The sequence below is a fragment of the Flavobacteriales bacterium genome (assembly GCA_016779935.1).
Taxonomy (GTDB): Bacteria; Bacteroidota; Bacteroidia; order Flavobacteriales; family UBA7312.
Map to the genome: position 1 here is coordinate 115,344 of JADHMQ010000001.1, position 57,671 is coordinate 173,014.

Here is a 57,671-nt window from a genome sequence, read left to right on the forward strand (position 1 = left end):
TACAATTTCATAACCTTGTCTCGCCTTTTCATTAATTAAGCTTTCTGCTTCCTTTCTAAGCTGGTCACTAGACCACCAAGAGCTTAGTTTTATTACGGTATAATCTTTCATTTTTACAATACAATTGTTATCAGATTATCTGACAAGTTAATTACATCATAAATGAAATGGAAAAGGTGAGTGGCAATAAGTTTAGAAGTTCAAAATTACAAAAATTAAAGGGCCTTTTTCAGTCGTACTAATTTTTTCAATAAGTCTTCCAATTGGTCGAGAGGTAGCATATTTGCTCCATCCGATTTAGCTTGGCTAGGGTTGGGGTGAGTTTCTAAAAAGATACCATCTACACCAGAAGCAATAGCGGCTTTGGCTATGGTTTCTATAAGTTGAGGTTGACCACCCGTTACACCACTGCTTTGGTTAGGTTGTTGCAGAGAGTGAGTAACATCCATTATCACAGGGGCATACTCTTTCATGATTGGTATGCCTTTAAAGTCTACTACCAATTCGTGGTAACCAAATTGGCTACCTCTTTCGGTAAGCATTACGCAGTTGTTTCCACTGTCTTTAACTTTTTGTACGGCAAACTGCATAGCTTGAGGGGATAAAAATTGTCCCTTCTTAATATTTACGGTTTTGCCTGTTTTGGCAGCTGCTACCAACAAATCGGTTTGTCGGCAGAGGAATGCAGGTATTTGTAGTATATCTACGCTCTTAGCGGCTAATTTGGCTTCCTCTACAGAATGTATATCGGTGGTAGTGGGAACGTCTAGTTCTTTTCTAATCTTTTTGAGAATGGCTAGTGCTTTCTCATCGCCAATACCGGTAAATGAATCCAGACGCGATCGGTTAGCTTTTCTGTAAGAGCCTTTGAACACAAAAGGAATACCCAATTCTTCGCAAAGGGATTTTATGTGTGTGGCAATTTCAAAAGCCATTTCTTCGCCTTCTATGGCACAGGGTCCGGCTATGAGAAAAAAGGAGTCTTTAAAATTCAGTTTACTTATCACTTTCTGTGTTTATTTGCTTGTCGAAAATACTCTTTTTATGCCAAAACCAAGATGAACACCATAGTTTTGAGAAGGTATGAGGGCGTTGGCTTGTTTTGTAAATAGTTTAAACTGGGTCTTTTTTCCAGTGAAATTGTAAGCAAACTGAAAACCCGATTTTTCATAACCGCCTAGATGGTATCCTAAGCTAAAGCCATGCTTTCTAAAGCTTTTGTGAAGGTCAAGGGCAAATCTTGGGGTAGTATAAAACCTTGGTTTATAAACAACAGAAAAGGTATAGGCATCTATGAACCCTGAACGGCTTAACTTAAATAGATTTAAGTCGAACGTTATGGGCAATCTCCAATTGTAACTTTCCTCATTATATATTTGAAAAATGTCTTGAATACTATCAAAATAATTTTCCAATATACTGTCGTTGAACTCTATGAAATCGTCAATATTTACACCTTCAAAACGCCATTCGCTATCAATGAGTACATTGGTTGTTTTTTCATTCCATCTAATCATTCCCAAATCCTTGAGGCTTATGTCAATATGACCATTTCTAATTGAATCAGAATATTGAATGTTCAATGCCGCTCCCTTGCCGTTTAGAGCAAAGAGATTGTTCATTAAATCAGTGGTGTCGCTAAAATGCCCTTCAAAAGCTATATCATACTCAAAGAAGTCGCTAAACTCATCGGTGTAAAAGGTCGCTTTGTTGACGTCCAATTCAGCAAATTGATGTCCTGCTAAGAGAGAAATAGAGGTGTTAAACTTAGAGTTCCATTGATAAGCAATCTCAAACTTCGAGTAGTGGTAAGCGGAGAAATCTAAAGGTTCTAAATCCAGTTCCTCACCTCTAAATGGAGAGTTTCCCAGCAAGCAAAGTTTTACAATATCATCAGAATAAGCACCATAGGCTGCCAAGTGGTTTCCAAAAGCAATACTCCATCCTTTTTTATTCTGATATTTTAGTTCATTATCAATTTCTCCTTGAAAGTAATTATTAGGGGCTAAAGCTGAAATAATATTATCCTTTTCCTTATTGTCTAAAAAGCCGTAGGAATTTGACAGTAAAGGCTCATTGATGTGGGTATTCATTAAACCCATATGGGTATTCATTTCTAAACTACTTTCTTGAGCTTGTGTCAGCAAAGTAAAAAGTAAAAATACTGTGGCTAGAGCAATTCTCATTAGTCTATGGTGTAGTTAAAGTTAGCAATGAGTTTGAGATCAATGTAATAGTCACTGTATAGGGTTACAAACTGTTCGTCTGCTCTTGTATTCAGCTTTACTTCGAAAGCTATCTTTTCGGCAGCATTCAGACTTTGGCTAATGGATTCAAAAAGAAAAGTCAGTTCGCTTGATTTAGCGGCTATACTTTTTCCATTAATATCAACTTCACTGGCTTGAACAATTTGTTCGGAGTCCAAAGATTCCAAAATTGTTCCATTACCATCTAGTAAATTGATAATCACTTCAGCGTCTAGGGGATATTTGTTTTTAGCCAAAAGTGTAAAAGTTCCTTCATTTATATCATCGACATTACTAATATTCACATCCAAAGTGTCTTTAATTACTATTTCGGATGCTTTTATAGATAATGGTATGCCAATTTCAAGATTAGTTTTTAAGCCAAAATCGCTGTACAAAAAGCCTTCAGAATTATCTTGATTAGGATTTGTAATCAGCTCAAAGGAGAAGTCCATTGTTTCAGGTTTACTCTCTATAAGTTCATCAATATTAGAGTTCATTTCATCAAAGGAAATACTGCTGCTAGATGGTGTAATAGGTTGGCTAGTCGAATTATTTTCAACTGCCGATGCAATGGTAAAAGGGCTAGAGAGTAGTGGGCTTGTTAGACTTACTGTTCCTTGACTATTTTCTCCACTTAGGTTTTTAATCCAGACATTGGCATTTGCTCCCAAGTAATTCTCAGTATTTAATACGACATCTATTTGTGATAAATCAATTTCGCCCTGAAAATTAGAAAAGTCGCTAAAATCAATATTCTGATTTTCAGAAAAGGTGTCAGTGCCCAATATTCCCCACGCTTTTTCGGGAACTATTTCGTTAATAGTAATGGTATTGAATACGCTATCTTCTAGAGAGATGTTAGTGATGACGCCAGAGGAGTCTATAAATCCTGTAGACTGGGTATAAATGGTATTAATGGTGTCGCCAAATTTGCCAGTCATATCAATTTCATAGCCAGAAAAATCAAAAAACTTAGTTACGGTAATGGATTCCCCTTCAGGAGCAGGAGGGAGGTTAAAATTAAACTCAAAAGGCTGACCATTTAAAGTAGTTCCAGGAATTTTATACTGAATTTTTATAGTGTCTTGAATGGTACTTACACCTACAACACTTACACCACCCTCGCTAACTAATACTCTATTGAGCTTAATATCATCAAGTTGGAAGGAAACCACTGTATCTTCATCAAATATCTGTTGCGTTGGGAATATGGCAATGCCTTCGTACAGTTCAATATCCCTTATTTTTATTTCTGAAATTAAAGCATCAGAATAGTCTATGTTAACGGCATTTGGTGCTGTGCCTACAATATCAGCACTGATGATTTCCACCTCTAAATTACCTAATAAAGTTTGACCTGCTAGGGATTCACTTGCTATTTCTGTAGCTCCACTTTGCAGTAGTGGAATGTTCATGCTAATTATATTAGTACTCGAATTCTCATTTCTCAATTCTAATACCACATTACTGAGATCTGAGGGTAAATTATTGACTATTTTGAGGTCAATATAGCCTTCTGTAAAGGTCATTTCTTCAAAATATTCGTTCGCATCGATTGGAAAGGTATCGTTCAGTAAATCTGAATATGCTGGAATAACTGCATTGCTTCCATTGGGTAATAAAAGGGTTCCAAAACTGATTGATGAGATGAGTTCTCCTAGAGTAATTTCATTAGTAACTACCGTATTTGAAAAGTTAATGGATTTAAGCTTTACATTTTTGGTAGTGCTTATTTCTTCTAAACTAATCAAGCTATCTGGTTGGTAGTTTATAAGCTCTTTAAGAAAGACAAATTTTAGACTGTTGTCGCCAAGGGTATCAAATTGAATGGTGCTATCGTTTGCCAAATTCAATAAACTCAATTGAGTGTAGGCTAGGGGGGTGCTGAAATCGGCATTCCATACGGGTTTCTCAAAATCATGTTTGCACGATGACAGAAATACAAAGAGAATTAAAATCTTAAGGATGGACTTCATCTTAGAGTAAATTTTTACAAATGTATTAAATATCAGTAGTTGTATTTATCATTCCAACGGCTATTTAAGAATTTTCGTATTTGTTTTTCTCTCTCATTGTCTCCAGGATTGTAGAATACTTCACCTTTTATTTCATCTGGAAGAAATTCTTGTTCTATAAAATTATTGACATAATTGTGAGCGTAGGCGTATTCTTTACCGTAATCCAAGTCTTTCATTAGCTTAGTGGGGGCATTTCTTAACTCTAGTGGTACAGACAGGGCGCCTTTTGTTCTTACCATTTCCTGAGCTTCGTTAATTGCCATGTAAGATGAATTACTTTTTGGTGAGCTAGCTAGATAAATGGCGGTATGGGAGAGTATGATTCTTGCTTCTGGCATTCCAATAACATTTACCGATTGAAAACAATTATTAGCCATTATCAGTGCCGTAGGATTGGCATTGCCAATATCTTCGGACGCTAATATAATTAGCCTTCGGGCAATAAACTTAATGTCTTCTCCACCTTCTAGCATACGTGCTAGCCAATATACTGCTGCATTGGGGTCACTGCCTCTTATGGATTTTATAAAAGCTGAAATAATATCGTAATGTTGCTCGCCTGATTTATCGTACAAAGCAATATTTTCTTGTGCCGATTCCATAACCAAATCGTTAGTTATGGTAATGTCATTGGTGGTTTGGGTATTGACTACAAGTTCAAAGACATTTAATAATTTTCTACCATCTCCTCCAGAGAGTCGTAATAAGGCATCACTTTCTTTAATAGTTATTTTTTTTTGGCTTAAAATTTCGTCTTTCTGAACAGCTAGTTCAAGCAATTGAAGAAGATGTATTTTTTCAAAGCTTTCTAAAATGTATACTTGACAGCGTGATAAAAGAGCCGAGATCACTTCAAATGAAGGGTTTTCAGTCGTTGCACCAATGAGGGTTACTATGCCTTTTTCTACAGCATTTAAAAGAGAGTCTTGTTGCGATTTGCTAAAACGGTGAATCTCATCAATGAATAGGATAGGAACATTTTTGCCAAATAGCCCTAAAGAGCCAGCTTTTGTAATAACTTCACGTACGTCCTTTACTCCAGAGTTAATGGCACTAAGGGTATAAAATGGTCTGTCGAGCTGATTGGCTATAATATTCGCCAAGGTTGTTTTTCCTACGCCTGGAGGTCCCCAAAAAATGATGGATGGAATGATGTTGTTTTTTAAGGTTTTGAGAAGTACACCATTTTTTCCAATGAGGTGTTCTTGTCCTATAAAATCATCTAGTGATTTGGGTCTTAATCGTTCGGCTAAAGGGGTAGTGTTCAAGCGATTAGTGAATTAGAATTCTTTCTTGTTTGTCGTTTGTCTTTAACAAATAAAACCCTTTTTTGACTAATGGAAGTTCTAATGGTTGGTTTTTAATAACCTTATCTCTAAGAATCATCTGCCCTTGAAAATTGTATATTTCTATTTCTGAATCTTCGAATTTCCAAATGATACTTCCACCACTATGGATTGGGTTAGGGTAGAATAAATGATCTTCTGTGTTAAATTCCTCTACCGTAATGGTTTGGCAATCGGCTTCACAGTCTTCTAATGTGGAATACTCTCCGGTGTTGTCAGACAGTTCCATGCAGCCCATTAGTCCACATGTAAAGCTTGTTACATCACCAAAGTCTTCAAAAATGACTGTATTGTTTCCAGAGTTTGGAATGGCTAGTATATCTGTATCTCTATTGAAATAGATATCAGCAGGTGAACTCATATTAGCTACAACAACGGTAGAGCCACCACTAAAGTCACTATTAAATTTGTTAATGGAATTGTTGCTCCATGCAGAAACATAAAAGTCTCCATTATTATCCATAGCAATACCGTCACAAGAACCTAATGTTGTAGAGGTTGCTGTGGAATAGGTAGAGTCACTCATATCAATTTCGTAGATGGGTGCATTGCTTCCCCAACACACTACCAGAAGTCTGTCTTCTATATCATCGTAGAAAATTCCATTTGGTGTTTTCGGTAGGTTTTCAATGTACATATTGAAAGTGCCACTTGGGATATTGTATCTGTAAATGTCTTTACCAATAAAGTCAGTAACAAATACGTCATTACCCTTATGCGTGATGCCGTTGGCAAAAGTAGCTCCTAAATTGATGTTAACGGTTTCTTCTCCGCTTTGTAAGTCATAAGCTTTTAAGGAGCTACCACTACAGGCATAGACTTCATTGCCAATAACTTCTAATCCGTGAGGTCCAGCACCAACCCCTGAAACAAATGACTCAAGTACATCATTTTCTAAATCATAAGAAAGTATTTTCCCATCAGAAGAATTGGAAATCAGGTAGCGGTCTCCCTCGCTATCGTAATCTACACTTTCAGGGCCGTTATATTGTTGTCCAAAAGCACTCAAACTTATGAGCAGAACACTTACAAGAGTTAAATACTTCATTAGTTTATGATTAGTTTTCCGTTGTGGGTGTTGGCTTTTATAAAGTACACACCGTTTTCAATTAATCCGTTAAGGTTTAGGCGTTTGTTTTCTACTTTTTGTTCGTGTACCAATTGCCCTTGAATGTTCATGATTTGAAGGTGAAATGGATCGGCATCGATATTGAAAAGCAGTTGCCCTTCAGTTGAGTTTGGGTTAGGGTAAAAGCTAAACGCTTTAGCAGAATTATCATCTATGCCAGTGGGGCTTGTACAAGCATTGGTACAATCGTCAATAGTACTGTATTCACCCAAGCCATCGTTTACTTCAACACAACCATCAACAGTACAGTTGAAAGTTGCTGCATAAATGTAATCGTCATTCCAAAGCTCAATAATCTCATTAGGTCCTTGGCTTGGCCATGAATTACCGTTAGTAGCTAAGTAAATCTTTCCATTAGGAGCAACACATATATCTCTTAAGCGTCCCCATTCGTATTGAAAAAAGTCAGTTTCAGACTCTATTAAATCTCCGGCTTCGTTGAATGTAAAGCGAACCAGCTTCTTTGCTTTTAGAACCGTCATCAATAATGAGTTCTGAAATTCTGGTATAGAAGGGTGGTCGTACCAAATGATATCTGAAGGAGCAATAGTTGAAGAAGAGCCACTACTCCATAAAGGCTCTACAATATTGTTTTCTTCACAATAATCGTTTTCGGAAAAGGAACTACTTAAATCATCGGCATAATACATATCTGCAAAGTCATCGCAAAAACCTTGAACATTAGGCCATCCGTAGTTTAGATTCGATTCAATAATATTTAACTCATCATCGTTATTAGGACCGTGCTCTGAACTATAAACAATACCGTTTGGAGCTACAGCTAGCCCTTGTGCATTTCTATGACCAATACTGTATACATAGCTGTTTGGATTTGGATTATCTGATTTAGGATTACCGAAGTCATCACTATCCTTATTGATATTAACTCTAAGGGTTTTACCAGTAAGTGCATCACTATCCTGAGAAGCGTTCCAGTCTTGAGCATCTCCAGTAGTAATTAAAAGGGTAGTGTTGTCAATGGCTAGCAATCGACATCCAATGTGGGTACTGTTACCGTCAATACCATCAACAATAACCGTTTCGTTAATTAGGGCATCTTCTTCAGCATCGTATTCGTAATACACTATTTTCTCACTAGCGTTAGCTGAAAAACCATAGGTGTAAGCCAGAAACACATAAGGAGCACCGTTATTAAATTCTGGATGAATTTCCATTCCAAGTAATCCTGATTCACCTGAGTCGTACAATTGAGCTTCTAAATTCAGAATAGGGTATTTTTCTCCTGTTTCAACATTCACACGGCTAATTTGTCCCGACCGCTCAGTTACCCATATGTGGTTGTCTGGACCCCATTTTATCTCCCAGGGAACATCCAAACCATTAACGACTTCCCTTTCCATTAATACCGTTCCTTCATCTAGTGGATGAGTTTGTGATAAAGTTTGGTTTAAAAAAAATAGGCATAAAATTACAGTGAATATATACTTGCTCATAGTTCTTGTTTAGGTTAATTTTTTGATACACAAATATAGTTAAAAAATACGTTTTTGGCAATTTGAATATTTTTCATTTTTCATTTAAAATATATTTAGTAAAAAAAAGTTTATTTTTATACGCAGAATAATTAAAAACAAGATTATGAATTTAAAAGTAAGTTTTCCATTCGCAATAGCATTAGCAATAACAATTGTCTCATGCAATTCTAACAAAGGATTAAGTGTTGAAGATCAGGGTGAGGTATTGATTGAGCAGTATTGCTCTGGCGATAAATACTTTTCTGATAAAAATACATTCAGAGGAAATGCTGTTGGTGAGAGTTTAGACCAAATGACTGCTAAGAAAAAAGCACGTTCAAATACTCAAGCTGAAATAGCAAAAACAATCAGTTCAACGATGAAGATTGTTGGTGATAATTATGTAAGTTCTTCTGAGTTTAACAACAAGGAAGAAGTGACAGAAACCTTTAATGAGATGTCTAGAACTATTGTAGACGAGGAGTTAAAAGGTGTTGTTACTATTTGTGAGAAAATGACAAAGACAGCAGAAGGCAAGTACAAATGCTATATGGCTATGGAAATTGCGGCTGAAAAATTAGCATCTAAGTATCACGAAAGACTTTCTAAAGATGAAAAGATAAGAGCTGATTACAATTACGAAAAGTTCAAAGAAACATTTGAAAAGGAAATGGAACGCATGTCAAAAGGCTACTAATTTCTTTCTCACTATTTTAAATTAAAACTCGCCTAGTGCGGGTTTTTTTTTAGTCTTTTGTGAAACTATCTACAAAATCAGCAATAACACTATTGCTGATTTCATCCTTTGCAAGCTGATAGGCGTTTAAGTCAGCCTGATTAAAGTCTAGCTGAATGCCTTTTAGTTTATTGATGTTATCGCTGAAAACTATACGTCCTTGCAAATCCTTCACTTGTATAGACATATTTAGGAAAGCTGTAAACATCTTTTGGTTTTTGACTTCTCTGCCTTTTTGAGTGTCGGCACTAATGCTCATTATAAGTTGAGCGTCGTTTTTATTGCCAACGGGGGTAAAGCCCATTTTTGTTAAAGCACTTTCAGCAGCAAATCGAAGTTCCGATTCTTTTTTATCGACATTGAAATGCTTTTCCTCAGAACTAACAAATACAGTAGGGGTATAGACGTAAATAGGAATATTTATTTGATGTGTTTTTATGCTTTTAAAAAGCTTTTGTATGAATTCACTTTTTGTACCTTCATCTAGCCATTCTTGAAAATTTATACCGGCTTCTATTTTTTGTACTGCTTGTGTGCTTTTTATTTTTGGCACCGAAGTGGTAAAAACTCCGTTTTCATTAGTCGTTTTACTAAAGTCTTTTAATTCCAAATCAGCAGATACTGCCATTACAGGAATGTTCGATAGTCTATTGCCTTCGTATTCTACAGCAATGTCAATTTTAGAAACGGTATTGCCAATCATTGCACTAATCTTTTTGCTAAGGCAAAAGAGTTGATAATCGTCAACATAAGAGCGAAAACGGGCGATAATTTCACTTCCTAGATATACATTTTCTCTATCGAATTCAGTCAGTAGTGGCTCACTCAAATACGGCTCTAGCTTTGCCAGTGCTTGTACGTAATAAATGTATTTGTCTTTGTAAGGCGTGGAGAATAATACCGCTTTGTCTAGAAAGTATTTAGACTCTTCTATGGCTTCTTGAATTCTAGCATTTCTTGTTTCGTGATACTTTTGTTTACTCAGTTGGTAGTATACCCAATATTCATTAGTTTGAGTATATGTACTTACCAGTTCATAACCTTCTAAAATTTCTTTGGCTTTGACTTCAATATTTGATTTAAAATCTTCCTCATAACCATTTTCTCTTTCCATTTGCAAGAATACCGATTGAGACGATATGGTTACTTTAATCTGTGACATTAGATTTTGCAAAGCGTTTTGCTGAGCAATTTTAATGTAGTCTAAAGGGTGTGTGCTTTTATCGGCAATTCCAATGCCGGTATAATGCGTTTCAGAAATAGGGTATTCCTTTACCCATTCTGGTATGCCATCCAAACTTTCAGTCAGTTTTTGTGGACTATTGCAAGAGAAGAATAATAAAAATGCAATGGGAAATAGAAGTTTATTCATTTTCAGGGTTGTAGTTATTAATCTTTTCACTGACATCTTTGGCAATTTCAGAGTAAATGGCGTTTGATAAATCGGTGATAGACATTAAGGTTTTTTTGTTTCTGAACAACTGCTTTAAGGCACGCTTATCGCTAAAAGAGTTTTTAATTACATCGTTTGGACTCTCTTTATTTTCCCATCTCCAACTGCCCGGAACTATGTTTCTGAAGTCATGATTTGATTCTGCAAAATGTAGCTCATCATTTTTGTTAATATTTATCAGTTTAGTCAGAAGGATTTCACCACTTTCAGTAGACAATAACTGAAATTGAAAGCCAACTTGTACGCTAGCATTTCCGTAATATTCGTTATATGTGATTTTGTCATAAACCGTTTCGTAGTAGTATTTTTCGGTTTCATCGTTGTACTTACGAATTTTTCGTTCTAGCCATGCTTTTTTAGTGCTTTTCTGTATGGCTTGTTCTTGCTTGGAGTAACTCACCAGTTTACCGTTGAGCATGGCTTTAGCACCAATTAATGCACCTGCTTGTGCACTTGTATTTTCGGATACTTGTCCGCTCATCCCTAGAAGCTGTTCATCTATTAAGCTTTGTACCTGTTGGCGATCCACTATTTTGATAAACGGATTATCCAATTGGATTAACTCTTCGGTGATTAGAGCAGAAATAGCAGACTCACCACCTCTTTGGCGAGTAGAGTTTTTAAACTCCATAATACCAATGGATAATAATCCAGCTTCTAATGCCAATGCCTTACGACTTTCACATTCTTTATAGGATGCAGGAATCTTTTCGAATTCATAATAAGCAGAGCGAAATTTTTCTAACTCTAGAAATTCGTTAGCAGAGCGGTAGATAGGTTCGAATGTGGCCACATTCTTCATGCTCTCTACATCCTTGAAATTTGGTTTTAAGAGAGTGATTTCTTTTAGTAATTTTTCTGACTCAGCAAATTTTTCTTCCTCAAGCAAATCAATGGCTTTATCGTAATTAGTAGCTACGTAATTATCTACAAGAGTGTTATAGTCACTGGTGTAGGTTTGAGGAATATCTATTTGAATAGAATAAGTCGCAATCTTACTTTTTAGAGAGGAAGCATCTCTGTAGTGGTAGATGGCTTGGCGTTCTTCACCGAAGTTTTTTGATTTAAAAAAGTTATCAAGATGTATATTCACTTGTTTTTGTCCGGCTAATCTTAAGCCTTCTTTTGCTTCAATGAAATCGCCTTTTTGGTTAAGGGCTTGCATGTAAAATTGACAAGCATCGGCGTACAAGGATTTTTCAGAAAACTTATCGCCTTTTTTAGTTAAGGACTTTGGCGTATCGCAACTTGTTAAGAAAAATGCAAATAGTAATGTGATAGCTTTGATATATGAACTCTTCATACTACAAAAGTAGTATTTTTTGTATTCATTTTGATTTTGTAATTTTATACAACATTTTAAACAAGTTCTTCTTAATGAATAGATTAATCTTTATCTTTCTAACTCCTACCTTTTATATCGATATGACCAGTTTGGTGTCTGAAAATAATACGATCAGTATAGAGATGAGATACCTATTAAAATGAAGTCGAAACCTTAAAATTAATAAACAATGACTAAAGCAACTCATAAAGAATTTGAAATTGAACTCAAAAAAGACAGAAGATATAGTATTTGCAGCTGTGGTTTGAGTGCTCGAATGCCCTATTGTGATAGTGCTCACCGCTCGTATAACGAAGCAAATGATACGGACTATAAGTCCATTAAGATACGTGTTGAAGAGGATGTGAAAATTACCCTTTCCTCAGCCGGTTGGACGCTTTGATAATTTTAAATAATACAATTATTCATTTATACAGCCAGTATTATGTTCACTAGAAAGAAGATGAAGGCATAGCGTTTGCTTTAATTTTGTATTTTTATCCATACAATTAAATACTTGCTTTACTATGAAAAAAATAATTCTACTGCTATTACCATTGTCTATTTTCGCACAATCTTATGATGTGCTGTTTTTGGGAAACTCCTATACCTTTTATAACCAAATGCCGTCTATGGTGTCTGATATTGCCACTTCAATGGGCGATACAGTCGTAGCAGAAAGCAACACCCCGGCAGGTTGGAAACTTCAACAACATGCCCAAGCAGGTTCGTCTAGTTTGCAAAAAATCACTGAAAAACAATGGGATTTTGTAGTCATTCAGGCACAAAGTCAAGAGCCAAGTTTTCCTCCTTTTCAGGTGGCAGAAGAAACCTACCCCTATGCTGAAAGTTTGGTGAATGCTATAGAAGATAATTACGACTGTACTGAGCCTATTTTTTACATGACCTGGGGACGAAAAAATGGGGATAACATTAATGGTCAGCAATATCCTATAATTTCTACTTATTTAGGTATGCAACAACGCTTAAGAGAATCCTATTTGGAAATGGGCATAGACAATGAAGCCACAGTAGCTCCTGTTGGTATGGCGTGGAAAAAGTCCATACAAGACAACCCTAACTTCGAACTCTATACTGGTGATAAAAGTCATCCAAATGTAGCGGGTTCATATTTAGCAGCCTGTGTGTTTTACTGTACCATTTTTCAAGAAAGCTGCGTAGGCTCTAGCTACTTGCCCAATGGAATTACACAAGAGGATGCTACCACTTTACAGACTATAGCTTCAAGCCTAGTGCTTGATAGTACTCAGGTATGGAATATGTTTGCCATACAATCTGCCGATACAGTAGTGATAAATGATAGCACCTATACTTTTAGTGTTGCGGCATCAAATTACGATAATCTGGAGTGGGATTTTGGCGATAGCACTACGGCTACTACTTCAACAGCAAACCATACGTTTAGCGAAGGTCAGCATACTGTCAATCTAAATGTATTCTCAAATGGAGAAGGCTGTCTAGAAAAGACCATTACCTTTGAAATTAATATTACCACAGGAACAGATACTACGACTACTGACACTACTACAACAGATTCGACAGTATATATATCGGACTTTGATAATAACTTTAAACTCTATCCAAACCCTGCTAATAATTTCATCAGTATAGAAGGCGTAGAGGCGAACAGCCATTTGAAAATTTACAATCTATTGGGTAAAGTGGTTCTAGAACAATACATCCGTGAAGACGAACACATCAACCTATCTGCTTTAACACAAGGCGGTCAGTATATCGTAGAAATACGTACAGACGACAATGTCAGTACCTTAAAGCTAATTAAAAACAAGTAAAATAAAGATTTAAAAAAAACCTTAAGAAGGTGTAAAAATCAGCTTTCTTTTAGCCGCTTTTTTTCGTTGATAATTTGTAAAAAACTTTACATTTATTATTGTCGCTTGTAAAACCACTATTCCTATATTTAAAAAAAAATAGAATGAAACATTACTTGATGCTATTGACCCTGTTTTTCTTAGTGCAAACAACCTTTGCACAAGAACAAGTCGATTCCACTCTTACCGCTGAAGAAATTCAATTTAGAGACTCTATTGCTGCCATAAATACCTCAAACGAACGTATGCAGCTTATACAAGAAACCTATAATGAAGCCTCTACGGCTTTTGCAGCATCAAATTTCAGTAAATCCATTAGTTTGTTTGATGAGGTTATTGCCTTAGACTCTAGCAATGCCGATGCCTATTACAATAAAGGCTTGGCGCAAAAAGAAAATAAGCAATACACTGAAGCTATTGCAACGCTAGAACAAGCCTTTGCCTTGAACGATACTAATTATGATGCACTCTTTCAACAAGCCAAATGTTATGACGAAAGCAAAGAGAATGAGAAAGCCATTGCTGCCTATGACCGTCTATTATCTGTAGATGCTACATGGTCCGAAGCCGCCTACAATAAGGGCGTTATTTACTATTTGGATAAAGACTATCAGCAAGCCATAACCGCTTATACAGAAGCCATTAGCATTAATCCAAACTATGCCTATGCACTAAACGATAGAGGAAGCTGCCACAGAGCCTTAGAAGACTATGACAATGCCATTGCCGATTATCTAAAGGCAGCACAAAGCGATGCTCAAGCCTTTATTTACAACAATTTGGCAAGTGCTTACCGCAAGTCTGGAAATACCGATAAAGCCATTGAGTTTTATACCAAAGCCATTTCTGCCGACGCCAACTATGAGATGGCGTACAACAACAGAGGAACGGTTTATTTTGAAACGGAGAATTTTGATTTGGCACTCAAGGACTTCAAGAAGGCCATAGAGATAAATAAAGACTACGCCATGGCATTGTGCAATAGAGCTGCTATCTACCATATGCAAGAAAACTACACTGGTGCCCTTGCAGATTTAGAATCAGCCGTAAAGCTACAACCCAACAATGCCACCGCTTTGCTGAACAGAGGCATTACACGAGAGATGCTCAGAAATGTAGACGGTGCCTGTGAAGACTGGCAAAAAGCCTACGATTTAGGCATGGAAAAAGGAAAAGAATATTACATCAATAATTGCGAATAAGATGAAACAGATAACAACACTAATAGCATTAGCACTAAGTCTGGGGGTATTCGCACAAGATGTTGCCTTCAAGAAAGGAAATTTCAAAGACGATAAAGACGGTCTAGAAAAGGCTAAAATAAATATCGCAGAGGGCGATGTTTTCCTCGAGAAAGGCGAGCAAAAAGTATTGGCAATGGTCAATGCCTTTGAGGAATTTGGAGAAGCCTTAACGTTTTATTTACAAGCACAAGACTTTAACCCTAGTAATTCGGACTTGAACAGAAAGATAGGACATGCTTACCTCTACACTAATACCCCTTATTTGGCGATGCCTTTCTTGAAAAAGTCCTTAGAGTTGGGAGGAGACGATTCAGAACCTTTTGTTCATTTCTTATTGGGAAAAGCCTATCAGCTAGAAAGGGATTTTGAAGCGGCAGAACGTGCCTTTAAGAAATATGGCACTTTGGAAAACCCTAAAAAGCTAGAAGTTTATAAAAAACTAAATAGGAAGCAAATCAAGGAATGTAAGAATGGGGCTGAAATATTTGGTATTAAAACGAGGGTATGGGTCGATAATGTGAAAGAGCTAAACTCTCAACAAGACGAGATTGCACCTAGTATTACTGCCGATGGAACAGAGATTATCTTTAACAGTAACAAGACGGGCAACTTTGACATTTACACTGCCGAGCGTAAAAAAAGAAAATGGGTGCGTTTATCTTCCGTTAACAGCTTGAATACTGAGGGAGACGATGTTTCTTCCAGTTTAGCCTATGACGGACAGCGATTGCTACTATTCAAAGATACTGACGGTCAGAGCGATATTTACGAATCCAAACTAAACGGAACGACTTGGGGAGAGCCTAAACTCAAGATGTCCAAAGTGGTGAATGTGGAAGGTAACGAAACCTTCGCTTCTTATGATCCACAGGATATAAAAGTCTATTTCGTAAGTGACGGTGGCTTTGGTGGTGACCAAAACATTAACTTCAGTGGAAAGAAAGATATGGAGGAGAAGTTTTGGGGGCAATCCCAAAGTGCAGGACAAGAGGTTAATACCGGTTTCCAAGAAGGCTCGGTTTATATGGCACCAGATGGCAACACCATGTATTTTTGTTCCCAAGGGCATTCTTCCATTGGAGGCTATGACGTCTTTGTAACGTATAGGAATGAAGAACTTGGCTTGTGGGGTAAACCCATCAATATGGGATATCCCATTAACACTCCATTTGACGAATTATACTTTAGCATTTCTGCTAATGGTAAGAAAGCCTATTTCGCTTCCAACAGAGACGGTGGAACAGGAGGAATGGATATTTACTGTGCTACCTTTTGGGGAGAACCTAAGAAACCAACTGTAGCTTCTGAAGATAACCTCATTGCCAGTATTGCTTCACCCATAGAAGATACCTACACACCAGAAACGGTTGAGGTCACGGTAGCCAATAGCCTTACCGTATTCAAAGGACGTATTTTGGACGGTCTATTGCAAGAGCCGGTAGAGGCAGAGATTAAGATTTTTGACAATTCAACCGGAGAAGTTTATGCCGTGATGCGTTCCAACAGTGCAACAGGTAAGTTCCTCTTGTCTTTACCTTCTGGACTTAACTACGGTATTTCGGTAGAAGCAGAAGGCTATTTGTTCCATTCGGAAAACTTCAATTTGCCTAAAGGTTCGGCATACAATATGATTAACAAAGACATAGAGCTGAAAAACATTGACATAGGCAGTAAGATTGCTCTTAGAAACGTTTTCTTTGACACTGGCAGGGCTGAGGTAAAAATAGATTCTTACCCAGAGTTAGACCGACTCATTCAGTTGATGACCGATGTACCTAGCCTTAAGATAGAGCTATCCGGACACACCGATAATGTAGGAGGCAAAGTCGCCAATGAAAGCCTTTCACAGCGAAGAGCCGATGCCGTAAGGCAGTATTTGGTATCGCGTTCTGTAGATGCTAATCGCGTTACCGCAAAGGGCTATGGCTCTAGCCGACCAGTAGATAGTAACGACACCAAAGAGGGCAGAGCCAACAACAGGCGAACGGAGTTTGAGATTACCGCCAATTAATACTGTACGACTTAACCTCTCGTTAAAAGCTAAGGCTTAATTATGAAGAACCTCTTATTTGATTTGGACGGTACTATTATAGAACCTAAGGAAGGCATTTTGAATTCCATACGCCATACTGCCCAGAAAATGGGGGTGGTGGCACCCTCCGATGAAACGCTTCATCAGTTTATAGGACCGCCCATTATGGAATCCTTTCAGCATAAGTTAGGACTGACTTATGAGCAAGCCTTAGAAGCGGTGGGTTACTTCAGAAGCTATTACGCCCATACAGGCATACACCAAAACGCTCTTTTCCCTTATGTAGACGAATTGCTAAAGGCACTGAAAGTAGAAGGCTATACCTTATTCGTGGCGACTTCTAAACCCACACTTTTTGCCAAAGAAATACTCAAAGACCATCAGCTGGACACCCTCTTTGTAGAGATAGTGGGCTGCAATATGGACAATAGCCGCAGCGATAAGGCTGAAATCATAGCTTATATTGTGGAAAAGTACGGACTAGATGTATCCGAATGCCTGATGATAGGCGATACCAAATACGATATTATTGGGGCTAAGAAACACGCTATGCTATCGGTAGGGGTGAACTACGGACACGGCGATTTCAGTCAGCACATTCCACAGCATACCGTTGACAGTTGTGAGGAGCTAGAAGTATTAATAAAAAAATACTTTCCATTAGGCTAAAAACCCTATATTTGAGGAAAGCCGAAACCCCTCCTTTACCTTACCATTTTATGCAAGTTTTTTATTGAAGATTGACCCTCGCTAATTTTGGCTTGAGAAATTATTTTTATTTGAAAAAGCATGAAAAAACTGTACACTCTGCTCTTTATGAGCCTGTGCTTTTTGGCATTTAGCCAAGAGCAATTTCCATCCTTTATTGATGTTACCGGCACGGCCGAAATGGAAGTTATACCCGATGAAATTTACATTGCCATAACCCTACGTGAGCGTAGCGGAAACAGAGGCACACAGACGGTGCAAGAGCAAGAAAACGACCTTAAAGATGCCTTACGTTCCTTAGGCTTAGACCTCAAGCGTTTGGAGCTATCCGATGCCAATGCCGATTACATTTCTATACGTTGGTTGAACAAAAAGACCATTAGCCAAAGCAGTTACCGTTTTAAAGCCGAAGACGCCTATATGGTGAGCAAGGTCTTTGAGCAATTGGACAAGCTGAACATACAAGACGCCTACATTTCAGAGGTTAGCCATTCCAAGATAAAAGAGTACGAAAAAGAGGTGCGAATAAATGCCATAAAAGACGCTAAAGACCGTGCCGATTACCTCTTGACTGCCATAGACGAAAGAAGAGGAAAAGCTATGGAAGTGTATGAAAACAGAAGTAGCATACAGGCGGTAAGAAGAAAAAACGCTAGGCATCAGGTAGAGAGTAGTATTCACCAAATGGTAGATTTATTCAGTGGGGAAGATAACGGCCTACAATTCCAAAAGATTAAACTCCAAGCTTCGGTATTTGTGAAGTTTGGGATTGAATAAACACAGCAACCTTAACAATTCATTTCTGATAGCCCTCGAATAGGAATATTAAAGATGAGACATGACAAAAACATTAAACAAAAACTTGCACCTAGCAAAGAAAGGAAAGAAAGATGAGTTTTATACTCAACTGGCGGATATAGAAAATGAGCTTAAACATTACAAAGCACACTTTAAAGGTAAGGTGGTCTATTGCAATTGTGATGATCCACGCATGAGTAACTTTTTCCATTATTTCTCCTATAATTTTGAAGATTTAGGATTAAAAAAACTCATTTCTACCTGCTACCAAAACCAAAACCGAGATTTGTTTAGTTCACATGACTCTGAACGTGCTATATACTTGGAATACCATGGTGACCAAAACAACAATCGTGTTCCTGATATAGACGAAATTGGCGTACAATACCTTAAAGGCGATGGCGATTTTAGAAGTGCCGAGAGTATAGCACTTTTACAACAAGCCGACATAGTAGTAACCAATCCGCCCTTTTCATTATTTAGAGAGTACGTGGCACAACTCATACAACACAATAAAAAGTTTTTGATTGTTGGAAACCATAATGCCATAACTTATAAAGAAATTTTTCCTCATATAAAAGAAGATAGAATTTGGTTAGGTTACAAATATGGTGACATGTCTTTCAAAGTGCCTGTAAATTATGAACCTAGAGAAACTAGATTTTGGAAAGATGAAAACGGACAAAAGTGGAGAAGTTTTGGAAATATGTGTTGGTTTACCAACCTAGATATCGCTAAACGCCACGAAGACCTGATTTTATACAAAACGTATTCTCCTGAAGAATATCCTAAATACGACAATTACGATGCCATAAACATAAACAAAACCAAAGAAATACCTATGGATTATCCTGGTGCCATGGGCGTGCCCATTACCTTTTTGGATAAATACAACCCAGAACAGTTTGAGTTAATAGGTAGAATGACAACAACTAAAAAAGATGAATTCAATTATGGATATCCTTACATAAATGGAAAAAGAATTTATGCGAGAATTCTAATCAAAAACAAACGCTTATGAATATAGAACTGAAAGAAATTACCATTCGGGAACTTACCGAAGGTTATGTAGATAATCAAGAACAAGGTGTAGTGGGCTATGGTGGAAAATTGGATATTCGCCCTCCATACCAAAGGGAGTTTATCTATAATGAGAAGCAAAGAGATGCTGTCATTCATACCGTTAGTAAAAACTTTCCTTTGAATGTCATGTATTGGGCAGTTAATAAGGATGGTAATTTTGAGGTGATTGATGGGCAACAGCGCACTATTTCCATTTGTCAGTTTGTCAATAAAGAGTTTTCAGTGGTTTATGGCGATATTCCACAACATAGGATGTTCAATAATCTTCAAGATGATGAACAAGAACAAATCTTGAACTATAAATTAATGGTCTATTTCTGTGAAGGTACAGATAGCGAAAAATTAGATTGGTTTAAGGTTATCAATATTGCTGGAGCAAAGTTAACTGAACAAGAGTTGAGAAATGCTGTTTATTCTGGCTCTTGGCTTAGTGATGAAAACGCTATTTCAGTAAAGTCGGTTGTCCGGCTCAATCAATTGGTAGTAACTACTTAAACGGTTCAGCAATACGACAAGACTATTTAGAAACAGCTATTGATTGGTTGTCTGAAGGAAATATTGAGGTGTATATGGCAAATCACCAAAACGACCCCAACGCTAACGAATTGTGGTTGTATTTTCAGTCGGTTATTAATTGGGTGCAAGTGGTGTTTCCAAACTATAGAAGAGAGATGAAAGGCCTAGAATGGGGTGTGTTGTATAACAAATACAAAGACCACGATTTTAATTCTGCCGAATTGGAAAAAGAGGTGTCTCGTCTCATGCTAGACGATGATATTAGCAAAAGAGGTATTTATCCATATCTCATTACGGGCAAAGAAAAGCACTTGAGTATTCGAGCATTTTCAGAGGGGCAAAAGCGTAAAAGCTACGAAAGACAAAAAGGAATTTGCCCTATCTGTAAGGAACACTTTGAAATTGGTCAAATGGAAGCCGACCATATTACACCATGGCACGAAGGGGGTAAAACCATTGATGAAAATTGTCAAATGCTCTGCAAAGAAGATAACCGAAGAAAAGGAGGGAGGTAGGAAAATGAATAATATAATTTATAATGAGGACGCAAGAGAACTCTTATCTATAGTTGATGAAAAGATAAAAGTAAAGACAACAATTACATCACCTCCCTACTATGATATGAAAGATTACGGCTCAAGTAATCAGGTTGGATATGGACAAAGTTATGAGGAGTATCTAAATGATCTTAGTTTAATTTTTGAAAGTGTGTTTAAGATAACAGAGGAAAATGGCACACTTTGGATAATTATAGACACATTTAAGCGAAATAATCAAGTTGTCACTTTACCATTTGACCTCGCAAATAAATTAAAAGAAATTGGATGGTTGCTTCAGGATATCATAATATGGAAAAAAGATAAAACAGTTCCTTGGTCTAACAATGGTTTTATGCAAAGAAAATTTGAATACATACTTTTTTTTTCAAAATCAAAAAAAATTAAAATTAATAAAGACAGAGTTAGAGTTTTTGATATGACTAAATTAAAAAAATGGTGGATTAAATTTCCTGAAAGGTATAACCCAAATGGGAAAGCCTTAGATGAAGTATGGGAGTTTCCAATACCAACTCAAGGCTCTTGGGGAAAGGAATACATAAGACATTTTTGTCCTTTACCGCAAAGTATGGTAGCAACAATGATTCAAATAAGCTCAGATGAAAATGACACTATTTTAGATCCTTTTGCAGGGACAGGCACAGTACTTTCACAATCTGCATATATGAAACGGAATTATATCGGTTTTGAATTAAATAAAAAATACATTTCAATGTTCGAGGAGTATTTAGAAAAAACTTTTTCTAAATATAGAAATGAATATGAGATATTATCTGAAAGCAAAGATCAAAGAAATTTTGAAAAGCAAATTCTCAATTTAAGATCTTTAAAATTTGCCAGAGTACTAATAAAATGTATTGAAAGTAAAACAGAGTTAAATAATTTCAAAATTTTTGTTACTCCCAAAAAAGTAAGTAAGCTAAAACACAAACTACTTAAAGTAGAATATCAAATTATTGGACAAATAGATGAAGCTGTTTTTATGAAAGAAATAAAAGAGTTAATCGACAAAACACCATTATCGAAATTTGGTATTGAACCAGTGTTCAAATTTATAGAGTTTAAAAAATTCAACAAAAAGCATCATTATGGCTACACCAAATCTAATACTTATTCATTTGTAAAAAACTCCAATCTTAATTCCCAGAAAATAAGAGTTGTAAGCAAAATTTGTGTTGACTTAAATGAAAATGACTACCTATAAATTTTTCGTATGGTAAAAAGAAAAACTAGAAAAAAGACTACTAGAAATAAACTTTCTCCACAAGAAAAAGCTTTAAGGAAAGAAAAGAGAGACCAAAGAAATGAAATATCAACTATTTTAAAAAATATTGGATTTCAAAGATTGCCATACATAGATGGAAAACACTTTGAGTATGATAATCGAAAAACGGAAATGGATGATATTTTTATAAATGAAAATATCATCCTACTTGTGGAGTATACTATTGGCAATCCAAAATATCATTTATTTACAAAGAAAATATTCTATGATAAAGTAAATTCTAACAAAAGAGCTTTTATTGCTTTTTTATTAAAAGAAGAAAAATTAAAAAGCTTCAAAAAATATTATGATGAGAATATTGAAGGAATATATTCACAAAATGAATTAAGATTACAAATCTTATACTGTTCAAAAAAAACCATCTCAGAGGAGCATAAAAATACCGTGTCAAATGTATATTTTTTTGATTATCACATTGTACAATATTTTAAGAGCTTAACTAAAGCTATTAAAAAATCTAGTAAATATGAATTTATGGAATTCCTTGAAATTCCATTCGAAGATTTTGGTTCAAATATTAAAAATTCTTCTTCAAGGAATTCACAAACCTTTAAAGGCAATATTTTGCCCGAAGAAAAAAGTAAATTTGACGAAGGATATAAGATTGTTTCATTTTATATAGATGCAGAATCTCTATTGAGAAGATCTTATGTTTTAAGACAAAATGGTTGGAGAGACATAGAAAATGTTGGACATTATCAGCGCATGCTAGAAAAAAGTAAAATATCTAGTATGCGAAGGTATTTATCTGAAAGAAATAGAGTTTTTATTAATAATATAATAGCTACAATATCTACAGATAAAATCAAACTTTATGATAAAGACAATAATCACTTGATAATTGGTAATAATGGTCAGTTTATAGGAGATAATTCAACAGAAATATCACCTACGAGAATAGAAATTAACGATTCATGCAATATAATTGGTTTAATTGATGGTCAGCATAGAACATATGCCTACCATGAAGGGGATGATCAATTTGAAGATAAAATTTCAGAACTAAGAACCGTTCAAAATTTATTAGTTACGGGAATATTATTCCCTAAGAATGAGACCAAAGTAAATAGATTGAAGTTCGAGGCTAAACTTTTTTTAGAAATTAATACTAATCAGAAAAATGTTCCATCTCAAATTACTCAAGAAATTGAACTAATGACAAGTCCTTTTTCTACTATTGCTATTGGAAAAAGAATAATGTTAGGTTTAAATAAAAGTGGTCCTCTCGGAAATATGATTGAACAATACTGGTATGAAAAAGGGAAAGTTAAAACTGCTTCAATTGTTAGTTTTGGTTTAAGACCACTAGTAAAAATTGAGGACTTAAAAGCAAGGGATAGTCTTTTTGTCATTTGGAATAATCCCGATAAATATAAATTGAAGCAAAAAGATAATAATGAGTCTGAACTACTTAATGAATACATAAAATTTTGTGTTGAGAAAATCAGAGATTTATTAATCGCTTTAAAAATTAATTTAGACGATGATCAATGGGAAACATATAGTCACGGAAATCCCAGAGGATTACTTTCAGTGATATTTGTAAATGGCGTATTGAATGTTTTAAGATTATTAATTAAACATAACAAAGTTTCAACATTAGAAAATTATAAAATAAAATTAGAAAACATTAATAAATTTGATTTCAAACAATTTAAATCAAGTCAATATAGAAAACTAGGAGAAGCTATTTTTAATCAATACTTCCAACTTGAATGATAAATATTGCTATCCCCACTAACACGAGCATCTTGCTCGTGCTACATAAAATTCCTTAAAGCAGACTCTCCCCATCCGCGTTAGTGGTCAGCACGGCACTCATAAAATCCACAAAGGGGCGTACGGCTTGTAGGGCACTATCTATTTGGTCTATAAAGTTTGGGCTGCTAACATCTTTCTCTGTATAGCGTTTCATAAAAATATGCTGCTTATGGCGCAATAAATCAATATTGGGGTGGTCTTTGGCAAAGCCCTTGGGGGTTGTTTTTACGGCGTCGCCTTGGAGTTCGCCCCACACGCTTTTAAAGTTAGGGTCGTTTATAATGTTGCGGTATTCATCGCCATCCACGGCCAGTTCTTGGCGAATACGTTTTAGGTCGTCTGGGTTGGGGTCCCAAAAGCCACAGGCCAAAAAAATATCATTGGGTTTTAGGTGCAAATAATAGCCGCCGCGCAGCTCGGGTTTGCTGCGTTGCCACGCCATACCAAAATGGGTTTTGTAAGGCGTTTTGTCTTTGGAAAAACGCACATCTCGGTAAATGCGAAAGACCTTAAAACGGTCTATGCTATCGTGCTTATTGAGTTTTTCTTCTAAAGCAACACCAAACTGCTTTACAGTGGCTTCTAGGGCTTTAAACTCAGCTTTATGCGCCTCAAACCACTCTCGGTTGTTGTTTTGTTCCAGTTGTCTAAAAAAAGAAAAAATGTCAGGGGTCAGTTGCATGCCTTAAAGATAAGTATTTTCAATCAATCATTAAAAAACGAGTCCTTACTATCGCTAGTGCCTTGTTCATCTCTGGTTAACTCTCTTTTTCCAAAGGTTCAGTACTACTCCGGCAATTACCATAGCAATACCGATAAGGCTCATGAGTCCGTAGCTTTCTCCAAACACCAAGTAGCCAATGGCTAGAGCGTAAATGGTACCTACATATTTCAAGCTAATCATCTTATTGGCTATGCCACTTTGTATGCCTTTGGTCATGAGCAGTTGAGCCACTTGGGTAAACAGTCCCATAAGTAGGAGGTAGAGCCAGTCTGTGCCTTGGGGAGTTACCCAATTAAAATAGCTCAGCACCGACATAATGGGAATGGCCACCAAAGGAAAGTACAAGACCACCACTAGGGGGTGTTCGCTGTCTTTGAGTCGGCGTATGCAGGTATAGGCCATACCCGAGAACATGGCAGAGCAAATGCCTATCAGCATAAAGGTTAGCGAAATACGTTCGTCAAAGCCCTTTATCATGGCTACCCCAGCAAAGGAAATACCAAAAAATAACCACTGTTTGAGGTGCATTTTTTCTTTTAAAAAAATAGCAGCAAAGAGGGCTGTAAAGATGGGTGAGAGGTATTGTAAAGTTACCGCACTAGCCAAAGGGATGTTCTGCAAGGTGTAGAAAAACATCAGTAGGGCGGATGTGCCAAAGATGCCACGCATGAGGAGTACCTTACGGTTATTCCCTAAAAGGGGAATATTTAGATGGCGTAGCATAGCCACACTCAACACTATGGAAATGAGGGAACGGAATAAAATCAGTTCGTGTGCCGGAATATGGGGCAAAAATTTCACGCAAATTTGCATGAGGGCAAAGGCTGCCGTAGAGCCTAGCATGTAGAGAACGCCCTTTTTCACTTAAAGAGCTGATCTAAGGCTTGTGAGGGCGTCCATTTTCCTTGACTGACCTCTTCTTCCAATTGCTTAATGCGGCTTTGGTGTTGGTGGTAAAAATCGCTTTCTAGGCGTTCCTTTATCATATGGTGTAGCCAGTAGCGGTTTTGCTCTTGGCGTTTACGTTCAAAATAGCCTCTGTCTTTTGTCCACTTTTGGTAGTCGCACAGGATGTTCCAAGTCGTGTCTATGCCTGATTTTTCCAGAGCTGAGCAAATACCCACTTGAGGTATCCATCCGCTATCGCTAGGCGGAAAGAGGTGTAAAGCCGTTTTGTATTGGGCTTGGGCTTTTTTGGCAGGAAGGAGGTTGTCCCCATCCGCTTTGTTGATGAGTAAGACGTCTGCCATTTCCATAATGCCACGCTTAATGCCTTGCAGTTCGTCACCAGCACCCGCAAGCATAAGTAGGAGGAAGATGTCCACCATAGAATGCACAGCCGTTTCGGACTGTCCTACGCCAACAGTTTCTATCAGTATCACTTCGTAACCGGCGGCTTCGCAAAGGAGTATGCTTTCTCTCGTTTTTCGAGCTACACCACCTAAAGAACCAGCCGTAGGCGAAGGACGAATAAATGCCAACTCATCTACCGAGAGTTCGTTCATGCGGGTTTTATCGCCTAGGATACTACCGCCTGATTTTTCACTAGAAGGGTCAATGGCCAAAACAGCCACTTTCTTGCCTTGAGCAGTGAGGTGCTTGCCTAAGGCTTCTATAAAAGTGCTTTTTCCAACACCAGGAACGCCTGTAATGCCAATACGCAAGGATTTACCACTGTGGGGCAGAAGGTCTTGCAAAATGCTCTGAGCCTCTTGCTGATGAGCCTCTAGGGTGCTTTCCACTAGAGTAATGGCTTGTGCCAATGCCGAACGTTTGGTTTGGACTATGTCTTGGCTGAGCTTATGCATCGAGCAGTTGTTCAATAATGTTAATGGCCGCTTCGGCAATAACGGTGCCAGGGCCAAATACGCCACTGACGCCAGCCTCAAATAAATAGTCGTAATCTTGCTGAGGAATGACTCCGCCAGCCACGACTAAAATATCGTTTCTTCCCAAATCTTTTAAAGCCTTAATTACTTTAGGGACAAGGGTTTTGTGTCCGGCAGCTAAAGAAGATATACCGAGTATATGCACATCGTTTTCTATGGCCTGTTTGGCAGCTTCTTGTGGGGTTTGAAACAAAGGACCCATGTCCACATCAAAGCCTAAGTCGGCAAAAGAAGTGGCTACGACTTTAGCCCCTCTGTCGTGTCCGTCTTGTCCCATTTTAGCTACCATAATACGTGGTCGTCTGCCTTTTTGTTGGGCAAAAGTTGCGGTGAGGTCTTGGGCTTTTTTGAAATGGGGGTTGTTGTCTATTTCCATCTTGTACACTCCTGATATCGAATTATTTTGAGCTTGATAGCGTCCAAAAACGCTTTCACAAGCATACGAAATTTCTCCTAAAGTAGCCTTGTGTCGTGCGGCTTTCACGGCTAAATCTAAAAGGTTGTCCTCGCCACTTTCACAGGCTTGAGTAAGGGCTTTTAGGCTTTGCTGAACAGCCGCTTCATTCCTTTCGGATTTGAGAGCTTCTAGCCGTTCTATCTGGGATAGTCTTACGGTAGTATTGTCCACTTCGAGGATATCCAGTGTTTGGTCTTCCTCTTCAATGGTGTATTTGTTAACGCCTACTATGGTGTCTTTGCAACTATCGATACGGGCTTGTTTTCTTGCGGCAGCTTCCTCAATACGCATTTTAGGTAAACCTGTTTCTATGGCTTTTGCCATACCGCCTAATTCTTCTATTTCTTGAATGTGTTGCCATGCCTTTTGGGCAATGTCGTGGGTCAGTTTTTCTACATAGTAGGAACCACCCCAAGGGTCAACGCTTTGGCACAAACCAATATCGTTTTGAAGGTATAGCTGTGTATCTCTAGCAATCTTAGCCGAAAAGTCGGTTGGTAAGGCAATGGCCTCATCCAAAGCGTTGGTGTGTAAGGATTGGGTGCCACCCATTACAGCCGCCATGGCTTCAATACAGGTACGGCTTACATTATTGAAAGGGTCTTGCTCGGTCAGGCTCCATCCACTGGTTTGGCAATGCGTTCTGAGTGCTAAGGATTTTGGATTCTGTGGGTTGAATTGCTTAACGATTTTTGCCCACAACATCCGTGCGGCCCTCATCTTGGCAATTTCCATAAAGTGGTTCATGCCAATGCCCCAAAAGAATGACAGGCGAGGAGCGAAGGTGTCAATATCCAGTCCGGCAGCAATGCCTTTACGGATGTATTCTAAGCCATCGGCTAGGGTGTAAGCCAGTTCAATATCGGCAGTAGCACCGGCTTCTTGCATGTGGTAGCCAGAAATACTAATACTGTTGAACTTGGGCATTTCTTTAGAAGTGTATTCAAAGATATCTGAGATAATACGCATAGAATGTTTGGGCGGATAGATGTAGGTATTTCGCACCATAAACTCTTTGAGGATATCGTTTTGTATGGTTCCTGCCAAATCCTTTTTATCGACACCTTGTTGCTCGGCAGCCACAATGTAAAAGGCCATAATGGGCAATACCGCACCATTCATGGTCATAGAGACCGACATTTTATCGAGGGGAATACCATCGAATAGGATGTTCATATCTTTAATGGAGTCAATGGCAACACCGGCTTTGCCAACATCGCCTTCTACGCGTTCGTGATCGGAATCGTAACCACGGTGTGTGGCGAGGTCAAAGGCTACCGAAAGTCCTTTTTGTCCGGCTTCTAAATTTCTTCTGTAAAAAGCGTTGGAGGCTTCTGCAGTAGAGAAACCTGCGTATTGGCGAATCGTCCAGGGTCGGCTTACGTACATGCTTGAGTAAGGTCCTCTGAGGTTGGGGGCAAGCCCAGCACCAAAGCCTAAGTGTTCTAAATCTTTGAGGTCTTCATAGGTGTAGCGTGCTTTGACGTCTATCTGTTCAGCCGTTTTCCAAGGTGGATTGATGTCAATTTCTATCAAGGTGTCCTCTCTATGGCCTTTTAAGAATTCTTTGGTCAGTGCTTCTATGTAGTAACTTCCTGCACTAGGGTCTTGCACCTTTCCTAAAAAGCTTTCTTCCAAAAGGATGTGGTGCTGATTTCGTGCCAATCGGTTGGAAAAGTCGTTAGGTGCTTCAAAGGATTGATTGTAAGGGCGAATCATTAGAGCGTTACAGCCACCAAAAATAGCGGACATACTTTCGGTAGTGGTACGTAATAAATTCGTGTAAGGCTCTTCGCTTTCTTTGTTGGAAAGGCTCGTCTGCGCGAAGATATTCGGTATGCTTTTAAAGTGCGTTTCAAATAGAGAAATAAAGGCCCTCATTTTAGCTATTTCCTTGAAGTAGTTACTACCAATGGTAAAGATGTATTGGGAATTAAAAAGCCCTTCTTTTACGGCTTGATGAATATCTTCAACAACTACTGAATGGTAAGCGAATTGAGGGAGGTTACCTTCTTCTTGTCCAAAAAAGCTGCCGTTTATATCTTCAGGGTCTAAGCCTCTTTCAGTGACCAATTCTTCCCATAATTTAGGGATGTCACTGGAGTAATTTTCAAAGTGAACTTCTATGTGCTGTATCAAAATATCTTTGAACAGATTGGGCAAATCGGTGGGATTGGAAAAGCATAGGGCATTCATGCCGTTGTTCAGTGCTTCCAAAGCCTGTCGGTTGCCTTCTTTGGCATTGCTGCCATCAACCCATTGTACATTCATCCATTTGTGTGGAGAGGATAGAGGCTTAAAATGCTGGTGTGTATCGCAATGGTAAAAAGGAAGTGTGCCATCATTACTTGTGAGGTCTTCAAAGGTTTTTCCCTTTAAGTCAGTTGTTAATTTATCTTTCCATTCTTGAGTACTAAGGGAGTCGAATTCTGAAAATAGTTTATTCATCATCTTTAATGATTACAATTATATCTTCGTTTTCTTTTTTCATGAGGTATTTTTCACGGGCAAACTTTTCTTGGGTCTCGGTATTATTGGTGAGGTCAAAAAGAGCAATGCTGTCTTTTTCAATTTCCTTGAGGTAGTATTCTTTTTGCTCTTCCAAATCATCAATTTCAGATTGAAGTCGGGCTTGTTTTATCCAGTTGTTGGAATCAAAAAAAGCCATCCATATCAATAAAGCTAGGGTCACCAGAACAAATTTGTTCTTAAGGATAGGTGGTAATTTATCGTAGTACTCCTTTAGCATGTTACCAAAAGTAAAAAAAAACCTTGGGTCAACGCCCAAGGTTTAAAAGATTATCCCAAAAATGGGTACCTGTAGTCTTTTGCCGGAACGAAAGTTTCTTTGATTGTTCTCGGAGAAACCCATCGTAAAAGGTTCAAAATAGAACCGGCTTTATCGTTTGTTCCTGAGCCTCTTGCTCCGCCAAATGGCTGTTGACCTACTACTGCTCCTGTAGGCTTGTCGTTGATGTAGAAGTTTCCTGCGGCATTTTCTAATGCTTTTGAGGCTTCTTCAATAGCGTATCGATCGGTAGAGAAAACAGCCCCTGTAAGAGCGTATTCGCTAGTGCCATCTACTAATTCTAAAGTGGCTTTCCAGTCTTTTGGCTCGTATACATAAATAGTGATGACTGGCCCAAATATTTCTTCGCAGAGTGTTCTGAATTTTGGGTTGGTTGTAACTATTACGGTAGGCTCTATGAAGTAACCTTTAGATTTATCGTATCCACCACCAGCAATAATCTCAGCATCAGATTGCTCTTTAGCGAAGTCTATGTAGCTTGATATTTTGTCAAAAGCCTTTTCGTCAATGACTGCATTGATGAAGTTTGATGGGTCTTCAGGACTTCCCATTTTGAAGGATTTTACATCCGCTATTACTTGAGATTTTACGTCATCCCAAATGTTTGATGGAACATATGCTCTGGATGCTGCTGAGCATTTTTGACCTTGGTATTCAAAAGCACCTCTTGATATACCTGTTGCTACTTCTGCTGCTACTGCAGACTCGTGCGCTACAATGAAGTCTTTTCCACCAGTTTCCCCTACAATTCTAGGGTAGCTTCTGTATTTTTCGATGTTGTTGCCAATGGTTCTCCAAAGGTGTCTGAAAACGCCTGTAGAGCCTGTAAAGTGAAGGCCTGCAAAATCTTTGTGCTCAAAGACTACATCGCCAAGAGTAGGGCCGTCAACGGCTACCATATTGATAACGCCATCAGGCAAACCGGCTGCTTTGAATAAGTCCATAATTATTTTGGCAGAATACACTTGCGTATCAGCCGGTTTCCATACCACAACATTACCCATCATGGCGGGTGCTGCACAAAGGTTAGCACAGATAGAGGTAAAGTTAAAAGGTGTAATGGCTAGAACAAAACCTTCTAATGGGCGGTGTTCTAGTCTGTTCCACATTCCTGGCGCAGACTCAGGCTGTTCGCCGTACAATTGTGTTACGTATTCGGCATTGAACTTAAAGAAGTCAATAAGCTCACAAGCGGCGTCTATTTCAGCTTGAAATACATTTTTTGATTGTGCCAACATGGTGGCTGCATTAATCTTTGCTCTGAAAGGTCCTGCTAAAAGCTCGGCTGCTTTTAAGAAAATAGCTACCCTTTGGTGCCAAGGCATAGCTGCCCATTCTTCTCTTGCGGCTAGGGCAGAGTCTATGGCCTCATTGACGTGCGAAGCATCGCCAACACTGAATTGTCCTAATATGTGTTTATGGTCGTGAGGAGGACACATGTCTTTTTGTGTAGAGGTGGTAATTTCTTTGCCACCAATATAGAGGGGTACATTTATTTTTGAAGCGTACATTTCTTTGTACGTCTTTAATACTTCTTCTCTTTCGCTACTGCCTTCTTCATAGCTTAAAACTGGCTCGTTGGTAGCAATGGGTACGTTAAAAACACCTTTAGACATATTCTTTATTGTTTGTTAATTAATGACTGCAAATTTAGAGGAATAAAACATCATAACAAGTCTTTTGAAGTCAGTTTTTGTATTCCTATTAAATGGTCGTATTGTTCACCTGTTGGTCGGTGGTAGATGTATATTTTATAATCGTTTACTGTTTGGTAATGCGTGCCTTCAATGAATCGACTTAGGCTACCGCCTTCATTTTTCTTAAAAACGTATTCATAGTTGTAGTAGCCTTGTTTGAGGTAAATGTTGGCTTCATATATTCCTTTCTCTTCATTGAAGTGCATTTTGTGAGTTTCGGGGAAACCGTAATCGCTAATCTGTCCATGAACATAAAGTTCGCCATGAGTAATTTCATGTTGATAGGGCAGTGAGAATTTCACTAAAGCATAGTCGGCTTCTATATTGTCTCTGCTGCCTTCTTGCACACGAATTAGGCGTTTGCCGTTTATGTCTTGAACTAGATTGGAATAACGCTGAAAACGTCTTTCGTTGTCTGTTCGTAACGTAATTTTATTGGTGTCGTTTTCGAAGCTAATATTGGCTAGGCGTTCGGACAAATAACGTAGACTTTGACAGTCGAAAAAACGGTATTCGTTACCGCCATCAAAACAGTTTTCCTCTTCGTAATCGTAGGTTATTTCGTTGTCTTTAACGAAAACAGCTTCAAGACCACTCACTGCATTATCCCAACGGTCGTTTTGTGTAATTACGACTTTAATATCGCCAAAAGGATTGTCAATGGTATAGCCAGTATGCAGTATGCTAAAGTCAATTTCATGCTGATAATTGCGTTGTTCCAAATCAGTGGCACGTTGGACCGTTCCTTCTACACTGACTTTTTTGTCTAATACCATCAAGCGTTTACTTAAAATGGGCTTGTTTTTTTCGCCTTCAGGGTATACAATCAATAGGTAATTTCCTGATAGTATAGGACGCATATTATTGGATGGAATGACGGCTTGGTAATGTATGTAAGGCTGAATAGTATTGAAGGAAAAGTTGTAGTTGATGAGTGGTTCTTCGTAAAAACCTTCTAGGTATTCGTTTTGTAAGAGGTCTGAGGGAGTCCAATCGGCACTGCAATGAATGAGAGAATACATATAGTTTTTGGGGCTGTTAGTGAGATCGTCAAAAGACAATAAAAGGCTGTCTTTATCATTGAGATGAATCAACGGGCTGCCCATTTCAAAACCAACTGGGTGAAGTAAAACTGTTTTGATATCGCTATTATAAATGGCATTTTCATAGCTTAATATTTGCGCTGTTTTTTCTAACTCAAGCCCATTTTCTTCCAATGTTTCTATAATTACATCGTCAGTATCGTCATCGTATAAAGAGTCAGTGTTTGTGCTTACTTTCTTAGAGCCGCCACATGACACCAATAATATACTAGAAAAAAACAGGAGAATAGAGGTGTATTTCAAGGTAATTTTGAGTTAAAATTTAACGTTCATTTTATTGTGTTAACGACTCTCTTATTTAGAATCATTATAAATTAAAAATTCTTATTCAGCCTTGGGCTATATAGTTTCTTACAAATGTATATTTTTGCGACCGAAAATCACAATTTTTTAGAAAAAGAGATGTCAAAAGATATCAGATTAAAAAAAGGCCTTAATATTAACCTCAAAGGAGAGGCCGACAAAGTTTACGCCAGTATACCACAATCCGATTTATTTAGTTTAAAGCCCACCGACTTTCATGGACTTACACCTAAACTGACCGTTAAAGCAGGGGATAAAGTGAAGGCTGGTTCATGCTTATTTTTCGATAAGTACAACGATCGTGTTCGTTTTTCTTCGCCAGTTAGTGGTGAGGTTACGGATATTGTTCGTGGAGCAAAGCGAAGAATTTTAGAAGTAAAACTGAAGGCGGATGCTGAAACAAAGTATGAATCTTTTTCAACTTTGGATGCTGGTGCAAGTAGAGAACAAATCATTGAAGGTTTATTAGAAAGTGGTGTTTGGCCTTTTATTCGCCAAAAGCCATTTGATATCATTGCCAACCCAATAGATACACCAAAGGCTATATTTATTTCAACTTTTAACACAGCTCCTTTAGCTCCGGATAACGATTTCGTTCTTCATGGTCTTGATAGTGAGTTTCAGACTGGTGTCAACTTTTTGAAGAAGTTAACGGATGGTGTAGTACACTTGAATGTTGATGGCAATACTAATCCTTCAAAAGTTTTTACGTCTTGTAAAGGCGTTCAAATCAACAAAGTATCGGGAATGCACCCTGCTGGAAATGTAGGGGTTCAAATTCACCATATAGACCCTATCAACAAAGGCGATGTGGTGTGGTATTTATACCCACAAGATGTATTGACCATTGCACGTTTATTTAGCGAAGGCAAATACGATGTATCTAGAATTGTTGCTTTAACAGGTCCACAGGTTGAAAAGCCACGTTATTACAGAACTATAGCAGGTGCTACTATCAAAAACCTATTGGATGAAAATACGTTGATAGGTGATAACAACCGTTTTATAAGTGGTGATGTATTGACTGGAGAAAAGATTGAAAAAGATGGAAATATCGGATTTTACGATTCTCAAGTGACCGTTATCGAAGAAGGAAATAAACAAGAATTTTTAGGGTGGATAGCACCTAATTTAGATAAGTTCTCTTTGTCTAAATCGTATTTTTCATGGTTAACGCCATCGAAAAAGTATTCTCTAAACACCAATTACAATGGTGAAGGGAGGGCTTATGTAGTTACTGGTCAGTACGAGAAGGTATTACCAATGGATATTTATCCAATGCAACTTATAAAAGCCTGTTTGATTGATGATATTGATTCAATGGAACAATTGGGGATTTATGAAATATCTCCTGAAGATGTTGCACTTTGCGAATTTATATGTACTTCTAAAATGGAAGTGCAGTCCATTATTCGTAAAGGCTTAGATTTAATTAAAAAAGAATGTAGTTAGATGAAACTATTTAAGAATTTATTAGGCTCTGTAAAGCCACATTTTGAGAAGGGAGGAAAATTGGAGAAGTTATATCCGGCATATGACGCTTTTGAAACTTTTCTATTTGTTCCTGACCACACTACACATAAAGGTGCTCACGTTCGTGATGCTATTGATTTGAAGCGTACTATGTTTATGGTAATTATTGCCCTAGTACCGTGTTTACTTTTCGGTATGTGGAATGTAGGGTATCAATACCATTTAGCAATAGGAGAGACAGCAACTTTAGTTGAAAACTTCGTCTTCGGATTTTGGAAGTTTTTACCTCTAATCATTGTTTCTTATGTAGTAGGATTAGCAGTAGAGTTTGCTTTTGCGATCTACAGAGGACACTCAGTAAATGAGGGTTACCTTGTTACAGGTTTATTAATTCCATTGACTATGCCTATTGATGTGCCACTATGGATGTTGGCTATTTCGGTAATCTTTGCAGTTGTTATTGGTAAAGAAGTATTTGGAGGTACAGGAATGAATATTTTGAATCCTGCACTTACAGCAAGAGCCTTTTTGTTCTTTGCTTATCCTATATATATGTCTGGTGACAAAGTATGGGTATACAACGCTATGGTTGATGGTCATTCAGGTTCTACCATTTTAGGAGAGTTGGCAGCTTCAACCAATTGGCAATCCCTTTCGTGGAATCCATTTGATATGATGACGGGTATTATTCCAGGCTCTGTAGGAGAGACCTCTTTTATTGCAATTATGATAGGCGCTGTTATTCTAATTGCTTCTGGAATCGGAAGTTGGAGAATTATCTTATCCACTTTTGTTGGTGGTTTCGTGATGGCTACACTATTTAACATGTGGGGTGCTAATGAGCTTATGTCTACACCAGCAGAGATACACCTTATAATAGGTAGTTTTGCTTTTGGTGCGGTCTTCATGGCAACTGACCCTGTAACTGGCTCACAAACGAATAAAGGAAAATACATATACGGCTTTTTGATTGGTGTTTTTGCCATTCTAATTCGTGTGTTTAACCCAGCTTATCCGGAAGGAATGATGTTGGCAATACTCTTGATGAACATATTTGCTCCACTAGTAGACCATTATGTGATTCAAGGAAATATTAAAAGAAGATTAAAACGAGCAAACGCTTAATAATTATGGATGCAAATAAAAATTCGTACACATTTAGTTTTGCTGCTGTCATGGTTGTTTTGGTGGCTACCTTATTGTCTGTTGCAGCAATTAGCCTAAAGCCATTTCAAGATAAGAATGTGGAAGCAGAAAAAAAACAAAATATTCTTTCTACTCTAGGTATTGAAGTAAGTAGAGAAGATGCTGCTAAAGTGTATAAAGAGAGAATTACAACGTCTTACGTTTTGAACAATAAAGGTGAAGTTGTTGAGGGTGATGCCTTTACCGTTGATTTGGGTGTTGAGTTAAAAAAGCCTGTTGATCAGCAAGTATTCCCTGTATTCGAAGGAGAAAAAAACGGTCAAAAATCATATATACTTCCAATGAGAGGTAAAGGATTATGGGGACCAATCTGGGGCTATTTAGCACTTCAAGATGATATGAGTACTGTTTCTGGTGCTGTATTTGATCACAAAAGTGAAACACCTGGTCTTGGAGCAGAGATTTCTTTAGGATGGTTTCAAGAGCCATTTATTGGTAAAACCATTTTTGACGGAACAGAATTTAAATCAATTAAAGTTGTTAAAGGCGGTGCAAAAGAAGACGATATGCACGGCGTGGACGGTATTTCTGGAGGAACAATTACTTCAGACGGTGTTTCGGAAATGTTGGACGAGCGTTTGTCCAAATACCTTCCATTCTTTAACCAAAAATTAAGTGAAATGATAGAGGTAGAGGCTGACACTCTTTTAGTGGATAGCCTTCAAGCTCTTACCCTAAATACTATCGACTAATGAGTGAAAAGAAAGAACCTTTATTTTCAAAGAAAAATAGAAAGCTCCTCAAAGACCCGCTAAACGATAATAACCCGGTAACTACTCAGGTACTCGGTATTTGTTCGGCTTTAGCAATTACAGTACAATTGAAGCCAGCCATTGTTATGGCATTATCTGTTCTCGTGGTCTTATCAGTAGCGAATGTGGTGGTTTCATTAATGAGGAATTTAATCCCTTCAAGAATTAGAATTATCGTTCAGCTTGTAGTTATTGCAACTTTAGTAATTCTGGTAGACCAAGTATTAAAGGCCTTTGTATATGATGTGAGTAAGGAATTATCCGTATTTGTCGGTTTAATCATTACGAACTGTATCATCATGGGTCGATTAGAAGCTTTTGCTTTAGGCAACAAGCCTTGGAAATCCTTTTTGGACGGTTTAGGTAATGCCTTTGGTTACGGTTGGATTTTGATAGCAGTAGCTTTCTTTAGAGAATTACTAGGTGCTGGAACCTTATTCGGTTACCCTGTCTTAGAAAAACTCGGACTTTATGAGATGGGTTACGAAAACAATGGTATGATGATTTTGCCTCCAATGGCTTTGGTAACAGTAGGTATTATCATCTGGATACAACGAATGAAAAACAGAGATTTAATAGAGTCTTAATCGATATATTATGCAAGAATTAGTAAACATATTTATAAAGTCAATTTTTATTGACAACATGATATTCGCCTATTTTTTAGGAATGTGTTCCTATTTGGCAGTATCCAAAACAGTAAAGACTTCTGTTGGTATGGGCTTTGCGGTAATTTTCGTACTAGGAATTACTATACCAATCAACTATTTACTAGAGAATTATGTGCTTAAGCAAGGGGCTTTAATTTGGCTCGGTGATTCTTTCGCTGATGTAGATTTAAGTTTCTTGAGCTTCATCATGTTTATCGCTGTCATTGCATCTATGGTGCAGTTGGTAGAAATGATTGTTGAGAAAATATCTCCAGCACTTTACGGTTCACTAGGAATCTTTTTACCGCTTATCGCAGTAAACTGTGCCATCTTGGGTGGCTCACTATTTATGCAAGAAAGAGCATACAATTCTATAGTAGAGGCAACCGTCTTTGGTTTAGGCTCTGGAATTGGATGGTTTTTAGCTATTGTAGCTATTGCAGCCATTCGTGAAAAAATTAGATATTCTCATGTGCCAGGACCTCTAAGAGGATTAGGTATCACCTTTATCATCACAGGTCTTATGGGGATAGCTTTTATGAGCTTTATGGGAATAAAATTATAATTCGTACAAGAACAGACAATGATAATATTAAGTACAACAGTAATAGTTTCAAGTATAGCCATCTTTTTGGTTATGATTTTGGCATTGGTAAGCATTCTTTTGTTTGCAAAATCCAAGTTAATGCCAGCTGGAAAAGTAAAAATCACTATCAATGGTGAGAAGGAAATAGAAGTAGACGGTGGCTCTACACTTCTCAATACCCTAAGTAATGAAGGTATCTTTTTACCATCGGCTTGTGGTGGTGGTGGAACGTGTATTCAGTGTACCTGCCAAGTGCATGATGGTGGTGGAAGTATTCTACCAACTGAAGAGCCTCACTTCTCCAAGAAAGAAATTGCTGATGACTTTCGTTTAGGTTGTCAAGTAAAGGTAAAGGAAGATATGAAAATCTCTATTCCAGAGGAAGTCTTTGGAGTAAAGAAATGGGAAGCAACAGTAGTATCTAACTACAATGTAGCCTCTTTTATTAAAGAATTTATTGTAGAGGTTCCTGAAGATATGCCATACGAAGCGGGTGGATATATTCAAATTGAAATTCCTGATTGTGAGATAAACTACTCTGATATTGATATTACTGCTCACCCTACTGAGCATCCAGGAGAAGAAGATAAATTTAAAATGGAGTGGGATAACTTCGGTTTATGGCCACTAAAAATGAAGAATGACGAAGAAGTGGTAAGAGCATATTCCATGGCTTCATATCCTGCTGAAGGAAGAAAAATTATGCTTAACGTTCGTGTGGCTACGCCACCATGGGACAGAGCAAAGAATGCTTGGGCGGATGTAAATCCTGGTGTAGCATCTTCTTATATTTTCAGTAGAAAAGCGGGTGATAAAGTAACTATTTCAGGACCTTATGGTGAGTTCTTTATAAATAACTCAGAAGCAGAAATGCTTTATATCGGTGGTGGTGCTGGTATGGCACCAATGCGTTCTCACCTTTATGAATTATTTAAGACCCTAAAGACTGGTCGTAAAGTAAGTTACTGGTATGGTGGACGTTCTAAAAGAGAATTATTCTACCTAGACCATTTTTACAGTCTAGAAAAAGAATTCCCTAACTTCAATTTTGAACTCGTTCTATCAGAGCCTCTTGAAGAAGATAATTGGACTGAGAAGAAAGACTTAAGTGATAAAGATGGAGACGGTTTTGTAGGTTTTGTTCACCAAGCAGTGATTGATCAATACCTTAGTAAACACGAAGCTCCAGAAGATATTGAACTGTATTTCTGTGGACCCCCACTGATGAATCAGGCTGTTCTAAAAATGGCTGATGATTGGGGTATTCCAGATGAAAATGTTCGTTTTGACGACTTTGGTGGCTAAGCCAATTAAGCAGTCTAAACTCAAAAAAGCTCTACTTCTTGTAGGGCTTTTTTTATGATATATATCATATTATACTTCTACTTTGCCTCTTAACTTGCTCTAATGAGTTTAGTGAAGAAATACAATGTAGCAGGACCAAGATATACTAGCTATCCTACAGTACCCTATTGGGATACTGAAAAATTTAGAGTGAAGGCTTGGAAAAAGAGCCTTATAAAGTCAATTGACGAAAGTAATGAAGAACAAGGAATCAGTTTATACATTCACCTACCATTCTGTGAGCAGATGTGTACATTTTGCGGATGTCATAAGCACATAACCCAGCGGCACGATGATGTAGAAACACCTTATATACATGCTTTATTGAAAGAGTGGAAAATTTATCTTTCTTTTTTTAAGGAAACGCCCCAATTAAAAGAATTACATATCGGCGGTGGTACTCCAACATTCTTTGCTCCAGAACGATTATCTTTTTTTATTGATCAATTGCTATCTACTGTACGAATTGCCGACAAACCTTCTTTTAGTATTGAAGGACATCCTAACAACACCTCTTATGAACACATGGAGGTATTGTACAATAGGGGCTTTAAACGTATTAGTTTTGGCGTTCAAGACTACGATGAATATGTTCAGCAAAAGATTAATAGAGTACAATCCTTTGAAGAAGTGAAATCAGTAACAGATGATGCTCGAAAAATTGGTTATACATCAATATGTCATGATTTAGTATATGGCTTGCCATTTCAAAATTTAGATGGCTTTACAGATAGTATTAAAAAGACCATACTGCTAAAACCCGATAGAATAGCCTTGTACAGTTATGCTCATGTACCTTGGATAAAAGGTTTAGGACAACGTGGTTTTTCTGAAGAGGATCTTCCTTCACCAAAGGAAAAATTAATGATGTCTGAGAAAGCAAAAGAAATGTTATTAGAAATTGGCTACCATTCCATAGGCATGGATCATTACGCTCAAGAAACAGATTCTCTTTATAAATCGTATCAATCAAACAGCATTCATAGAAACTTTATGGGTTATAATTCCTCCAAAACTCAGCTCATGATTGGTCTTGGAGTGTCGTCAATAATTGATTCGTGGTATTCTTTTGCCCAAAACACTAAAAATTTAAATGAATATTATTCTTTAATTACCAAAGGAGAAATACCCGTAGTTAAAGGTCATCACCTCAGTCCTGAAGATTTAATTAGGCGTAAACACATACTAAACCTCATGTGTCAGTTTGAAACTTCTTGGAGCCATAAGGGTTCGTTTTCATCAATAATTAACGAAATTATTGTAAAATTAGATGAAATGCGTAAAGATGGTCTAATAAAATTAACTAACAATTCTATTCATATTACTGCTAAAGGAAGACCTTTTGTTAGAAATGTATGTATGGCATTTGACTATTATCTCAATCAATTTTATAAGAAGAACGATAAGATTTTTTCAAAGACGATTTAATTTTTTTATTTAAATTTTGATAAAATAGTTTTAGGTTATATATTTACGTCGTCTAAACACAATTCCAACCAATTATTATTTAAAATTCTTAACCTGACTACCCATACAGGGGGGTGGGTTAAGAGCCATATTTGGTTGTTATTTAGTGTTTAGACGCATTAAGCCCCCCTATTTTTTTTTCGGATTTGATGAAATTAAAAAGAATAAGAGGAAAGTGCAAATGCGGGGATTCTAGAGTCATTATCAAAGAAAAACATTTAGATAGAATTAGATTTTTCTATGAAAGAGAATGGCATTCTATACTACTTCTATGCAGGCGTTGCAATTCTAAAATTCATGATAACTTTCAACAGATTAAAAACGATTAAATACCGTAGATTTGTGAAAAATTAGATGTATGGAAACTAAAGATTGCAATGGTAATGTTTTAAAAAATGGCGATGTCGTAATTGTTAACAAAACTCTTGATGTTAAAGGCTCACCTATTGTGATAAAGAAAGGCACAAAAGTCAAAAACATTCGACTTACTGATGACCCTAAGGAAGTAGACTGCAAAGTAAACGGTACACGTTTAGTTCTAAAGACCATGTTTTTAAAGCGAAACTAACTTACCTCTTTATGCTTTCTTCATAGACTTTTATCCATTCTTCGGGAGTAATTTTTGTGCACAATTCCGTAACGAGACTGTATGGAATATCGTCTATGTATTTGAATCGAATACAGCTTTTTCCAATATCTAATTTTCGCTTACACTGTTGAGCAAATTCTTTCTCCCACCATTTTAATAAAGTATTGTCGGCATAGATACCCATATGGTATAAAGCAATAAAGTTTTTTTGTGAAGCTAAGCTCATAAAAGGCAATGGGAGATGTGGTGTAGTGTGGTAACCGCTAGGGTATAGGCTGTGAGGAACAACCCAGCTTGGCATACCATAACCTAAGCATTCCTCAAAACCTTTGGGTAAATTGGCATTAATGATAGCCCTTAATTTATTCATACTTTCTTGCCGTTCAAAAGGTATATTTTTGAAATAATCATTGACAGAATTGGCCTCAATTTTCATAATATAATAGTGTTTTAGTCTACAAAAGTATAATTTTGTAGCATGAAAAATATATTTTCACTTTTTTTAATCCTTTTAATGTCTTGTTCATCAAATGAAAGTACCCGCAAAATGGTAAGTAACTTTGGATATGCACAAGGAACTTCTTACAGCATTAAGTATATGATGAGTAAAGATAAGGATTATCACCATCAGATTGATAGTTTGTTCACTGCTATAGACGCATCGCTTTCAACCTATTTGCCAACTTCATTAATCAGTCAGCTCAATGAAGGCGATACAACTTTACTGTTGGATAAACATTTCGTTAAGGTATTCAATGCCTCTAAAGAAGTTTCTGAAAAAACAGAGGGGTTATTTGACTGTACTGTTGCACCATTAGTCAGTATTTGGGGTTTTGGCACTGAAGCTGCAGCGGATGAAGTTGATACGCTTAAAATTCTAAAAATTGTTGAGCAAATAGGCTATGAAAAGCTGTCTATGAAAGGCGATAGTTTATTGTCCAATCCTGAGGGAATTACTCTAGACTTTAACGCTTTAGCACAGGGTTATACCGTTGACCTTATTGCTGCTTTTTTGGAGAGTAAAAATATATCTGACTATCTAATAGAAGTGGGTGGAGAAATTCGTGTAGGTGGCTTGAATTCTAGAGAAAAGAAATGGGTTATAGGCATTGACAAACCGAGTAAAGACATTGACCAAAGCGACCGCTTTCAGTTAAAATTGAATTTGACCAATAAGTCCTTAGCGACCTCTGGAAATTACAGGAAATTCTATGAGAAGAACAATCAAATATACTCACATACAATACACCCTAAAACAGGCTTTCCGGTACAACATGCTTTATTAAGCGCAACGGTTATTGCCGATGATTGCATGTCTGCAGATGCCTATGCTACCGCATTTATGGTAATGGGAGTGAATGAAACAAAAAAGTTTTTAAAGTCGGACTCGACTTTAGAGGCTTTTTTAATCTATACCAACGATGACAAACAGTGGGAAATGTGGTCAACAGAGGGGTTTGAGGAGATGGTAGTAAAATAAACTTATTTAAGTTTATTGATAATTTTTAGTAGTTCACTAATCTGATTATCTTTAATATCTAATTGTTTCTTAAGAATTGTTGTAGCTAACTGATATTCAGTTTTTCCCTCTTCAACTTCGGATGTGAATGAATCGGAATTCAATTTATATTTATTCGACTCTTTTTTCACCCCTCTTATTAGCCAATTTAAGTCAGTATCTGGAAAAAAGTCAAGAAACTTTATCAGAGTATTAATCGTAATATTACCGCTTTTAGTGAGTGAACCATTAGAAACTTTTGTGGTTTTGTAAAACTTATTCATAGTAATTTTACTATCCATTATTTTTTCAACCATTCTTTTCTTTATATCTGATGGAGACTTATATTCTCGAGTTTTGTCTTTCATTTTAACTTTAGAAATTATATTAAAATAACTTTTTACTTTAGTTAAAAAGCTATATATTAGCCGATATATGTATTAAAATAACTAACATATTAACGCTACTTAAAGCAACATAACGCAACAAATATATGCAATTAGAAGAAAGAAAAAACTTGTTAAAATTTCTTAAAAGGGGAGATATCAATAAAATTTCAAAATTATCTGGATATAATAGAGTCACTATAAACAGATGGGTAAATGGTAAATCCAATAATTTAATAATTGAAAAGTATTTAATAGCTCTTGCAGACAAACGTCAAAAGGAGATTGAAGAAGTGATTAATAATTTTAGATAAATTAATTGAACCATGAAAAAAATCACATTTTTTATTTTATGTATTTTATTTTCTGATATTTCTTTTAGTCAAACGCCTTCAGGAGATATGTTGGTTAAGGTTTATAATATTAATGGTACACCTGGTAGTGGTTCAGTAAATAATCCGCTTATGGGTAATATACTGTATTCGATTTCAGAAGATAGAATGTACCATTATAATGGGTCGTCATGGGTATCGATTGATGATCAAATGTTAAGCCTGAGTAATAATACCTTATCTATTTCAGGTGGTAATTCGGTTGTACTTCCATCATTGTCGGACGGTGATGCTTGGGGGGTCAATGGCGAGGATGTTAGTGGTAGTATTGGTAGAACAGGAAATGTTGGTATTGGTACGACTTCACCAACACAGAAGCTACATGTAGCAGGAGGGGCTCGAATTACGTCAATGGCTGGTGGTAGTACTTCAGATAATGTTGTAGTGGTTGATGGCAGTGGTAATTTGAAGAAGGTCACACAAGCCTCATTGGGTGATGGAACGGGTACAGACGATCAGAAGATTACTAACTTACAACTTTCAACGGCCAATGTATTGTCCTTTAATTTAGAGGCTGATGGTACTCATACGGTAAATTTGAGTGGGTTAAAGGATGGTGATGCTTGGGGCGTAAATGGTGAAGATGGTTCGTCCGATATTAAAAGAAAAGGAAAAGTGGGAATAGGCACAACAAATTCCCCAATTGGTGCTTTGGATATAACCTATCCTTCAGAATCAGAAATAGAAACACCTTCCGTAATAGGTCCTTTTTCAACTTTTTCAGCAAGTTCCAGTATTGGTACAGCCTGGCGTGCTTTTGATTATACTTCAACTGAATTCTGGCAATCAACAGGAACAACTAACCAATGGCTTAGAGTGGATATAGGTCAAGGTAATACAGCTGCCATTTCTTCAATAAGACTAAATTTATCTAGCACAACCTCGCTTAGTTCATGGTCACTACAAGGATCTAATGACGGAAGTAATTGGAGTACCATATCAACCTTCGGTTATACTGCCCCTTTCTTGTCCACACATAATGTTAACTCTACTACTCAATATCGTTATTTTAGATTATTTTTCAATGGATTGGGTGCCGGTGCAAGTAACCTTTCGGTTGTTGGAATAGCACTATATGAAAAAAAGATAAGAAGGGTAATGGTATCAGATGATACTAAACTCATAATAAATGATATTGAAAATGAATCAGGTGAATACAATCAAAATGATATTCAAACAGCTCTAGAAGTTAACGGTAACATTCTTTTGAAGGGTGGGGACTTAGTCACTTCCCCTCATGGTAGAGTAGGAATAGGGACAGCCAATCCAGGAGCAAAGTTACATGTTATTGGAAATATTTTTGCGACAGCTGTAAATACACCAGATTATGTATTCGAGCAGTACTATGAGGGTGAAAGTATGTTAAATGAAGAATATAAATTCTTTAAACTCGAAGAAGTAGAAAAATTCATAAAAAAACATAAGCATTTACCAGGAATTCCATCTGCTAGAGATATTAAAGAACAAGGAGGTATATTTGTGAACCAAGCAACAGAACAGAACAGAACCTTGAAAAAATAGAAGAACTCTATTTACACCTCATAGAGATGTCAAAGGAAATAAAATCTTTGAAACAACAATTAGGAAAGGCAACAATGAAGTGATACGTTGTGGTTATAATATAAGTGCTAAGCAGTAACTTCTTCCTTTTTACACTTTTCTTCAGGACTGGCACCGCAGAAACCACAGTTTTCGCCCTCTTTGTTTAGGAAAGGACTGTTACTCGCACAAGTGCCAGAAAATTCACCGTCTTTTTTGACAAGGATTTTGATGGCAATACCAGCAAATCCTAAACCCAATAACACAACAGCCAGAATAAATACTTCCATAGGTATATCAATTATGTTGCAAAGGTATGAATTTGTTATGCTACTTTTGTGAAAAATAACAGAATATGGATGCCCGATTAGTTGCCTTTGAACGATTACTGAATATTATGGATGACCTAAGGGAAAAGTGCCCTTGGGATATGAAGCAGACCATAGAGAGTTTGCGCTACCTAACCATTGAGGAAGTATACGAATTATCTGACGCTATTGTTGAGGGCGATATGAATGAGATTAAGAAAGAGCTTGGTGATATCATGCTGCATTTGGTATTCTATTCAAGGATAGCTTCGGAGACTAAGGATTTTGATATTACGGATGTACTCAATAGCGTATGCGAAAAGCTCATTCACCGTCATCCGCATATTTATGGCGATGTAGAAGTCAAAGACGAGGCAGAAGTAAAGGCTAATTGGGAGAAACTAAAACTCAAAGAAGGCAAGAAATCGGTTTTAGAAGGTGTACCAAAATCCTTACCCGCTATGGTCAAATCTATACGCATGCAGGAGAAAGCTAGAGGCGTAGGTTTTGATTGGGATACTAGTGATCAGGTATGGGATAAAGTCCAAGAGGAATTGTCCGAATTAAAGGTAGAAGTAGAGAAAGGCGATGACCAAAAGATTACCGATGAGTTTGGCGATTTACTCTTTTCCTTGATTAATTATGCCCGTTTTGTAAATGTAAACCCCGAAGATGCTTTAGAGAAAACCAATAAGAAATTCCTTCATCGTTTTCAGTATATGGAAAATGAAATTGAAAAAAAAGGACTGAAACTTTCCGAGATGTCATTAGAAGAAATGGACGTCTATTGGAATAAGGCAAAGACTATTTAGGAGCTTTTTTAAGTAGATAAATGCCTAATGCTGCAAAGAGTAAATTTGGAATCCATACCGCAAGAATAGGAGAAAGGTCACCATTGGTAGCAAAGGTGGTAGAGATTTGCATAAAAAGTATATAGGCAAAGCTAATCAGCAGTCCAGCACCAAGGTGTAAGCCAATTCCTCCACGAATTTTTCGAGAAGCCATAGCTACAGCTACCAGAGTAAGGATAATGGTAGCAAAGGGGAAGGCAATGCGTTTTTGTTGCTCAATAATGTGAAAAACAAGGTTTTTAGAGCCTTTCATCCGTTCTACTTTGATGTAGTCATTGAGTTGAAATAGGTTCATGGTTTCTACCGTACTTCGTCTAACGTTAAAATCATCAGGGTGAAGGTTAATTTTAAGCTCCATTACGTCTCCCTCATCAATACGCTCGCTTAGGCGATTTATTCGTCGTTTAAAGAAGTTATGTGCTTCCCAGTGGTTTAGCTCTTCTACCCACTGAATATAATCGGCAAATAGCTTTTCACTGAGTTGTCCATATTCGAATTGCTCCATAGAAAAACGGTAACCAATATTTCGTTTAGTATTATAAGACTGTACATAAATGAATTGCCCAGGGGTAATCTGCATATGAATGTCTTTGTCGCGGTTTTTGTAGGGGTTTTTGATGTAAGTATTTTCAAAATCCAGACGTTCGCTATTAGCTGGTGGTATAATGAAATTACCGAGTACAAATGACAATACTGCTAAAAAACCAGCAGATAGTAAAAAAGGACGTAGAAAACGGTTGAAGCTAACACCACTGCTGAGAATGGAAATTACCTCAGTATTATTTGCCATTTTGGAAGTGAAAAAGATAACCGCTACGAAAGTAAATAGGGGGCTAAACAGATTTCCAAAATAGGGGATGAAATTGAGGTAATAGCTAAATAATATCTCTTTTAGAGGGGCAGACTTTTCAATGAAATCATCAATTTTTTCGGAAACATCAAAGACCACCACAATCAATAAAATCAAAGAAATGGAGAAGAAGAAGGTCCCCAAAAACTTTTTAATGATATACCAGTCTAATTTTTGCATTTATAAGCGTCTGTCCAATTTCTTTACCATCTCATTTTTCCATGAGGTAAATGTTCCTTCAGCTATATGTCGCCTAGCCTCTTCCATTAACCACAGATAAAATCGAATATTGTGCAAGCTAGTAATTTGCTTTCCTAACAATTCATTAACTGTAAAGAGGTGACGGACATAGGCTTTGCTATAGCTAGAATCTACGAAAGAAGTACCCTTAGGGTCAAGGACTGAAAAGTCATCCGCCCATTTTTTGTTTTTGATATTTATGGTGCCTTCACTCGTAAATATCATACCGTTTCGGGCGTTTCTAGTTGGCATTACACAGTCGAACATATCCACGCCCAAAGCTATATTTTCCAATAAATTGCATGGAGTACCCACACCCATAAGGTAGCGCGGTTTGTCTTCTGGCAATACACTGCATACAATATCGGTCATTTCATACATGAGGTCGTGCGGTTCACCTACGGATAATCCGCCGATGGCATTTCCTTCACGTTCAAAAGATGCTATTTTTTCTGCCGACTGTTTTCTTAAATCTTTGTAAACACTTCCTTGTACGATAGGAAATAGCGTTTGATCAAAACCGTATTTGGCCTCAGTAGTGTCAAAGCGATCACAACAGCGTTTTAGCCAACGGTGGGTCATGTGCATGGACTTCTTAGCGTAGTTGTAATCGCAGGGGTAGGGCGTACACTCGTCAAAAGCCATAATGATATCTGCTCCAATAGTTCGCTGTATATCCATTACATTTTCAGGAGTAAATAGGTGATAAGAGCCATCAATATGGGATTGAAATTTCACACCCTCTTCTTTAATCTTTCGTTTACCAGAAAGAGAATAAACTTGATAGCCACCACTATCGGTCAGTATGGGTTTGTCCCATCCCATAAAGGCATGTAGTCCACCCGCTTTTTCCATAACCTCTAAGCCAGGACGAAGGTAAAGGTGGTAGGTATTTCCCAATATAATTTGTGCTTGAGTATCCTTCTCAATTTCGTGCTGATGCAAACCCTTTACGGTAGCTGCCGTACCGACTGGCATAAAGATAGGGGTTTGTATTTTTCCGTGAGCAGTGGTCACTTCACCCAATCGAGCTTTTGAACCGCTATCTTTTTTAATCAGTTTGAAATCCATACATCAAATTTCGCCAAAGATAGTTAAGTCTTATGAACATTAAATTTTAGTTCTTAAAAAATTAAATATCCGTATCATTGCAAACTATGAATGTGGACTATATTTTATTTCTAATTTTTGTTCTATCAGTAGTCGTTCAGCTCTATTTTTACCTTTTTGTGTATTACAGATGGACAGAAGATGAAGAGAAAACAGAAACATTCACTAAAGCCGTTTCGGTGATTATATGCGGTTATAATGAAGAAAAACACTGGGAATCTTTAGTTGAGAAACTGTTACAACAAGACTACCTCAATTACGAGATAGTACTGGTTAACGACCAATCCACCGACAACACCAAATTTATATTCAAGCAATGGGAAAATCATCCCAAAATAAAATTGGTAGACATCCCTGAAAGCATAAAAAAAGGATTAGGTAAAAAGTTTGCTCTTACTCTAGGAATAAAAGCCGCAAAGTACGATTGCCTTTTACTTACTGATGCCGATTGCTACCCTAAAGACGCCTCATGGATTAGCTCTATGGTACAGCATTTTGCTACAAAAGATATTGTTCTTGGCTATGGAGCTTATGAGAAAAGACCTGGTTTTTTAAATAAACTCATACGCTTTGATACCTTTCAAGTGGCTATTCAGTATTTCTCCTATGCCCTTATGGGTAAAGCCTATATGGGAGTAGGTAGAAATTTGGCTTACAAAAAGAATTTATTTTTTGATAACAAAGGCTTTGCCTCACACTTACATTTACCTTCTGGTGATGACGATTTATTTATAAAAGAAGTCAGTACTCCAACTAATACTGCCATTTCAACCTCTATATCGGCTCATAGTTTTTCAGAACCGAAGACTACTTGGTCATCATGGATACGTCAAAAATCCAGGCACTTGAGTACAGGTTTGTACTATAAGCCTTTTCACAAGCAAATGTTGGGCTTGTGGACAGCTAGTCAATTACTGTTTTGGATAGTCTTTATAGTCTTATTGCTAAAACAGTTTTTCATTCCTTACCTCATTCTAATAGTTGCTATTCGATTGACAGTACAATTAATAGTAAGTTATCCCTTGTTAAAAAAGACAGAAGAAGAGGATTTACTTGTTTTTTATCCCTTTCTAGAACTAACATATATTGTTTTTTACCTTATCTTTATGCTTAAGAGTATGCTAAACAAAAAACGATTTTGGTAGAAAGAGAGTTAACAGAAAAAGCCAAAGAGGATTTAAAACTTATAAAGAAGGCACTGTCCAATGGTGACCCTCGTGCGTACAATGCACTCATGTCAAAGTACAGAGACGCTATATTTTTTATGCTTTACGAAAAGGTTAGCGACAAAGAACTTGCCAAAGAATTAACTATTGAAGCCTTTGGTAAAGCCTTTAATAAATTGAATACCTATACCTCTAATTTCGCTTTTAGTACTTGGTTGTTTACCATTGCTAAAAACAACTGCATTGACTATTTAAGAAAGAAGAAGTTACCGACTATTTCCATAGATTCTACCATAGAACACGATGAGGGTACGACTTCTTCTATTGATATTACTGACCAACAACTAACGCCTGATAATAGCTTGATAAGAAGTCAGCGAATTCAAATTTTAAGAAGTATTGTTGAACAACTCCAACCCAATTACAGACAATTGGTGAAGTTGCGTTACTTTAAGGAATACAGCTACGAAGAAATTTCTGAAGAATTGAGTATTCCGCTTGGAACAGTGAAAGCACAATTGCACCGTTCTAGAGAGAAATTATTTAAAATTTTATCTGGTAAAAAAGACATGATGTAATGGATGTTATTTTAAAATACTTTCCACATTTAACCACTAAACAAATTCAACAGTTCGAAGCATTACACGAATTGTATTCGACATGGAATGCTAAAATAAATGTCATTTCTAGAAAAGATATAGATAGCTTTTACGAACGTCATGTTCTTCATTCCTTAGGCATTGCTAAAGTGATCGACTTTCATGACGGCACTACTGTTTTGGATGTAGGTACAGGTGGAGGTTTTCCGGGAATTCCTTTGGCTATCTTTTTTCCAAACAGCCATTTTCTTCTCATCGATAGCATTGGTAAGAAAATAAAAGTAGTAAAAGACGTTGCCGAACAACTGGGGCTTACTAACGTTAGTACTGCTCACCAAAGAGCAGAAAACATCAGAAAGTCCTTCGATTTTGTAATAAGTCGAGCCGTAACGCGCATGCCCGCTTTTATAGATTGGGTAGAACAGCGATTTTCTAAAGAGTGCCACAGCGATTTCCCAAATGGAATACTTTACCTCAAAGGAGGGGATTTGACAGAAGAACTAAGCGGTATTGACTATCACCACAACAGTTTTGATTTAGCCGACTACTTTGAAGAGGACTTTTTTGAGACTAAAAAAGTGGTCTATGTCCAGATGGTTTAAGCAGGTTTTTTGCAGAGGTAAATGATCTCATCTTTTGGTAAAGCATAGCGCTCTACGAGCTTAGCATCCAATTCTTTTACAAAAGCATCTTCTACAACGTCGAAACCGGCTTCAGTAAGTATGCTGCCATAATCTAGTCCGTACAACCTAAGGTGGTCGTCTTGCCAATAGTGTTTTTCCCTTTCTCTTGGGTCAGTAATGCTTGGGTCATCAAAGGTGTCTTTTCTAGTGTAGTCAATAGGTACTTGAAAGATACCCCAGCCGCCTTTATTCATTACTCTAAAGAATTCCGACATTACCTTTCTATCGTCTTTCACATGTTCTAGCACGTGGTTGCACATTATAACGTCAAAACAATTGTCATCAAAAGGAATATCGTGTACGTCCATTTTTACATCTGCCCAAGGTGAATTCAAATCGGCAGTGGTGTAGTCTAGGTTTTTCTGCTTTTTGAATAAGCTGATGAAACAGTATTCAGGAGCAATATGTAAGAACTTTATATCGTCAGTAAAGAAATTGGTTTTCTCTTTGAGGTACAACCAAATGAGTCGGTGTCTTTCTAAGGACATACTATCAGGAGCAAGAGCGTTTTCTCTAGGGTTTAACCTTCCGTAGGGCAATAATTTGCGGTAGCTTTTACCATTGATAGGGTCTTCGAAGGTATTGCCTCTCATGAATAGAGAAAAGATTTGAAGAAAGAAGTGACTAACATGGTGTAGGTAGTGTCTTGGGATAAGTCGAGTAACTATGCTAATAATATATTTCATGGGGAAATGGGTGTTTTAAGCATTGAATTGCATCTCACTGAGTTGGCTGTATAAACCGCCGCTTTTATCCAGTTCTTGATGCGTTCCTTTTTCAATTATTTGACCGTTTTCGACTACTAATATACAATCTGAATTTTTAATGGTCGATAATCGGTGAGCTATCACTAGTGATGTTCTACCTTTCATCAGCACATCCATAGCCTCTTGTACTAACTTTTCGGATTCGGAATCTAAGGAACTAGTAGCTTCGTCTAGGATTAATATTCTAGGATTTTTAAGCAATGCTCTGGCAATGGCAATGCGTTGTCGTTGTCCGCCAGAAAGTTGAATGCCTCGCTCTCCAACAAGGGTTTCCATCTTTTCAGGAAATTCATTTATGAAATCGAGAGCATTGGCTTTACGTGCTGCTTCTTCAATCTCTTGTTCACTAGCACCTAGTTTACCATAGGCTATATTTTCTCTAATCGTTCCACCAAATAAGAGAATATCTTGAGGTACAATAGCGATTTGTTTTCTTAGGAAATGAAGATCGTAATCTTCAATACTCTTTTGGTCGATTAGTATTTTACCTTCACTGATTTTGTAAAATCCAAAAAGGATAGAGGCTAGGGTAGTTTTTCCAGCACCACTAGGCCCTACTAAAGCAATGTTCTGACCTTCTTTAATTTCTAAGTTCAAGTTTTTCAGCACCTTAATATCAGGTCGGCTTGGGTAGGCAAAACTTAAGTCTTGGAAAAGGATGTGTCCTTTTACACTGTCTTGACTAAAGGCATCTTCGATTCGTTCTGTAGGTTCATCCAAAATATCCAGTAAGTGTTCAGTAGCTCCAACGGCTTTTTGAATTTTAGCATAGATATCTGCCATACCACCCACTGAAGCACCTATAAATACGGAATATAATATGAAAGTGAATAACTGACCTATACTTAGTTCACCCGCATTAATCATGAGTACTCCATACCATATTACGGCTACAATAGAACCAAACAAACAGAAGATGATGAAGGAAGCAAAAGCACCTCTGTATTTACCGCCTTTTTTGGCAATTTTCATTACCTCATTAGTTTTTTGAGTGTATCTGCCTATTTCAAAAAATTCATTGGTAAAGGCTTTTACGTTTTGAATACCTTGAAGGGTTTCTTCAATAATGGTGTTGGACTCTGCAATAGATTCTTGTACTTGCTTTGAGAATCGTTTGATGTATCTTCCGAAAAATACAGCAGCAAGCATCATAGCGGGTATGATGGCAAGCATAAATAAGGTCAATTTTACAGAGGTAAGCGATAAAAATACTATCCCGCCAATGATAATTATAACTTGTCTAAAAAATTCGGCTAAATCTGTTGTGAAGGTTTCCTGAAGCATGCTTATGTCTGAAGCAATCCTACTATTGAGTTCTCCAACCCGTCTTTTGGAAAAAAAATTCATAGGTAGTTTGATGAGGTGAGCATAGGTTTCTTGACGTAAAACAGCCAAGAATTTTTCAGTAACATTTACAAACAACACAATTCTGAAGTAAGAGAAAACAGCTTGTAAGGCAAACAATGCCAATAGCCAGAGCGCAATTTCGTTTATGTTGCTAATCATCTTTTCACTAGCTGAATCCACTAAGTCACCCATAAGTGCTGGGAAAATTAGAGAGGCAGCAGTAGATAGTAAAAGAAAGAGTATCCCTAGAGAAAATTCTAATCTGTAGGGTTTTAGATACACAAATAAACGTGAGGCTCTTTTAAGTGATGTTTTACTTTTTTTACTCATAATTTGAATTGGCAAATATAGTGCTTACCGATGAGAAAATGATAGGATGAAGAATTAGATTAAATTGGAATTCATTATTTTTGTACTAGTACCAAACAATTCAGTTAATTTTTAACTAACCTTATCACAATTATGAAAACGTTTTCACTCATTTTTATTTTACTTCCTTTATTTGCATTAAGCCAGATGGTATCCACTGTAAATTCAGAAGTTCCTTTATTGACTTTTGATAAACCATCCGATATTGAACAGCTTATTCTAGAAGACGATACCAAAGATGGCACTTATTTCAGATTTGCCAAAATGGTATATTGCGATTTATCACCAAAAAATAGTGGTGTTTGGACAGAGGTAGAAGGGGGCAAAGTATGGTCTCTTGCCATCTCTGCGACTGATGCTAAAGCCATCTCTTTATATTACGATAAATTTTGGATTCCTTCACAAGGTAGATTGTATATTTATAAGCCAGACAAAAGTCAAAAAATAGGTCCTTTTACATCTCAACACAATCATGAATCTGGCGTATTTGCTACAGAACTTATTTATGGTGACATATTAATTCTTGAATATTTTCAGCCACATTCTGAAACGGCCGACTTAGAGCTTCATATCAACCGTTTTGCCTATGCTTACAAAGATATTTCTGGTGGACAGTTAGGAGGCTATAATTCATCTGACGATTGTCAAGTTAACGCCAATTGTGATGAAGGTAATGCTTGGGAAAACCAAAAGAAATCGGTATGTAGAATACAAATTGCAGATGGCTTCTTTTCTGGCTTGTGTTCTGGTGCATTGGTAAATAATACCCTTAACGATTGTACGCCTTACGTTCTTTCAGCAGACCATTGTTTTGATGGAGGAGATATCAGTGCTAATAATTTAAATCAGTCTATTTTTTATTTTAACTACCGTTCTTCTGGCTGTAATAATTCTGTACCTAATAACACTTATTCTATAACCGGTTGTCAAAAGCTTTCGAATAGTGGGGGCGAAGGGGATAATGGCGATTCTGATTTCTTCTTAGTAGAGCTTAATAGTGAGCCCGATTTTGACCCTTATTTTGCCGGTTGGAACAGAACTAATTCTGCTGCATCTAGTGGGGTGAGTATTCATCACCCAAGTGGAGATATCATGAAGATTTCGACTTTTACAAATTCTCTATACACTACTGGTGGCTTAGGTTTTGGAAACGATAACTCAACACATTGGGGAGTGGTTTGGAATGGAACTGCGAATGGTCATGGCGTTACTGAAGGCGGTTCTTCAGGCTCTTCAATTTTCAATCAAAATGGATTGGTTGTTGGAGTCCTAACAGGTGGAGCCTCTTATTGTGATGCTACTAACCAAAGCGATGTTTATGGTAAAATATGGCATGCTTGGGATCAGATGGGTAATACCAGCGACAAACAACTGAAACCATGGCTAGATCCAGTCAATTCTAATGTAACTACTTTAAATGGAATCTATTGTAATCAATCGGCTCAAGTTATTTCGGCATTTACAAGTTCTGAAACTGTTGTATGTAAAAGCACTCCAGTAACATTTACTTCAATTTCAACAGGAAATATCAACTCTTATGAATGGACATTTAATGGTGGTGAACCTTCATCAGCTAGTGGTCCTGGTCCTCATACGGTCAGCTATAATTTCACTGGAGATTATGATGTGAGCTTAGTAGTGAATGGCGATGAAAATTCCGATACTTATACCCAAACGGATTATATTAGTGTTGCACCTAATGTAGTGGAGCTTGACTTTTTACCTGATTGCTATGGAGAAGAAATATCATGGTTCTTAGAAAATGAGAATGGTCAACAATTGTATGCTGTCTCTAGTGGGTATTACCCAGGTGGTAGTTCATCAACTGATTTGGAAGCTAACCCAGTAGCTGTTGTTGAAAATTGGTGCTTGCCCAACGGTTGTTATGAATTTACTGTTGAAGATGAGTATGGCGATGGCTTATACGGTTCTCAACATTCCTGTAAGTTTGATGGAGATTTTACCATTTACGATGGAACTGGTGCTGTTTTGGCAGAATTAAACTCTCCAAATTCGGACTTTGGCGATGATATTACTCTTGATTTTTGTGTGGATAGTCCTTTGGGAGTAAATGAGCAGACTATGGAGTTTGATGTTTTTCCAAACCCTTCTACTGGAAAATTTTCTCTAGTTGGCAAACAAAGAGGAGAAGTAAAAATATATAATACCCTTTCTCAAGAGGTATTTTCCACTTTAAAGAATTCTGAACAATTGTATATCGATTTAAGTCAGTTGGAAAAAGGCTTGTATTTCATTCACTTTGATAGGTCAGTGAGAAAACTAATTCTCCACTAGATGAAAGATTTCTCTCTAAAAGATATTGACAGAATTATAGAAATGGCATGGGAAGATAGAACGCCTTTTGATGCTATAGAACTTCAATTTAACTTAAAAGAGAATGAGGTGCGTCAACTTATGCGAAAGCATATGAAACGGTCATCTTTTGTGATGTGGCGAAAGCGTGTTAAGAAAAGACGTACAAAGCATTCTGCTCTTAGAGGGTTTTTAAAAGGGCGTTTTAAATCCTATAATCAGAAAAATTAGCGATTAAGCTCTTTTTCAATAACAGCTATCATTTCTTTAAATTCTTTTTCGTCAAAGAGTCTGGTGAGGAAGATAATTTTACCATTTCTATCGAGAACAATATTTCGTGTTACGCCGGCTTTTGGTAAGGTAAACTTTTCAAAGACAGAACCGTCTGTGTCAATAGCAATAGGGTAAGTTACGGCTGTTTCTTCAATAAACTTCTGCACTTTTTCAGGAGTTTCTTTTAAGTCTACCCCTATTAAAAGGAAGTCAGAATCTTTAAATTTTTGCCAAACGTCTTTTTCGAGGTGAGGCATTTCTTTTCGGCATACGCCTCACCAAGAGGCAGTAAACTGAATGACACTTACTTTTCCTAAAAGTGAATCGTTATTAATTGTTGTACCATCCATGAGTTTCATGGAAAATTCGGGTGTTTGTTCACCCACATTAACTTTGTAGCCTCTATTATCTTCATTAGTTCCACAAGCAACGGTAAAAGCAAAAATAGACAGTATCAAAAGGATTTTTTTCATGATTAGGATAGTTCAGTTAATAGAGTATTGATTTTCTGACAAGCATCAATGATTTCTTCTTCAGTGATAATGAGTGGAGGAGAAAGGCGAACAGCTGTATTAGTGAATAAAAAGAAAAATGTAATTATTCCTAAATCGTAGCATTTCTCAACGACTTTTTGGCATAATTCGGCATCGCCCAATTCTATACCTAACATAAGTCCCTTTCCTCTGATTTCTTTAATTTTTGGATGATTTAAGTGGGTCCTGAATAGTTGTTCTTTTTTGGAAACGGACTCAATAATGCTTTTGTTTTCGGTGAGTTCTGTAAGCGTTGCTAGAGAGGCTGCACAGCAAACAGGGTGACCACCAAAGGTAGTGATGTGTCCTAATTTTGGATTTTCTTTTAGCTTATCCATATGTGGCTTTGAGCTGATAAAGCAACCTATTGGCATACCACCACCCATTCCCTTGGCGATGCATATTATATCCGGTACGATTGAAAATGTATCAATGGCAAAGAGCTTTCCTGTACGTCCAAATCCAGTTTGTATTTCGTCAAAAATCAATAAGACTCCACTTTCAGTACACTGTTTTCTTAACTGATTTAGCCACTCTTGTGATGGTACAGAAAATCCTGTAGCCCCTTGTATTGGCTCTACAACTACTGCGGCAACAGTTTCATCAATGGCTGTTAGTTGGTCGATACTGTTGTAGTCTATTAAATGGCAATCGTCAAGTAAAGGACGGTATTTTGTTTTATAAGTTTCATTACCCATAATACTTAGTGCACCATGAGTACTACCGTGGTAGCTTTTGTTGAATGAAATAATTTTCTTTCTACCACTTACTCTTTTAGCCAATTTCAAAGCCCCTTCAATGGCTTCTGTTCCTGAGTTGACAAGGTAAGTACAGTTTAAAGAGTCAGGGAGATTGTCAACCAAAAGTTTTGACAGACGGTATTGAGGGGATTGAACGTATTCTCCATAAACCATCACATGAGCATATTTTTCAATTTGCTGTTGAACGCTCTCAATAATTTTAGGGTGTGAATGACCTAATGTGCAAGCAGATACACCTGCTACAAGATCGAGGTAGGGCTTTCCATTGGTATCATAAATATACATGCCCTTAGCGTGAGAAATTTCCATTCCATTTGCGAAAGGAGTAGTTTGAGCTTGGTTATTAAAAAATATACGTTGCCCTTCGGTATGTTTATTTTCTTCCAATTACTTTTTCTGCAGCAGCTACAATACTTTTTGAGTCTAATCCGTACTTTACCATTAAATCTTTTGGTTTACCACTTTCGCCAAAGGTGTCGTTTACACCTATCATTTCTAGTGGTGAGGGTAAATTTCTTGAAAGGCATTGTGCAATGCTTTCTCCTAATCCACCATTAAGCATATGCTCTTCAGCAGTAACAGCACATTTGGTCTTTTTTACAGATTCTAAAATAGCTGTCTCATCCAATGGTTTAATGGTATGAATGTTTATGATTTCGGCACTTATGCCTTTTTCATTCAATTCTTTTTGTGCTTCTAATGCTTCCCATACGAGGTGTCCGGTGGCAAAAATACTCACGTCAGAACCTTCTACAAGATGTAATGCTTTACCAATTTCAAACTCTTGATTGTCTGGCGTAAAGTTTGGTACTTTCGGACGTCCAAATCTTAGGTATACCGGACCATGATGTTCAGCAATAGCAATGGTTGCTGCTTTAGTCTGGTTGTAGTCACACGGATTAATGACAGTCATTCCAGGAAGCATTTTCATCATTCCAATATCTTCCAATACCTGATGGGTTGCACCATCTTCACCTAGCGTTAGACCAGCGTGAGAGGCACAGATTTTCACATTTTTTTCAGAGTAGGCTATAGATTGTCTTATTTGGTCATATACTCTTGAAGTAGAG

At 37.2% G+C, this 57,671-nt stretch carries 53 protein-coding genes and 1 pseudogene (2 of these 54 cut by a window edge); 28 read left to right on the top strand and 26 right to left on the bottom strand.

Features of this window, described 5'->3' with window-relative positions; all coding sequences use genetic code 11:
• The 7 genes from ISP73_00560 to ISP73_00590 form a co-directional block, all read right to left on the bottom strand.
• Positions 1–111: the 5' portion of a hypothetical protein gene (locus ISP73_00560; protein MBL6657079.1), read on the bottom strand. It extends 30 nt beyond the left edge of the window; only the first 111 of its 141 coding nucleotides appear in the window; its start codon is at positions 109–111; its stop codon lies off the left edge, out of view.
• A 104-nt stretch (positions 112–215) separates the two neighbouring features.
• Complete coding sequence (gene kdsA / locus ISP73_00565; protein MBL6657080.1) at positions 216–1,007, bottom strand: 3-deoxy-8-phosphooctulonate synthase; 792 nt, start codon at positions 1,005–1,007, stop codon at positions 216–218.
• 9 nt (positions 1,008–1,016) lie between these two features.
• Positions 1,017–2,186 carry a hypothetical protein gene (locus tag ISP73_00570; GenBank protein MBL6657081.1) on the bottom strand — a complete coding sequence of 390 codons (1,170 nt, stop codon included), beginning with the start codon at positions 2,184–2,186 and terminating at the stop codon, positions 1,017–1,019.
• On the bottom strand, positions 2,186–4,225 hold the full coding sequence (locus ISP73_00575) for a hypothetical protein (GenBank protein ID MBL6657082.1): 2,040 nt from the start codon (positions 4,223–4,225) through the stop codon (positions 2,186–2,188). Before ISP73_00575 ends, ISP73_00570 begins: the two co-directional genes overlap by 1 nt.
• A 32-nt stretch (positions 4,226–4,257) precedes the next feature.
• Positions 4,258–5,535 carry a replication-associated recombination protein A gene (locus tag ISP73_00580; GenBank protein ID MBL6657083.1) on the bottom strand — a complete coding sequence of 426 codons (1,278 nt, stop codon included), beginning with the start codon at positions 5,533–5,535 and terminating at the stop codon, positions 4,258–4,260.
• A 4-nt stretch (positions 5,536–5,539) separates the two neighbouring features.
• Complete coding sequence (locus ISP73_00585) at positions 5,540–6,661, bottom strand: T9SS type A sorting domain-containing protein (GenBank protein MBL6657084.1); 1,122 nt, start codon at positions 6,659–6,661, stop codon at positions 5,540–5,542.
• Positions 6,661–8,196 carry a PQQ-dependent sugar dehydrogenase gene (locus tag ISP73_00590; protein ID MBL6657085.1) on the bottom strand — a complete coding sequence of 512 codons (1,536 nt, stop codon included), beginning with the start codon at positions 8,194–8,196 and terminating at the stop codon, positions 6,661–6,663. The genes ISP73_00585 and ISP73_00590 overlap by 1 nt, the downstream gene beginning before the upstream one ends.
• 145 nt (positions 8,197–8,341) lie before the next feature.
• Between ISP73_00590 and ISP73_00595 the strand changes: the two genes are divergently transcribed.
• Positions 8,342–8,914 carry a hypothetical protein gene (locus tag ISP73_00595; protein ID MBL6657086.1) on the top strand — a complete coding sequence of 191 codons (573 nt, stop codon included), beginning with the start codon at positions 8,342–8,344 and terminating at the stop codon, positions 8,912–8,914.
• Positions 8,915–8,963: 49 nt separating this feature from the next.
• On the opposite strand, the gene ISP73_00600 is transcribed toward ISP73_00595, so the two are convergent.
• On the bottom strand, positions 8,964–10,355 hold the full coding sequence (locus tag ISP73_00600; GenBank protein MBL6657087.1) for an LPP20 family lipoprotein: 1,392 nt from the start codon (positions 10,353–10,355) through the stop codon (positions 8,964–8,966).
• On the bottom strand, positions 10,318–11,709 hold the full coding sequence (locus tag ISP73_00605) for a hypothetical protein (protein MBL6657088.1): 1,392 nt from the start codon (positions 11,707–11,709) through the stop codon (positions 10,318–10,320). The genes ISP73_00600 and ISP73_00605 overlap by 38 nt, the downstream gene beginning before the upstream one ends.
• A 211-nt stretch (positions 11,710–11,920) precedes the next feature.
• Between ISP73_00605 and ISP73_00610 the strand changes: the two genes are divergently transcribed.
• From ISP73_00610 to ISP73_00655, 10 genes and pseudogenes are all read left to right on the top strand, one after another.
• Positions 11,921–12,133, top strand: a complete 213-nt coding sequence (locus tag ISP73_00610) for a CDGSH iron-sulfur domain-containing protein (protein ID MBL6657089.1) — start codon at positions 11,921–11,923, stop codon at positions 12,131–12,133.
• A 124-nt stretch (positions 12,134–12,257) separates the two neighbouring features.
• Positions 12,258–13,544, top strand: coding sequence for a T9SS type A sorting domain-containing protein (locus tag ISP73_00615; protein MBL6657090.1), 1,287 nt, complete (start codon positions 12,258–12,260; stop codon positions 13,542–13,544).
• Positions 13,545–13,687: 143 nt separating this feature from the next.
• A complete protein-coding gene (locus tag ISP73_00620; protein ID MBL6657091.1) occupies positions 13,688–14,785 on the top strand; it encodes a tetratricopeptide repeat protein in 1,098 nt (365 codons plus the stop codon).
• A 1-nt stretch (position 14,786) separates the two neighbouring features.
• Positions 14,787–16,838, top strand: coding sequence for a PD40 domain-containing protein (locus ISP73_00625; GenBank protein ID MBL6657092.1), 2,052 nt, complete (start codon positions 14,787–14,789; stop codon positions 16,836–16,838).
• Between the two features lie 42 nt (positions 16,839–16,880).
• Positions 16,881–17,528 (top strand): HAD-IA family hydrolase, encoded by a 648-nt coding sequence (locus ISP73_00630; protein ID MBL6657093.1) that lies wholly within the window; start codon positions 16,881–16,883, stop codon positions 17,526–17,528.
• A gap of 120 nt (positions 17,529–17,648) precedes the next feature.
• Positions 17,649–18,344, top strand: a complete 696-nt coding sequence (locus ISP73_00635; GenBank protein ID MBL6657094.1) for an SIMPL domain-containing protein — start codon at positions 17,649–17,651, stop codon at positions 18,342–18,344.
• A 61-nt stretch (positions 18,345–18,405) separates the two neighbouring features.
• Complete coding sequence (locus ISP73_00640) at positions 18,406–19,386, top strand: adenine-specific methyltransferase EcoRI family protein (GenBank protein ID MBL6657095.1); 981 nt, start codon at positions 18,406–18,408, stop codon at positions 19,384–19,386.
• Positions 19,383–20,479 (top strand): annotated as a pseudogene (locus tag ISP73_00645) (DUF262 domain-containing protein). The gene ISP73_00640 and the pseudogene ISP73_00645 overlap by 4 nt, the downstream one beginning before the upstream one ends.
• Before the next feature lie 4 nt (positions 20,480–20,483).
• On the top strand, positions 20,484–21,725 hold the full coding sequence (locus ISP73_00650) for a site-specific DNA-methyltransferase (GenBank protein MBL6657096.1): 1,242 nt from the start codon (positions 20,484–20,486) through the stop codon (positions 21,723–21,725).
• A 9-nt stretch (positions 21,726–21,734) separates the two neighbouring features.
• Positions 21,735–23,525: a DGQHR domain-containing protein gene (locus ISP73_00655; protein MBL6657097.1), complete on the top strand. Its 1,791-nt coding sequence runs from the start codon at positions 21,735–21,737 to the stop codon at positions 23,523–23,525.
• Between the two features lie 55 nt (positions 23,526–23,580).
• Here the strand turns inward: ISP73_00655 and ISP73_00660 are convergent, their stop codons facing one another.
• The 7 genes from ISP73_00660 to ISP73_00690 all read right to left on the bottom strand — a co-directional run bounded on the left by ISP73_00660 (position 23,581) and on the right by ISP73_00690 (position 32,489).
• Entirely contained in the window at positions 23,581–24,249 is a 669-nt protein-coding gene (locus ISP73_00660; protein MBL6657098.1) for a DUF2461 domain-containing protein, read from the bottom strand.
• A 66-nt stretch (positions 24,250–24,315) separates the two neighbouring features.
• On the bottom strand, positions 24,316–25,134 hold the full coding sequence (locus ISP73_00665) for a DMT family transporter (GenBank protein MBL6657099.1): 819 nt from the start codon (positions 25,132–25,134) through the stop codon (positions 24,316–24,318).
• A 17-nt stretch (positions 25,135–25,151) separates the two neighbouring features.
• Positions 25,152–26,099 carry a methylmalonyl Co-A mutase-associated GTPase MeaB gene (meaB, locus tag ISP73_00670; GenBank protein ID MBL6657100.1) on the bottom strand — a complete coding sequence of 316 codons (948 nt, stop codon included), beginning with the start codon at positions 26,097–26,099 and terminating at the stop codon, positions 25,152–25,154.
• Complete coding sequence (gene scpA, locus ISP73_00675) at positions 26,092–29,088, bottom strand: methylmalonyl-CoA mutase (protein MBL6657101.1); 2,997 nt, start codon at positions 29,086–29,088, stop codon at positions 26,092–26,094. The genes meaB and scpA overlap by 8 nt, the downstream gene beginning before the upstream one ends.
• Complete coding sequence (locus ISP73_00680) at positions 29,078–29,386, bottom strand: septum formation initiator family protein (protein ID MBL6657102.1); 309 nt, start codon at positions 29,384–29,386, stop codon at positions 29,078–29,080. Before ISP73_00680 ends, scpA begins: the two co-directional genes overlap by 11 nt.
• Positions 29,387–29,436: 50 nt before the next feature.
• On the bottom strand, positions 29,437–31,062 hold the full coding sequence (pruA, locus tag ISP73_00685) for an L-glutamate gamma-semialdehyde dehydrogenase (GenBank protein MBL6657103.1): 1,626 nt from the start codon (positions 31,060–31,062) through the stop codon (positions 29,437–29,439).
• A gap of 50 nt (positions 31,063–31,112) precedes the next feature.
• Positions 31,113–32,489: a DUF5103 domain-containing protein gene (locus ISP73_00690; protein MBL6657104.1), complete on the bottom strand. Its 1,377-nt coding sequence runs from the start codon at positions 32,487–32,489 to the stop codon at positions 31,113–31,115.
• Positions 32,490–32,648: 159 nt separating this feature from the next.
• On the opposite strand from ISP73_00690, the gene ISP73_00695 reads away from it, so the two are divergent.
• The 8 genes from ISP73_00695 (at position 32,649) to ISP73_00730 (ending at position 40,595) form a co-directional block, all read left to right on the top strand.
• Complete coding sequence (locus ISP73_00695; protein ID MBL6657105.1) at positions 32,649–34,001, top strand: Na(+)-translocating NADH-quinone reductase subunit A; 1,353 nt, start codon at positions 32,649–32,651, stop codon at positions 33,999–34,001.
• Complete coding sequence (locus ISP73_00700) at positions 34,002–35,147, top strand: NADH:ubiquinone reductase (Na(+)-transporting) subunit B (GenBank protein ID MBL6657106.1); 1,146 nt, start codon at positions 34,002–34,004, stop codon at positions 35,145–35,147.
• A gap of 5 nt (positions 35,148–35,152) precedes the next feature.
• Positions 35,153–35,920, top strand: a complete 768-nt coding sequence (gene nqrC, locus ISP73_00705; protein MBL6657107.1) for an NADH:ubiquinone reductase (Na(+)-transporting) subunit C — start codon at positions 35,153–35,155, stop codon at positions 35,918–35,920.
• The gene (locus tag ISP73_00710) at positions 35,920–36,567 is read left to right on the top strand and encodes an NADH:ubiquinone reductase (Na(+)-transporting) subunit D (protein MBL6657108.1); all 648 of its coding nucleotides are present in this window, start codon (positions 35,920–35,922) and stop codon (positions 36,565–36,567) included. The genes nqrC and ISP73_00710 overlap by 1 nt, the downstream gene beginning before the upstream one ends.
• Positions 36,568–36,577: 10 nt before the next feature.
• A complete protein-coding gene (gene nqrE, locus ISP73_00715) occupies positions 36,578–37,195 on the top strand; it encodes an NADH:ubiquinone reductase (Na(+)-transporting) subunit E (GenBank protein MBL6657109.1) in 618 nt (205 codons plus the stop codon).
• A gap of 18 nt (positions 37,196–37,213) precedes the next feature.
• A complete protein-coding gene (locus ISP73_00720) occupies positions 37,214–38,521 on the top strand; it encodes an NADH:ubiquinone reductase (Na(+)-transporting) subunit F (protein MBL6657110.1) in 1,308 nt (435 codons plus the stop codon).
• Between the two features lie 102 nt (positions 38,522–38,623).
• The gene (hemN, locus tag ISP73_00725) at positions 38,624–39,988 is read left to right on the top strand and encodes an oxygen-independent coproporphyrinogen III oxidase (protein ID MBL6657111.1); all 1,365 of its coding nucleotides are present in this window, start codon (positions 38,624–38,626) and stop codon (positions 39,986–39,988) included.
• A gap of 397 nt (positions 39,989–40,385) precedes the next feature.
• Positions 40,386–40,595 (top strand): alkylphosphonate utilization protein, encoded by a 210-nt coding sequence (locus ISP73_00730; protein MBL6657112.1) that lies wholly within the window; start codon positions 40,386–40,388, stop codon positions 40,593–40,595.
• A 1-nt stretch (position 40,596) separates the two neighbouring features.
• Here ISP73_00730 and ISP73_00735 read toward each other — a convergent pair whose 3' ends face one another.
• Positions 40,597–41,052, bottom strand: coding sequence for a DUF1801 domain-containing protein (locus ISP73_00735; protein MBL6657113.1), 456 nt, complete (start codon positions 41,050–41,052; stop codon positions 40,597–40,599).
• 42 nt (positions 41,053–41,094) lie between these two features.
• Between ISP73_00735 and ISP73_00740 the strand changes: the two genes are divergently transcribed.
• Complete coding sequence (locus ISP73_00740; GenBank protein MBL6657114.1) at positions 41,095–42,096, top strand: FAD:protein FMN transferase; 1,002 nt, start codon at positions 41,095–41,097, stop codon at positions 42,094–42,096.
• 2 nt (positions 42,097–42,098) lie between these two features.
• Here the strand turns inward: ISP73_00740 and ISP73_00745 are convergent, their stop codons facing one another.
• Positions 42,099–42,482 carry a hypothetical protein gene (locus tag ISP73_00745; protein MBL6657115.1) on the bottom strand — a complete coding sequence of 128 codons (384 nt, stop codon included), beginning with the start codon at positions 42,480–42,482 and terminating at the stop codon, positions 42,099–42,101.
• 149 nt (positions 42,483–42,631) lie between these two features.
• Here ISP73_00745 and ISP73_00750 point away from each other — a divergent pair, with 149 nt between their 5' ends.
• Both ISP73_00750 and ISP73_00755 read left to right on the top strand, forming a co-directional pair.
• Positions 42,632–42,814, top strand: coding sequence for a hypothetical protein (locus tag ISP73_00750; GenBank protein ID MBL6657116.1), 183 nt, complete (start codon positions 42,632–42,634; stop codon positions 42,812–42,814).
• Positions 42,815–42,826: 12 nt separating this feature from the next.
• The gene (locus ISP73_00755; protein ID MBL6657117.1) at positions 42,827–44,413 is read left to right on the top strand and encodes a discoidin domain-containing protein; all 1,587 of its coding nucleotides are present in this window, start codon (positions 42,827–42,829) and stop codon (positions 44,411–44,413) included.
• 107 nt (positions 44,414–44,520) lie between these two features.
• Here the strand turns inward: ISP73_00755 and ISP73_00760 are convergent, their stop codons facing one another.
• Positions 44,521–44,721, bottom strand: coding sequence for a membrane or secreted protein (locus tag ISP73_00760; protein ID MBL6657118.1), 201 nt, complete (start codon positions 44,719–44,721; stop codon positions 44,521–44,523).
• A gap of 65 nt (positions 44,722–44,786) precedes the next feature.
• Between ISP73_00760 and mazG the strand changes: the two genes are divergently transcribed.
• The gene (gene mazG / locus ISP73_00765; GenBank protein MBL6657119.1) at positions 44,787–45,551 is read left to right on the top strand and encodes a nucleoside triphosphate pyrophosphohydrolase; all 765 of its coding nucleotides are present in this window, start codon (positions 44,787–44,789) and stop codon (positions 45,549–45,551) included.
• Here the strand turns inward: mazG and ISP73_00770 are convergent.
• Complete coding sequence (locus ISP73_00770) at positions 45,544–46,620, bottom strand: LptF/LptG family permease (protein ID MBL6657120.1); 1,077 nt, start codon at positions 46,618–46,620, stop codon at positions 45,544–45,546. The genes mazG and ISP73_00770 overlap by 8 nt on opposite strands.
• Positions 46,621–47,751 (bottom strand): tRNA guanosine(34) transglycosylase Tgt, encoded by a 1,131-nt coding sequence (gene tgt, locus ISP73_00775; protein MBL6657121.1) that lies wholly within the window; start codon positions 47,749–47,751, stop codon positions 46,621–46,623.
• Positions 47,752–47,837: 86 nt separating this feature from the next.
• Here tgt and ISP73_00780 point away from each other — a divergent pair, with 86 nt between their 5' ends.
• From ISP73_00780 to rsmG, 3 genes are all read left to right on the top strand, one after another.
• Positions 47,838–48,935: a glycosyltransferase gene (locus tag ISP73_00780; protein ID MBL6657122.1), complete on the top strand. Its 1,098-nt coding sequence runs from the start codon at positions 47,838–47,840 to the stop codon at positions 48,933–48,935.
• Between the two features lie 89 nt (positions 48,936–49,024).
• Positions 49,025–49,534, top strand: a complete 510-nt coding sequence (locus ISP73_00785) for a sigma-70 family RNA polymerase sigma factor (protein MBL6657123.1) — start codon at positions 49,025–49,027, stop codon at positions 49,532–49,534.
• A complete protein-coding gene (gene rsmG, locus ISP73_00790) occupies positions 49,534–50,157 on the top strand; it encodes a 16S rRNA (guanine(527)-N(7))-methyltransferase RsmG (GenBank protein MBL6657124.1) in 624 nt (207 codons plus the stop codon). The genes ISP73_00785 and rsmG overlap by 1 nt, the downstream gene beginning before the upstream one ends.
• On the opposite strand, the gene ISP73_00795 is transcribed toward rsmG, so the two are convergent.
• The gene (locus ISP73_00795; protein MBL6657125.1) at positions 50,154–50,924 is read right to left on the bottom strand and encodes a class I SAM-dependent methyltransferase; all 771 of its coding nucleotides are present in this window, start codon (positions 50,922–50,924) and stop codon (positions 50,154–50,156) included. The two genes, rsmG and ISP73_00795, sit on opposite strands and share 4 nt — an antisense overlap.
• 15 nt (positions 50,925–50,939) lie before the next feature.
• Positions 50,940–52,682, bottom strand: a complete 1,743-nt coding sequence (locus ISP73_00800) for an ATP-binding cassette domain-containing protein (GenBank protein MBL6657126.1) — start codon at positions 52,680–52,682, stop codon at positions 50,940–50,942.
• 132 nt (positions 52,683–52,814) lie between these two features.
• Between ISP73_00800 and ISP73_00805 the strand changes: the two genes are divergently transcribed.
• Together ISP73_00805 and ISP73_00810 are read left to right on the top strand one after the other, a co-directional pair.
• A complete protein-coding gene (locus ISP73_00805) occupies positions 52,815–55,016 on the top strand; it encodes a T9SS type A sorting domain-containing protein (GenBank protein ID MBL6657127.1) in 2,202 nt (733 codons plus the stop codon).
• On the top strand, positions 55,017–55,265 hold the full coding sequence (locus ISP73_00810; GenBank protein ID MBL6657128.1) for a TIGR03643 family protein: 249 nt from the start codon (positions 55,017–55,019) through the stop codon (positions 55,263–55,265).
• Here ISP73_00810 and ISP73_00815 read toward each other — a convergent pair.
• The 3 genes from ISP73_00815 to ISP73_00825 all read right to left on the bottom strand — a co-directional run.
• On the bottom strand, positions 55,262–55,780 hold the full coding sequence (locus ISP73_00815) for a TlpA family protein disulfide reductase (protein MBL6657129.1): 519 nt from the start codon (positions 55,778–55,780) through the stop codon (positions 55,262–55,264). The two genes, ISP73_00810 and ISP73_00815, sit on opposite strands and share 4 nt — an antisense overlap.
• Before the next feature lie 2 nt (positions 55,781–55,782).
• Entirely contained in the window at positions 55,783–56,910 is a 1,128-nt protein-coding gene (locus ISP73_00820; protein MBL6657130.1) for an aspartate aminotransferase family protein, read from the bottom strand.
• 64 nt (positions 56,911–56,974) lie between these two features.
• On the bottom strand, positions 56,975–57,671 hold the 3' portion of the coding sequence (locus ISP73_00825; GenBank protein MBL6657131.1) for a transketolase family protein. It continues 239 nt past the right edge of the window; 697 of the gene's 936 nt are visible here — the last part of the coding sequence; its start codon lies beyond the right edge, outside the window; it ends in the stop codon at positions 56,975–56,977.

What these genes read in the sequence shown, in the direction of transcription:
- pruA (MBL6657103.1), bottom strand. Translation starts at nt 31,062, where the DNA reads ATGTCTAAAGGTGTTTTTAACGTACCCATTGCTACCAACGAGCCAGTT.
- scpA (MBL6657101.1), bottom strand. Translation starts at nt 29,088, where the DNA reads ATGATGAATAAACTATTTTCAGAATTCGACTCCCTTAGTACTCAAGAA.
- ISP73_00590 (MBL6657085.1), bottom strand. Translation starts at nt 8,196, where the DNA reads ATGAGCAAGTATATATTCACTGTAATTTTATGCCTATTTTTTTTAAAC.
- ISP73_00810 (MBL6657128.1), top strand. Translation starts at nt 55,017, where the DNA reads ATGAAAGATTTCTCTCTAAAAGATATTGACAGAATTATAGAAATGGCA.
- ISP73_00680 (MBL6657102.1), bottom strand. Translation starts at nt 29,386, where the DNA reads ATGCTAAAGGAGTACTACGATAAATTACCACCTATCCTTAAGAACAAA.
- ISP73_00700 (MBL6657106.1), top strand. Translation starts at nt 34,002, where the DNA reads ATGAAACTATTTAAGAATTTATTAGGCTCTGTAAAGCCACATTTTGAG.
- ISP73_00660 (MBL6657098.1), bottom strand. Translation starts at nt 24,249, where the DNA reads ATGCAACTGACCCCTGACATTTTTTCTTTTTTTAGACAACTGGAACAA.
- ISP73_00595 (MBL6657086.1), top strand. Translation starts at nt 8,342, where the DNA reads ATGAATTTAAAAGTAAGTTTTCCATTCGCAATAGCATTAGCAATAACA.
- ISP73_00730 (MBL6657112.1), top strand. Translation starts at nt 40,386, where the DNA reads ATGGAAACTAAAGATTGCAATGGTAATGTTTTAAAAAATGGCGATGTC.
- ISP73_00585 (MBL6657084.1), bottom strand. Translation starts at nt 6,661, where the DNA reads ATGAAGTATTTAACTCTTGTAAGTGTTCTGCTCATAAGTTTGAGTGCT.
- ISP73_00610 (MBL6657089.1), top strand. Translation starts at nt 11,921, where the DNA reads ATGACTAAAGCAACTCATAAAGAATTTGAAATTGAACTCAAAAAAGAC.
- ISP73_00655 (MBL6657097.1), top strand. Translation starts at nt 21,735, where the DNA reads ATGGTAAAAAGAAAAACTAGAAAAAAGACTACTAGAAATAAACTTTCT.
- ISP73_00745 (MBL6657115.1), bottom strand. Translation starts at nt 42,482, where the DNA reads ATGAAAGACAAAACTCGAGAATATAAGTCTCCATCAGATATAAAGAAA.
- ISP73_00710 (MBL6657108.1), top strand. Translation starts at nt 35,920, where the DNA reads ATGAGTGAAAAGAAAGAACCTTTATTTTCAAAGAAAAATAGAAAGCTC.
- ISP73_00795 (MBL6657125.1), bottom strand. Translation starts at nt 50,924, where the DNA reads ATGAAATATATTATTAGCATAGTTACTCGACTTATCCCAAGACACTAC.
- hemN (MBL6657111.1), top strand. Translation starts at nt 38,624, where the DNA reads ATGAGTTTAGTGAAGAAATACAATGTAGCAGGACCAAGATATACTAGC.
- ISP73_00650 (MBL6657096.1), top strand. Translation starts at nt 20,484, where the DNA reads ATGAATAATATAATTTATAATGAGGACGCAAGAGAACTCTTATCTATA.
- mazG (MBL6657119.1), top strand. Translation starts at nt 44,787, where the DNA reads ATGGATGCCCGATTAGTTGCCTTTGAACGATTACTGAATATTATGGAT.
- ISP73_00740 (MBL6657114.1), top strand. Translation starts at nt 41,095, where the DNA reads ATGAAAAATATATTTTCACTTTTTTTAATCCTTTTAATGTCTTGTTCA.
- rsmG (MBL6657124.1), top strand. Translation starts at nt 49,534, where the DNA reads ATGGATGTTATTTTAAAATACTTTCCACATTTAACCACTAAACAAATT.
- ISP73_00780 (MBL6657122.1), top strand. Translation starts at nt 47,838, where the DNA reads ATGAATGTGGACTATATTTTATTTCTAATTTTTGTTCTATCAGTAGTC.
- meaB (MBL6657100.1), bottom strand. Translation starts at nt 26,099, where the DNA reads ATGCATAAGCTCAGCCAAGACATAGTCCAAACCAAACGTTCGGCATTG.
- ISP73_00735 (MBL6657113.1), bottom strand. Translation starts at nt 41,052, where the DNA reads ATGAAAATTGAGGCCAATTCTGTCAATGATTATTTCAAAAATATACCT.
- nqrC (MBL6657107.1), top strand. Translation starts at nt 35,153, where the DNA reads ATGGATGCAAATAAAAATTCGTACACATTTAGTTTTGCTGCTGTCATG.
- ISP73_00820 (MBL6657130.1), bottom strand. Translation starts at nt 56,910, where the DNA reads ATGGAAATTTCTCACGCTAAGGGCATGTATATTTATGATACCAATGGA.
- ISP73_00805 (MBL6657127.1), top strand. Translation starts at nt 52,815, where the DNA reads ATGAAAACGTTTTCACTCATTTTTATTTTACTTCCTTTATTTGCATTA.
- ISP73_00785 (MBL6657123.1), top strand. Translation starts at nt 49,025, where the DNA reads ATGTCAAAGTACAGAGACGCTATATTTTTTATGCTTTACGAAAAGGTT.
- ISP73_00695 (MBL6657105.1), top strand. Translation starts at nt 32,649, where the DNA reads ATGTCAAAAGATATCAGATTAAAAAAAGGCCTTAATATTAACCTCAAA.
- ISP73_00755 (MBL6657117.1), top strand. Translation starts at nt 42,827, where the DNA reads ATGAAAAAAATCACATTTTTTATTTTATGTATTTTATTTTCTGATATT.
- ISP73_00665 (MBL6657099.1), bottom strand. Translation starts at nt 25,134, where the DNA reads ATGCTAGGCTCTACGGCAGCCTTTGCCCTCATGCAAATTTGCGTGAAA.
- tgt (MBL6657121.1), bottom strand. Translation starts at nt 47,751, where the DNA reads ATGGATTTCAAACTGATTAAAAAAGATAGCGGTTCAAAAGCTCGATTG.
- ISP73_00605 (MBL6657088.1), bottom strand. Translation starts at nt 11,709, where the DNA reads ATGAAGAGTTCATATATCAAAGCTATCACATTACTATTTGCATTTTTC.
- ISP73_00720 (MBL6657110.1), top strand. Translation starts at nt 37,214, where the DNA reads ATGATAATATTAAGTACAACAGTAATAGTTTCAAGTATAGCCATCTTT.
- ISP73_00640 (MBL6657095.1), top strand. Translation starts at nt 18,406, where the DNA reads ATGACAAAAACATTAAACAAAAACTTGCACCTAGCAAAGAAAGGAAAG.
- ISP73_00770 (MBL6657120.1), bottom strand. Translation starts at nt 46,620, where the DNA reads ATGCAAAAATTAGACTGGTATATCATTAAAAAGTTTTTGGGGACCTTC.
- ISP73_00615 (MBL6657090.1), top strand. Translation starts at nt 12,258, where the DNA reads ATGAAAAAAATAATTCTACTGCTATTACCATTGTCTATTTTCGCACAA.
- ISP73_00635 (MBL6657094.1), top strand. Translation starts at nt 17,649, where the DNA reads ATGAAAAAACTGTACACTCTGCTCTTTATGAGCCTGTGCTTTTTGGCA.
- ISP73_00575 (MBL6657082.1), bottom strand. Translation starts at nt 4,225, where the DNA reads ATGAAGTCCATCCTTAAGATTTTAATTCTCTTTGTATTTCTGTCATCG.
- ISP73_00630 (MBL6657093.1), top strand. Translation starts at nt 16,881, where the DNA reads ATGAAGAACCTCTTATTTGATTTGGACGGTACTATTATAGAACCTAAG.
- ISP73_00620 (MBL6657091.1), top strand. Translation starts at nt 13,688, where the DNA reads ATGAAACATTACTTGATGCTATTGACCCTGTTTTTCTTAGTGCAAACA.
- ISP73_00760 (MBL6657118.1), bottom strand. Translation starts at nt 44,721, where the DNA reads ATGGAAGTATTTATTCTGGCTGTTGTGTTATTGGGTTTAGGATTTGCT.
- nqrE (MBL6657109.1), top strand. Translation starts at nt 36,578, where the DNA reads ATGCAAGAATTAGTAAACATATTTATAAAGTCAATTTTTATTGACAAC.
- ISP73_00800 (MBL6657126.1), bottom strand. Translation starts at nt 52,682, where the DNA reads ATGAGTAAAAAAAGTAAAACATCACTTAAAAGAGCCTCACGTTTATTT.
- ISP73_00625 (MBL6657092.1), top strand. Translation starts at nt 14,787, where the DNA reads ATGAAACAGATAACAACACTAATAGCATTAGCACTAAGTCTGGGGGTA.
- ISP73_00570 (MBL6657081.1), bottom strand. Translation starts at nt 2,186, where the DNA reads ATGAGAATTGCTCTAGCCACAGTATTTTTACTTTTTACTTTGCTGACA.